Below are 57,671 nucleotides of genomic sequence, written 5' to 3' on the forward strand. Positions count from 1 at the left end.
TCGCCACCATGGCGTTGGCCCTGCGCGGCCTTGGCCACCCACGGCAACAGGCGTTCGAATTGGCCCAGCAATACTGGGACGCACGGGATAAATCGATTTAATCGATCATTCACGCCGGTTCTTTGCGCTTTTAGTTCGAACTCATCCCTTTAGACTGGGCTCCAACGCTTATCAGCCAAGGAGCCAGTCATGGGTTTATTGATCGAAGGACAATGGAAGGACCAGTGGTACGAAAGTAGCGCAGACGGCGCTTTCCAACGGGAACAGGCACAACGCCGCAACTGGGTGACCGCCGACGGCGCGCCAGGCCCGAGTGGCGAAGGCGGCTTCAAGGCCGAGGCCGGTCGCTATCACCTCTATGTGTCCCTCGCCTGCCCGTGGGCGCATCGCACCTTGATCCTGCGCAAGCTCAAGGGCCTGGAAGGCCTGATCGACGTCTCGGTGGTCAGCTGGCTGATGCTGGAAAACGGCTGGACCTTCGACAAGGCCCACGGCTCCAGCGGCGACAAACTGGACGGTTTCAACTTCATGCACCAGCGCTACACCGCCGATACCGCCGACTACACCGGGCGCGTCACCGTGCCGGTGCTGTGGGACAAACAGCTCAAGCGCATCGTCAGCAATGAATCGGCGGAGATCATCCGCATGTTCAACAGCGCGTTCAATGAACTGACCGGCAACACCCTGGATTTCTACCCCCAAGCCCTGCGCCCGACCATCGACGCCCTCAACGAACGCATCTACCCCGCCGTGAACAACGGTGTGTACCGCGCAGGCTTCGCCACCTCACAACAGGCGTATGAAAGTGCGTTTGATGATGTGTTTGCCGAGCTGGATCATCTTGAACAGCACCTGGGCAGCCATCGCTATCTGGCCGGCGAGTACCTGACCGAAGCCGATGTGCGCCTGTTCACCACGCTGATTCGTTTTGATGCGGTGTATTACAGCCACTTCAAATGCAACCTGCGGCGGATTGCCGACTATGCGAATTTGTCGAACTGGCTAAGGGAGATGTACCAGTGGCCGGGGGTGGCCGAGACGGTGGATTTCGAGCATATCAAGGGGCATTACTATGCCAGCCATCGCACGATCAACCCGACGGGAATTGTGCCGAAGGGGCCGTTGCAGGGGTTTGATACAAAGCATGATCGCCCTACATTGCCCGGCAACGGTGTGTGGAGCTGACGTAAACCGCCGCCTGTAGGAGCGAGCTTGCTCGCGAAGAACGCCAACGATAACGCAGCGCTATCAGGTAGCCCTTGGCGTCTTTGAGTTTTTCGCGAGCAAGCTCGCTCCTACAGTGGGTCAGGCGTTCAGACTTGGGACTGGGCGCCCTCGAACCACTTGAGCTTCTCACGCAGTACCACCACCTCACCCACGATCACCAGTGTCGGCGCATGCACTTCATGCTCCGCCACCATGCGCGGCAAGTCGGCCAGGGTGCCGGTGAACACGCGCTGGTTGGACGTGGTGCCCTGCTGGATCAGCGCCGCTGGGGTATCCGACGCGCGCCCGTGCTTGATCAACTGCTCGCAAATGATCGGCAAGCCAATCAGGCCCATGTAGAACACCAGGGTCTGCGAGGGGCCGACCAGGTCCTGCCAAGGCAAGTCCGAGGTACCGTTCTTCAAGTGCCCGGTAATGAAGCGCACCGATTGGGCATAGTCGCGATGAGTCAGCGGAATCCCGGCATAGGCCGCGCAACCGCTGGCTGCGGTGATGCCCGGCACCACCTGGAACGGGATGCCGTGGGCCGCCAGTTCCTCGATCTCTTCGCCACCACGGCCAAAGATGAACGGGTCGCCACCTTTAAGGCGCAGCACGCGCTTGCCTTGCTTGGCCAGGTCGACCAGTTGCTGGTTGATCTGGTCCTGGGGCACCGCGTGATCAGCACGACGCTTGCCGACGTACACGCGCTCGGCATCCCGACGGCACAGTTCCAAAATTGCCGGCGCCACCAAACGGTCGTACAGCACCACGTCGGCTTGCTGCATCAGGCGCAATGCGCGGAAGGTCAGCAAATCCGGGTCGCCTGGGCCCGCGCCCACCAAGTACACCTCGCCGGGCGCGTAAGGCGGCGCGCCATTGACCTTTTCGATCAACAGGCGCTCGGCCTCATCGCCCTGCCCGGCCAACTGGCGGTCGGCAATCGGGCCCTGGAACACTTCTTCCCAGAACGCCCGGCGCTGCTGCACATCCGGGTACAAACCTTTGACCTGAGCCCGAAAACGCGCGGCCAGCCCAGCCAATTGACCGTAGGTGGAGGGAATCCAGGTTTCCAGCTTGGCGCGGATCAGCCGTGCCAGTACCGGCGCGTCACCGCCACTGGAGACGGCAATCACCAAGGGTGAACGGTCGACAATCGCCGGGAAGATCACGCTGCACAACGCTGGCGCGTCCACCACATTGACCGGCACGCAGCGACGCTTGGCATCACTGGACACTTGCGCATTCAGTGGCTCATCGTCGGTAGCCGCGATAATCAGGGTGCAACCGTCCAGGTCGGCCTCCTGATAACCGCGCAACATCAGTTCCCCGCCACTGCCCAGCACCAGCTCACGCAGCTGGCTTTCGATCTGGGGAGCAACCACCCGCAACACCGCGCCGGCGTCGGCCAGCAGCCGGGATTTGCGCAAGGCAATCTCCCCGCCACCGACGACCAACACACGACTGCCGCGCAGGTTATGAAACAGCGGCAGAAATTCCATTTAGCGGATGACCTCAACGCCCGCCATGTACGGCTTGAGCACCTCAGGTACACGGATCGAACCGTCCGCCTGCTGGTAGTTTTCCAGCACGGCCACCAGGGTACGGCCTACGGCCAGGCCCGAACCGTTGAGGGTGTGCACCAGCTCCGGCTTGCCGGTTTCCGGGTTGCGGAAACGCGCCTGCATGCGACGGGCCTGGAAGTCACCGCAGTTGGAGCACGACGAAATCTCGCGGTACTTGTCCTGGCTCGGCACCCACACTTCCAGGTCGTAGGTTTTCACGGCGCTGAAGCCCATGTCGCCCGTGCACAGGGCCAGTACGCGGTAAGGCAGCTCCAGCAACTGCAGCACGCGCTCGGCGTTGGCAGTCAGGCCTTCCAGGGCCTCCATGGAGGTCGACGGCTCTACTACCTGGACCATTTCAACCTTGTCGAACTGATGCTGGCGGATCATGCCACGGGTGTCTCGACCCGACGCGCCGGCTTCGCTACGGAAGCACGGGCTGTGGGCAACCAGCTTCAACGGCAGTTGCTTGGCGTCGAGGATTTCGCCGGCGACGATATTGGTCAGCGACACTTCGGCCGTCGGGATCAGGTACAGGTCGGCTTCGCCGTCGCGGCTGATCTTGAACAGGTCTTCCTCGAATTTCGGCAGCTGGCTGGTGCCCATCAACGCCGGCGCCTGAACCAGGTACGGGGTGTAGGCTTCTTCGTAACCGTGTTCGCCGGTGTGCAGGTTGATCATGAACTGCGCCAAGGCACGGTGCATGCGCGCAATCGGGCCGCGCAGCAAGGCAAAGCGTGCGCCGGACATTTTTGCCGCGGTTTCAAAATCCAGGCCACCGGTCAATTCGCCCAGGGCGACGTGGTCCTTGATCTCGAAATCGAAGGCTTTGGGCGTGCCCCAGCGGCGCACTTCAACGTTGCCGTCTTCGTCTTCGCCGACCGGCACGGATTCGTGGGGCAGGTTCGGAATGCCCAGCAGGATCGAATCCAACTGGGTCTGAATGCCTTCCAGCTCGACTTTGCCGTCGGACAGCTCAGTGCCCATGCGCTCGACATCCGCCATCAACGGCGCGATGTCTTCGCCGCGCTGCTTGGCCTGGCCGATGGACTTGGAGCGCGCATTACGTTCAGCCTGCAGTGCTTCGGTGCGGGTCTGGACGGTCTTGCGCTGTTCTTCCAGCGCTTCGATGCGCGCAACATCCAAGGCAAAGCCACGGGATGCCAGGCGGTCCGCTACGTCCTGAAGGTTGCTACGTAACAGTTTGGAATCGAGCATGTCGGTCTCTCGTTATCAAAGTTTGGTCAAGGACAGGCCAGCCCAGGTGGCGAGCAGCCCGCCGAATACGCTGATGGCCGCATAGCCAATCGCCAGCGGCACTTGCCCGCTTTCCAGCAGGCGCACGGTATCCAGTGAAAAGGATGAAAAAGTCGTCAGGCCGCCAAGAAAGCCAACCATCAAGCCGGCACGTACCTCGACAGGCACTTCCGGGCGTAGCAAAAACAGGCCGTATAACACGCCGATCAACAGGCAGCCCACGATATTAACGGCGAGCGTCGCCGTATAGAAGTGTTTCGGCCAATTGGCGTTGATCCAATTGCCCGTAGCAAAGCGCAGCAGTGTACCGGCGATACCTCCCGCCGAAACCGCGACCACCAAAGGAATCATGATTTTCTCCGCTGCCGAGGGCTCAGGCGGTCGAGGGTGGCCAGATGATTGAGCTTCTCACCGATCTTCAGCTCCAGGCCACGGGGCACCGGCTGGTAGAACGGCTGCGGCGCCAGCTCATCCGGGAAGTAGTCTTCGCCGGCCGCGTAGGCGTCCGGCTCATCGTGGGCATAACGGTATTCGTCGCCATACCCCAGCTGTTTCATCAGCTTGGTCGGCGCGTTGCGCAGGTGCAGCGGCACTTCGAGGGAGCCGTGCTCGGCGGCCGCACGCAGGGCCGACTTGAAGCCCATGTACACCGCGTTGCTTTTCGGCGCGCAGGCCAGGTAAGTGATGGCCTGAGCCACCGCCAACTCACCTTCCGGGCTGCCGAGGCGCTCCTGCACTTCCCAGGCGGCCAGGCACAGGCTCAGGGCGCGCGGGTCGGCATTGCCGATGTCTTCGCTGGCCATGCGCACCACACGGCGCGCCAGGTACAGCGGGTCGCAACCGCCGTCGATCATGCGCGCAAACCAGTACAGCGCGCCGTCAGGGTTGGAACCGCGTACGGATTTGTGCAGCGCGGAAATCTGGTCGTAGAAGGCTTCTCCGCCCTTGTCGAAACGCCGGCGTGTGTCACCCAGCAGGCTTTGCAACAGATCGACGCCAATCTCGCCGCCGTCTTCGGCCAGGTCGGAGGCGTTCTCCAGCAGGTTGAGAAAGCGCCGCCCGTCGCCATCAGCGGCGGTCAGTAAAATCTTGAAGCCTTCATCGCTGAGGCTCAATTGACGCTTGCCCAGGCCCTTGTCTTCACTCAAGGCACGGTGCAGCAGCTTGCGCATCGCCGCTTCATCCAGGCTCTTGAGCACATAGACCCGCGCCCGTGACAACAAGGCGTTGTTCAATTCAAAGGACGGGTTTTCGGTGGTGGCGCCGATAAATATCAGCGTACCGTCCTCGACATAGGGCAGGAACGCATCCTGCTGTGACTTGTTGAAGCGATGCACTTCGTCGACGAACAGGATAGTGCGCTTGCCGTATTGCCCGGCCTGCTGCTTGGCGACTTCCACCGCCTGGCGAATCTCCTTGACCCCGGCGAGCACCGCCGAGACCGTTTCAAAGTGCGCATCCGAGACTTTCGCCAGCAACCGCGCCAGGGTGGTCTTGCCCACGCCCGGCGGGCCCCAGAAAATCATCGAATGCAGCGCACCCTGCTCCAGGGCTTCGCGCAAGGGCTTGCCGCGAGCGAGCAGGTGTTCCTGACCGACGTACTCATCCAGGTTGGTCGAACGCAAGCGCGCGGCCAACGGCTGGGCAATCGGGTCACTTCGAAACAGATCCATGGGCAGCGTTTGAAACCTCTGGGCAGTTTATTCCTGGATCACGTCGGCACCCTTGGGGATGTCGAACTTGAACTTGGACGCGGGCACCGGCTGGTTGGCCTTGACACCGGAGAACAGGATATCGGTGCGTTGGCCGACGCTGTCGACCAGGCGCATGTTGTTGATCACGCCGTTGCCGAACGACAGGGACAGCGTGTCAAACAACGTGTCCTTGGATTTTGGCTTGAGGGTGAATTCGATGACGTTGCTGGTCTGCTTGGAGGTGATGTCGAAGCTGTCATTGATTTTCGACACATCGCCCGACAGCAGCAGTGCCGGGGTCTGGTTCAGACGTGGGTCGAGCTTCTTGATGGTGGCCTGTTCCAGGTCCGGGTCCCACAGCGTGACTTTCTGACCGTCGGAAACGATGGTCTGCTCCGCCTTGCCTTCGGTATGCCAGTAGAACAGCCCTGGGCGCTGCACGGCCATTTCACCGGCGGTTTCCTGCAACTGGGTGCCGCCGGCATCCAGGGTCAGCTGGGAGAAGCGCGCGGTGAGGGTCTGGGATTTGTCCAACAGGTTCTTCAGGCTGGCGACGGAAGCCGGGTCAGCGTGAGCCGAAACAGCGGTCAGGGCCAGGGCTGGCAACAACAGCATGCGGATAAAGCGCATGGGAGTCCTCATTGAGTAGTCAGGGCACGCCGCGTGTTGCCACGCGGCGCGGAATCAGTCGCGCATCTGCCCGGGGGCGATGACTTCACGCGAGCCATTGGTGTTCATTGCGGTCACGACGCCGGCCATTTCCATGGCTTCGATCATGCGGGCGGCACGGTTGTAGCCGATTTTCAGCTTGCGCTGCACTGCCGAAATCGAGGCCCGGCGGCTTTCCAGTACGAAGGCCACGGCTTCGTCGTAGAGCGCGTCGGTTTCAGCATCATCGTCGCCACCGCTGCTGCCACCGTCAAAGCCGCTGCCAGCCTCTTCCACGCCAGCGAGAATGTCGTCGTTATATTCTGGCGCGCCGCGCAGTTTCCAGGCTTCGACCACGCGGTGGACTTCGTCATCGGAAACAAAGGCACCGTGAACGCGAATCGGCAGGCTGGTGCCCGGCGGCATGTAGAGCATGTCACCGTGGCCCAACAGTTGCTCGGCGCCACCCTGGTCGATGATGGTGCGCGAGTCGATCTTGCTGGAGACCTGGAACGCCATGCGCGTCGGGATGTTGGCCTTGATCAGACCGGTGATCACGTCCACCGACGGCCGCTGGGTCGCGAGAATCAAGTGGATACCCGCCGCCCGCGCCTTCTGGGCGATACGGGCGATCAGTTCTTCAACCTTCTTGCCGACGATCATCATCATGTCGGCAAATTCATCGACCACCACCACGATGGTCGGCAGCTTGGTCAGCAACGGCGCTTCATCGTGAATGCTTTCGCGCTTGTACAGCGGGTCGGTCAGCGGCGTGCCGGCGTCCTGGGCTTCCTTGACCTTGGCGTTGAAGCCCGACAGGTTACGCACGCCCATCTTCGCCATCAGCTTGTAGCGGCGCTCCATCTCGGCAACGCTCCAGCGCAGGGCGTTGGCGGCGTCCTTCATGTCGGTGACCACCGGGCACAGCAGATGCGGGATGCCTTCGTAGATCGACAGTTCCAACATCTTCGGGTCGATCATGATCAGCTTGGCGTCATCCGGCCCGGACTTGAACAGGATCGACAGGATCATGGCGTTCACACCCACCGACTTACCGGAACCGGTGGTACCGGCCACGAGCAAGTGAGGCATTTTCGCCAGATCGGTGATCACCGGCTTGCCGCCGATGTCATGGCCGAGCGCCAGGGTGACCGGCGATTTGAAGTTGTCGTATTCCGGGGTCGACAGCACTTCGGAGAAGCGCACGATCTGCCGGTCTTCGTTGGGGATCTCGATACCCACGGTGGTCTTGCCCGGGATCACTTCCACCACGCGCACGCTGGTCACGGCCAGGGAACGCGCCAAGTCTTTGGCCAGGTTGGAAATGCGGCTGACTTTTACCCCGGCGGCCGGTTGGATTTCGTAACGGGTAATCACCGGGCCCGGATGGATCGAGTCCACCGACACTTCGACGCCGAACTCCTTGAGCTTGATTTCCAGCAGGTGGCCGACGGCCGCCAGGGATTCCGGGGAATAGTTGAGTTGTTTCTTTTCGGCCGGGTCCAGAATCGAGATCGGCGGCAAGGTGCCTTCGACGGCGCTGTCGATAAACAGCGGTGCCTGTTTCTCTTTTTGCACGCGATGGCTGGGCTCCGGCGCCTTGGGCGGAGCCGGGGCGATCACCGGCGGCACCTGCTTTTCACGGTCCGACATGTGCTTGCTCAGGGCCTGCTCGCGCTCGATCAAACGCTCCTTGACCTTGGCTTGCTCGCGTCGATCCGGCGTGCTTGGGGCCACCACCTCGTTGACACGGGTGTCGACCTCACGCAGCTGCGCCACCATTTGCTTGCGCTCGACACGGGCGGCCCACCAGCGGTTGGCGGCACCCTGGAACAATTCGAACAGGTCGAGGGTGATCTTGCCGGTCACATCCATCACCTTGAACCATGACAGGTCGGTGAATACCGTGAGGCCGAACAGGAACAGCGCGATGAACATCAGGGTGCTGCCCTGGATATTCAGGGTCCTGCGCGCCAAGTCGCCAAGGCTTTCACCCAGGGCCCCGCCCGCGCCCGCCGGCAGACCGGTCGGCGCATGGAAGTGGATATGCGCCAGCGCAGCGCCCGACAGCACCAGAAACACCAGGCCGATCAGGCGCCAGGAGAACAGCCAGCCGCTCCACTGCCACGGCTCGTGACGCTGGCGGAAGATCTGCCAGGTCTTGATCGCCAGCAACAGCGGGAAAATGTAGGCAAAGTAACCCAGGATCATGAAGAGGATATCGGCGCTGTAGGAACCTACAGGGCCGCCGAAATTCTGCACGTCATTGATCTTGCTGTTATGGCTCCAGCCCGGATCGTCCTTGCCATAGGTCAGCAAGGCCATCATCAGGAACAGGCACAGCGCACCGATGGCAATCAGTGCGCCTTCCTTGAGTCGGTAATGCAGGTGCTGGCGCCAGGCCGGTACGACTGCTGCTTTAGGTGCTGCGGCGGATTTCTTCAAAACGGGTCTATTCCTGCGCCTTTAGCGCGTCCATCTGTTGAATGACTACACACGACTGCTCTATCCGGAGCAGCTGAAAAATGAACGAATGTTGCTGAATCTACTTTTAACACCCGGTGACGGATAGGTGAAATGGCGATAACGCCACAATGGCCGCATTGTACGGGTTTGCGTGCGCGATGCCACACACTTGCCGCTCACCTGACTGCACGCACAATTTGAGCATGCATTGCCTTTGCTGACAAAGGCTTATGAGCTGTATTTAGCAATCCAGGCAAGCTTGGCAAAAGGCCGGCCTGCGCCAGACCCGATTACGACCACACCCTGTGTGCAGAGTTGCAGAAACACCCGCTTATGCTAATCCTGTCCAATAGCCTATTCGGGCTGGCCCCGTGGCGCCGGGTCGTCAATAATCAACACTTGCGGCGCAGGCGAATGACCTGCCACTCCCCTCCCCTACCGTAAGCCTGGATGCCATGCTGACCTGGTTGCAACGCGACACCCTGACATTCCCACCCTTGGCCAAGGCCATGCGCGAACCCAACGGCCTGCTCGCCGCCGGTGGCGACCTGTCGGCCGAACGACTGATCCAGGCCTACCGCCATGGCTGCTTCCCCTGGTTCTCCGAAGGCCAGCCTATCCTCTGGTGGTCACCCGACCCGCGCACGGTGATTTTCCCCGACGAGCTGCATGTTTCCCGCAGCCTGGGCAAATTATTGCGCCAGCAGCGCTATACCGTGACCTTCGACCAGGACTTCGCCGCCGTCATCCAGGCCTGCGCCGCGCCCCGCGCCTACGCCGATGGCACCTGGATCACCGAAGGCATCCAGCAGGCCTACCTGGAGCTGCACCAACGCGGCTACGCGCATTCCGTCGAGGTCTGGGACCAGGGCGAACTGGTGGGCGGCCTTTACGGCCTGGCGATGGGCCAGCTGTTTTTTGGCGAGTCCATGTTCAGCCGCGCCGACAACGCCTCCAAGTTCGGTTTCGCCACGTTGACCCGGCAACTGCAAGCCTGGGGGTTTGCGCTGATCGACTGCCAGATGCCCAACGATCACCTGCACAGCCTGGGTGCCCGCGGCATACCGCGCAGCGTCTTCGCCGACTTCCTGCACAAACATCTGGACCAGCCCAACGCTGGGCCGTGGGTTTCCTAGGCGACTTTCGCGCACGTGGCTTACACTTATTTCAAAGCTTATCCCGAGGGTTGATCATGACCGAGCTGGCGCGCTTGAAGTTCTATGCCACTCAAGCCCACTCATGCAGCTATCTGCCCGACGAGCAGGCCACCACGCTGTTCCTCGATCCCAGCCAGCCCATGGACGTGCACGTGTATGCCGACCTGTCCGAGATGGGCTTTCGGCGCAGCGGCGACCACCTGTACCGCCCCCATTGCCAGAACTGCAATGCGTGCGTGCCTGCGCGTATCCCGGTGACGCAGTTTTCGCCCGACCGTAACCAGAAACGCATTCTCAAGCGCAACGCCGACCTGACCGTACACGCCACCAAACCCCAATACAGCGAAGAGTATTTCGATCTTTACCAACGCTATATCGAACAGCGTCACGCCGACGGCGATATGTTTCCGCCCAGCCGCGACCAGTTTTCCACGTTCCTGGTGCGTGACCTGCCCTTTTCGCGCTTCTACGAGTTCCGCCTCGACGGCCGCCTGTTGGCCGTGGCGGTGACCGACCTGCTGCCCAACGGCCTCTCGGCGGTGTACACCTTCTATGAGCCGACCGAAGAGCGCCGCAGCCTCGGGCGCTTTGCCATCCTGTGGCAAATAGGCGAAGCGCTGCGCCAGGAACTGGAAGCGGTGTACCTCGGATACTGGATCAAGAACTGCAAAAAGATGAACTACAAGACCCAATATCGGCCCATTGAGCTGCTGATTAATCAAAGATGGGTCACGCTTAACTAGAACCCCTTGGCTTGAACACCCTTTTTCGGGCACAATGCACGCCGCTTTTGCCTGGCGCAGTTGCACCGGGCCATTCACTGGATACCGAGGGCTTTACTGCATGTCGAAAGAAGACAGCTTCGAAATGGAAGGCACTGTCGTCGACACCCTGCCCAACACCATGTTTCGTGTGGAGTTGGAAAATGGGCACGTCGTAACCGCGCATATCTCCGGCAAGATGCGCAAGAACTACATTCGTATTCTTACCGGTGACAAAGTGCGCGTCGAGCTGACGCCCTATGACTTGAGCAAAGGGCGCATCACTTACCGCGCTCGCTAAGCAAGTCAATACAAAACGCCCGGTTATGCCGGGCGTTTTTGTGTGCGCAGGATTTATAGGGACTGCAAAAACAACTGTAGGAGCGAGCTTGCTCGCGAAGAACCCAAGGACAACGCGGCGAATCAGACAGCATGCGTTATCGTTGACGATCTTCGCGAGCAAGCTCGCTCCTACAGATTTACCCTTCCTGCAGGTCGATGTGCACCATGCCGCCATGCTCGAAGAATACAAAACGCCCGGTTATTTCGGGCGTTTTTGTGTGCGCAGGATTTATAGGGACTGCAAAAACAACTGTAGGAGCGAGCTTGCTCGCGAAGAACCCAAGGACAACGCGGCGAATCAGACAGCATGCGTTATCGTTGACGATCTTCGCGAGCAAGCTCGCTCCTACAGATTTACCCTTCCTGCAGGTCGATGTGCACCATGCCGCCATGCTCGGAGAATACAAAACGCCCGGTTATGCCGGGCGTTTTTGTGTGCGCACGATTTATAGGGACTGCAAAAACAACTGTAGGAGCGAGCTTGCTCGCGAAGAACCCAAGGACAACGCGGCGAATCAGACAGCATGCGTTATCGTTGACGATCTTCGCGAGCAAGCTCGCTCCTACAGATTTACCCTTCCTGCAGGTCGATGTGCACCATGCCGCCATGCTCGGAGAATACAAAACGCCCGGTTATGCCGGGCGTTTTTGTGTGTGCAGGATTTATAGGGACTGCAAAAACAACTGTAGGAGCGAGCTTGCTCGCGAAGAACCCAAGGACAACGCGGCGAATCAGACAGCATGCGTTATCGTTGACGATCTTCGCGAGCAAGCTCGCTCCTACAGGTTTACCGCTATCAGGCCATTTCCGCCGTGGTCTCGAACTCGAAGGTCAGCTCGCCATCCTTCAGGTCGATGTGCACCACGCCGCCATGGTCGGAGAGTTCGCCGAACAGGATCTCTTCGGCCAATGGCCGCTTGATCTTGTCCTGGATCAGACGCGCCATTGGGCGAGCGCCCATTGCCGCATCGTAGCCGCCCTCTGCGATCCAACTGCGGGCCGCTTCCGTCACATCCAGCTGCACGCGCTTGTCTTCCAGCTGCGCTTGAAGCTCGGTGAGGAACTTGTCCACCACGCTTTTGATGACCTCATGGCTGAGGCGACCAAACTGGATAATGGTGTCCAGGCGGTTGCGGAACTCCGGCGTGAAGCTCTTCTTGATCACTTCCATGGCATCGGAAGAGTGATCCTGATGCGTAAAGCCGATCGAAGCCCGCGCCGCGGTTTCAGCACCGGCGTTGGTGGTCATGATCACGATCACGTTGCGAAAGTCTGCCTTGCGCCCGTTGTTGTCGGTCAGGGTGCCGTGGTCCATGACCTGCAACAGCAGGTTAAAGACTTCCGGGTGCGCCTTTTCGATTTCGTCGAGCAGCAATACGCAATGCGGCTGCTTGGTGATCGCCTCGGTCAACAGGCCGCCCTGGTCGAAGCCGACATAGCCCGGAGGCGCACCGATCAAGCGCGACACCGTGTGGCGCTCCATGTACTCGGACATGTCGAAACGGACCAGCTCGATGCCCATGGCCTTGGCCAACTGGCGAGCCGCCTCGGTCTTGCCGACGCCGGTCGGGCCTGCGAACAGGAACGAACCGACTGGCTTGTCCGGCGACTTGAGGCCCGCACGGGACAACTTGATCGCCGTGGACAGCGAGTCGATGGCCGCATCCTGGCCAAACACAGTGAGCTTGAGGTCGCGCTCCAAGTTACGCAGCAGCTCCTTGTCGGAACTGGTGACGTGTTTTGGCGGAATCCGCGCGATCTTGGCCACGATATCCTCGACCTGAGGCACGTCGATGCGCTTCACGCGCTTCTCGACCGGCTGCAGGCGCTGGTAGGCACCCGCCTCGTCGATCACATCGATGGCTTTGTCTGGCATGTGGCGGTCGTTGATGTAGCGCGACGCCAGCTCAGCCGCCGCACGCAGGGCCTCATCGGTGTACTCGATGCCATGGTGCGCTTCAAAACGCCCCTTGAGCCCGCGCAGGATGCCGATGGTGTCTTCAACCGACGGCTCGGACACGTCGACTTTCTGGAAGCGACGCGCCAGGGCGCGGTCTTTTTCGAAGATGCCGCGAAATTCCTGGAACGTGGTCGAACCAATGCAGCGGATATCACCCGAAGACAGCAATGGCTTGAGCAGGTTGGAGGCGTCCATCACCCCACCGGAAGCCGCACCGGCGCCAATGATGGTGTGGATCTCGTCGATGAACAGGATGGCCTGCGGGCGTTTTTTCAGCTCGCCGAGCAACGCCTTGAAGCGCTTCTCGAAGTCGCCACGGTACTTGGTCCCGGCGAGCAACGCGCCCAGGTCAAGAGAGTAGACGACACTGCTGGCCAGCAGGTCTGGTACCTGGTTGTCGACAATGCGCTTGGCCAGGCCCTCGGCAATCGCGGTTTTACCAACGCCCGCCTCGCCCACCAGCAACGGGTTGTTCTTGCGACGACGCGCCAGGATCTGCGCTACACGTTCAACCTCATGCTCACGTCCCACCAGCGGGTCGATCCGCCCCTGGCGCGCCATTTCATTGAGGTTGCTGGCATAGGCATCCAGCGGGTTGCTGGAAGAAGAAGACTCACCGCCCTCCTCGTCCTGCATATCCTGCTCGCCCTCGGAATGATCCCCGTGCCCAGGCACTTTAGAGATACCGTGGGCGATGTAATTGACCACATCAATACGGGCAACGCTCTGCTGCTTGAGCAGGAACACGGCCTGGCTTTCCTGTTCGCTGAAAATCGCCACCAGCACGTTCGCGCCCGTGACTTCACGCTTACCGGAGCTCTGTACGTGGAACACAGCACGCTGCAATACCCGCTGGAACCCCAGGGTTGGCTGGGTTTCGCGGTCCTCGTCATGCACGGGGATCAGTGGCGTGGTGGAGTCGATAAACTCCTGCAGATCATGCTTGAGCTTATCGAGGTTGGCGCCGCACGCACGCAGAACGGTGGCGGCAGCTTCGTTATCCAAAAGTGCCAGCAAAAGGTGTTCGACGGTCATGAATTCATGACGCTTCGAACGAGCCTCCTTGAAGGCAAGATTGAGGGTGACTTCGAGCTCGCGGTTTAACATAGCTTCACCTCATACCCAAGTGGTCGGCGTTAACCGTCCTTCTCGATTTCACAGAGTAGCGGATGCTGGCTTTCCCTGGCGTACTGGTTGACCTGCATGGCCTTTGTCTCGGCGATGTCGCGGGTAAACACTCCACATACTGCCCGTCCTTCTGTGTGAACGGCCAGCATTACCTTGGTCGCCAACTCGCGGTTCAGGTTGAAAAACACCTCGAGCACTTCGACGACGAAATCCATCGGTGTGTAGTCATCATTAAACAAAACCACCTTGTACATCGGCGGCGCCTGTAAAGCAGGCTTCGCCTCCTGAACAGCAATGCCTGCAGAACCGTCGTCGTCATGTTCCTGATCCGGGCGATCCTGATTGAATGTTAGTCGAATCTGGCTGTTTGCATGCATGGGAAAGAAAGGTTCGTCAGTGGTTCAATTACAGTGGTGGGGGCGACCTGTCAGAATTTCAACTCTGACCGCTTGGTCGCCTTGACTATCGGCGAAACGGTGTTACAACAAATAGAGCCCACAGTGGGTAAAAAAGGTCCGCGCAGTCAACCTTATTTATTCGGGTTAGGACGGATAGACAGGATGATACTCCAGTGATGGAGTCTGGTGCAGAGGGATATGGGAATGGCTAGTGGTAAGGTCAAATGGTTCAATAATGCCAAGGGTTTCGGCTTCGTCATTGAAGACGGCAAGACTGAGGACCTTTTTGCGCATTTCTCAGTGATCAAGATGGAAGGCTACAAAACGCTGAAAGCGGGTCAGCGTGTCAACTTTGAAATCATTCAAGGGCCAAAAGGCATGCATGCCGTAAATATTGTTGATGCGCCTGCCACTGCGGAGGGTGCGAAAGAGACAAAGGTTGAAGAATCAGAAAAGCAACAAGCCTGACCAGCCATAAAGCAAACCGGCCGCCCCGAATCATCAGGGCGGCCGGTTTTCTCTGCCTGTTTACATATGTTTGATCAACGCATCACCAAAGCCCGACGACGACACCAACGTAGCGCCTTCCATCAGACGCTCGAAATCATAGGTCACGGTCTTGGCCGAAATCGCGCCATTGGTGCCCTTGATGATCAAGTCAGCCGCCTCGACCCAGCCCATATGCCGCAGCATCATTTCCGCCGACAGGATCAATGACCCAGGGTTGACCTGATCCTTGCCCGCATATTTAGGCGCAGTACCGTGGGTGGCTTCGAACATAGCCACGGTGTCCGACAGGTTGGCCCCCGGTGCAATACCAATACCGCCCACTTCCGCCGCCAAGGCATCGGACAGGTAATCACCATTGAGGTTGAGGGTCGCAATCACGTCATATTCAGCCGGGCGCAGCAGGATCTGCTGGAGCATGGCGTCGGCAATGGCATCCTTGACCACCACATTCTTGCCGGTCTTGGGGTTCTTGAACTGCATCCACGGCCCGCCGTCGAGCAGGGTCGCGCCGAACTCTTCAGCCGCTACCTCGTAGGCCCACTCCTTGAAGGCCCCTTCGGTGAACTTCATGATGTTGCCTTTATGCACGATGGTCAGCGAATCGCGGTCGTTATCCACCACATACTGCAGAGCCTTGCGCGCCAGGCGTTTGGTGCCCTCTTTGGAGACCGGCTTGACGCCAATCCCGCAATCCTGGTCGAAACGGATCTTGGTAACGCCCATTTCTTCCTTGAGGAATTTGATCACCTTGATCGCTTCCGGCGAACCGGCCTTCCACTCGATGCCCGCGTAAATATCCTCGGAGTTCTCACGGAAGATGGTCATGTCCACGTCACCAGGCTTTTTCACCGGGCTGGGCACACCTTCGAACCAGCGCACCGGGCGCAGGCACACGTACAGGTCGAGTTGCTGGCGCAGCGCCACGTTCAGCGAGCGGATGCCGCCACCCACCGGTGTGGTCAGCGGACCTTTGATGGACACCACGTAATCCTTGACCGCATCCAGGGTTTCCTGGGGCAGCCACGTATCCTGGTCGTAGACTTGCGTGGCCTTTTCGCCAGCGTACACCTCCATCCAGGAGATTTTGCGCTTGCCGCCGTAAGCCTTTTCAACAGCGGCGTCGACCACCTTGATCATCACCGGGCTGATGTCGACGCCAATACCGTCACCTTCGATGTAAGGGATGATCGGTTGGTCAGGAACATTGAGAGAATGGTCTGCATTGACGGTGATTTTGTCGCCGACTGCCGGAACCTGAATCTTCTTGTATCCCATGCTGAACTCCATCTATGGATTGAACATCTGGCTGCGTTCGAGCCTACTCCAGATAAATGGCGACTGAAACCTCACGCCATGCTCATTTGCATCGAAAACAGCATATTGGGTGGCCTACAAGCCTGAAAGCAAAGGGAAAAGCGCCAATCTTGAGCACATCCCACCACCCCGTGCACCTGCGACCTTTAGACCAATGGACGAGCCTCCTTTTTCATGAAGGCTCAGCGTAAGCATAGCGACCTATGTATAATGCCGCCGCTGACCAAAGAGTCACGACGGCGGACCGCTCTAGAACGTAGCCTTTCGCCAGAAAGCCGGACTATTACCATAGCCCACCCGCTTGACGCTCGACTGATGCAAACCAACATCACCGCGAAGAAACCTCGACATTTCGCTCATGGATGACTTTGAACGAACGCGCTCTACCCGGCGCATCTCGAGTTTCTGCGCACGCTTTCAGCAAAGAAGAGAGTTAATCCGAATATGCCCACCCGCTCGAAGATCATCTACACCTTCACCGACGAAGCCCCAGCCCTCGCCACCTATTCACTGCTGCCTATCGTAGAGGCCTTCACCGCTTCCGCTGATATTGCCGTGGAAACCCGCGACATTTCCCTCGCCGGGCGCATCCTCGCAAGCTTCCCCGAGCAACTGGGCACCAAGGCCATCCCGGACCACCTCGCCGAACTGGGCGACCTGGCCGTTACGCCTGAAGCCAACATCATCAAGCTTCCCAACATCAGCGCCTCGACCCCGCAGCTGCAAGCCGCGATCAAGGAACTGCAGGCCCAGGGCTACGCCCTGCCGGACTACCCTGAAACCGTAACCACCGACGCGGAAAAAGAAACCCGTGCACGTTACGACAAGGTCAAGGGCAGCGCCGTGAACCCGGTACTGCGCGAAGGCAACTCCGACCGTCGCGCACCGCTGTCGGTCAAGAACTACGCACGCAAGCACCCGCACAAGATGGGCGCCTGGGCCGCCGACTCCAAGTCGCACATTGCCCACATGAACAACGGCGACTTCTACGGCAGCGAAAAAGCCGCGCAGATCGAAGCCGCTGACGCTGTCAAAATTGCGCTGGTTGCAAAGGACGGCACCACCACCGTCCTGAAGGAAAAGACCAACGTACAAGCCGGCGAAATCATCGACACCGCCGTGCTGAGCAAGAAAGCCCTGCGCAGCTTCATCGCCGCTGAAATCGAAGACGCCAAGAAGCAAGGCGTGCTGCTGTCGGTTCACTTGAAAGCCACCATGATGAAGGTCTCCGACCCGATCATGTTCGGCCAGATCGTTGCCGAGTTCTATAAAGACGCCCTGGCCAAGCACGCCCCGTTGCTTGAGCGGATCGGCTTCAACCTGAACAACGGCATCGGCGACCTGTACGCCCGCATCAAGGCCCTGCCGGCCGACCAGCAAGCGCAGATCGAAGCCGACATCCAGGCGGTCTACGCCGCGCGCCCTGCCCTGGCGATGGTCAACTCCGACAAAGGCATCACCAACCTGCACGTGCCGAGCGACGTGATCGTCGACGCCTCGATGCCAGCGATGATCCGCGACTCCGGCAAGATGTGGGGCACCGACGGCCAACTGCACGACACCAAGGCTGTGATCCCGGATCGCTGCTACGCCACCATCTACCAGGCGGTCATCGAAGACTGCAAGGCCCATGGCGCCTTCGACCCAACCACCATGGGCAGCGTGCCAAACGTTGGCCTGATGGCCAAGAAAGCCGAAGAGTACGGCTCCCACGACAAGACCTTCCAGATCAAGGCTGACGGCGTTGTCCGCGTCACCGACAGCCAGGGCAACCTGCTGATGGAACAGAACGTCGAAGCCGGCGACATCTTCCGTATGTGCCAGACCAAAGACGCGCCGATCCAGGACTGGGTCAAGCTCGCCGTCAACCGTGCCCGCGCCAGCAACACCCCGGCCATCTTCTGGCTGGACCCTAAGCGCGCCCACGATGGTGTAGTCGTCGAGAAAGTTCAGGCTTACCTCAAAGACCACAACACCGAAGGCCTGGACATCCGCATCATGGCCCCGGTCGATGCGATGAAGTTCACCCTGGAGCGCACCCGCAAGGGCCTGGACACCATCTCGGTGACCGGCAACGTACTGCGCGACTACCTGACCGACCTGTTCCCGATCATGGAACTGGGCACCAGCGCCAAGATGCTGTCGATCGTGCCGCTGATGAACGGTGGCGGCCTGTTCGAAACCGGCGCTGGCGGCTCGGCTCCAAAACACGTGCAGCAACTGCTGGAAGAAAACTTCCTGCGCTGGGATTCTTTGGGCGAGTTCCTGGCCCTGGCCGCCTCCCTTGAGCATTTGGGTGTGACATACAACAACCCGAAAGCCCTGGTGCTGTCCAAGACCCTGGACCAAGCCACTGGGCAGTTCCTGGACAACAACAAGTCGCCATCGCGCAAAGTCGGCAACATCGACAACCGCGGCAGCCACTTCTACCTGGCGCTGTACTGGGCACAAGCCCTGGCCGCCCAGACCGAAGACACTGCACTGCAAGCGCAGTTTGGCGAACTGGCCAAAACCCTGGCCGAGAACGAAGCAACCATCGTTGCCGAACTCAACGCCGTACAGGGCAAGCCAGTGGACATCGGCGGCTACTACGCACCGAACCCAGAGCTGACCAGCAAAGCCATGCGCCCAAGCAACACCCTCAATGCGGCAATTGCCAAGTTGAAGTAAGGTTGTAAGGATGCAAAGAAGCCCCGGCCAAGTGCCGGGGTTTCTGTTTCGGGGCTTCATTGAAGAAACCTAATCAAATGTGGGAGCTGGCTTGCCTGCGATTGCAGTCTGTAGGAGCGAGCTTGCTCGCGAAAAACGTCAACGATAACGCGTGCTTACTGAATGAACGCGGCGCCTTTGAATTTTTCGCGAGCAAGCTCGCTCCTACAAAAAAGCCTTAATTGACTGGCATCAAGGCAAGCCAGCTCCCACATTGACCGTGCCACCTTCCAGATACCGAGGCTTGCAATGACCTGGCTCCCCCACATCACCGTCGCCACCATCGTCGAAGACAACGGCAAGTTCCTGATGGTCGAAGAACTCAAGGGCGGCCGCGCCGTGCTCAACCAGCCCGCCGGCCATCTGGACCCGAACGAAACCCTGACCGAAGCCGCCGTGCGCGAGACGCTGGAAGAAACCGGCTGGGACGTGGAAGCTACCGGCATCGTCGGCATCTACCTGTACACCGCACCCAGCAACGGCGTGACCTATCAACGGGTCTGCTTTATCGCCAAGGCCCTGAAACACCACCCGGGCTACCAACTGGACGAAGGCATCCTGCGCGCCCGCTGGCTAACCCGTGACGAGCTGATGGCCGTGCGCGACGACTGGCGCAGTGAGCTGATCATCCGCTGCATCGATGATTATCTGGCCGGCCAGCGCCACAGCCTCGAATTGATCCGCCCTTCTCTTTAGCCTTGCGGGCCCAGGCCTGCTAGAATCGCGTCCTTTTTCAAGACACCCGTTGAAACCCTATGCGTGATACAGCCCCTTCTGACACACAAAAGAAGCGCGTCATCGTCGGCATGTCCGGCGGCGTGGACTCTTCCGTTTCCGCCGTTCTGCTCATGGAGCAGGGTTATGAGGTGGAAGGCCTGTTCATGAAGAACTGGGAAGAAGACGATGGAACGGAATACTGCACCGCCATGGACGACCTGGCGGACGCCCAGGCCGTGTGCGACAAGATCGGCATCAAGCTGCACACCGCCAACTTCGCCGCCGAGTACTGGGACAACGTGTTCGAGCACTTCCTGGCTGAATACAAGGCCGGCCGCACGCCGAACCCGGATATCCTGTGCAACCGCGAAATCAAGTTCAAGGCGTTCCTTGACTACGCCATGATGCTCGGCGCCGACCTGATAGCTACCGGCCACTACGTGCGCCGCCGCGATATCGATGGCCGCACCGAATTGCTCAAGGGCCTGGACCCGAACAAGGACCAGAGCTACTTCCTGCACGCCGTGGGCGGCGAACAGATCGCCAAGACCCTGTTCCCGGTCGGCGAGCTGGAAAAGCCCGAAGTGCGCAAGATCGCCGAGAAACATGGCCTGGCCACCGCCAAGAAGAAAGATTCCACCGGCATCTGCTTTATCGGCGAGCGTCGCTTCAGCGATTTCCTCAAGCAATACCTGCCCGCGCAACCGGGCGAGATCAAGACCACCGACGGTGAAGTGATCGGCCGCCACCATGGCCTGATGTACCACACCATCGGCCAGCGCCAGGGCCTGGGCATTGGCGGCCTGAAGGACGCAGGTGAAGAGCCGTGGTACGTGCTGGTCAAAGACCTGGAAAACAACGTGCTGGTGGTCGGCCAAGGCAATGAGCACCCGCTGCTGTTCTCCGGCGCCCTGCTCGCTTCCGAGATCTACTGGGTCAACCCTATCGACTTGAGCACCCCGCGCCGCTTGACCGCCAAAGTGCGTTATCGCCAGAGCGACCAGCCCTGCACCCTGGAAAAGACCGCCACCGGTTACCGCGCCACCTTCGATGACCCGCAACGCGCGGTCACCCCTGGCCAGTCCGTGGTGTTCTATGACGGTGAAATCTGCCTGGGCGGCGGCGTGATTGAAGTCGCGCAAGCCTGGAGCAACCCGGCATGAGCCCGACCCAGGAGCAATTGACGGCCCTTGGCGGTGTGTTTCTCGCTGCGGTACTGGTGGACAAGATCGCCAAGACCGGCCAGGTCACCGAAGCCGGCCTGACCTGCATGCTCGGCAGCCTGCTGATCCGCGACCCCAAGGACACCCTTGAGGTTTACGGCGGCGACGACCTGGCCCTGCGTGAAGGCTATCGCGCCCTGATCGGCGCCCTGGAGCGCGACCCCAGCACCTTGCAGCGCGAGCCGTTGCGCTACGCCCTGTCGATGCTTGGCCTTGAGCGCCAGTTGGCCAAGCGCGACGACCTGCTGGACACCATCGGCAAGCGCCTGCCGCAGATCCAGTCCCAGGTAGAACACTTCGGCCCTGCCCACGAAAACGTGATCGCAGCCTGTGGTGCGCTGTACCAGGACACCTTGAGCACCCTGCGCCAGCGCATCCAGGTGCACGGCGATATGCGCAACCTGCAACAACCCAACAACGCGTCGAAAATCCGCGCATTGCTGCTGGCCGGTATTCGTTCGGCACGCTTGTGGCGCCAGCTGGGCGGTCATCGCTGGCAGTTGGTGATCAGCCGGCGCAAATTGCTCAAAGAGCTTTACCCGTTGATGCGCAACGAATAAGTCGCACCAGCAGGCTGTTTTCAAGCCATTACGCGTAATACGCCGGTCAGTTGGCGACGGACCGGCGGATTTTTTCATGTATGATACGCGCCCCATTTCGTTGCCCGACTGTCCGAGAACACCCCATGCAGCTCTCTTCGCTCACTGCGGTTTCCCCTGTTGACGGCCGCTACGCCGGCAAAACCCAGGCCCTGCGCCCTATTTTCAGCGAGTACGGCCTGATCCGTGCCCGTGTCCTGGTTGAAGTGCGCTGGCTCCAGCGCCTGGCCGCTCACGCTGCCATCAGCGAAGTGCCGGCGTTTTCCGCCGAGGCCAACGCTGTATTGAACACCTTGGCGGAAAACTTCTCCCTGGAGCACGCCGAGCGTGTGAAAGAGATCGAGCGCACCACCAACCACGACGTCAAAGCCATCGAATACCTGCTCAAAGAGCAAGCGGCTCAGTTGCCGGAGCTGGCCCAGGTCAGCGAGTTCATCCACTTTGCCTGCACCAGCGAGGACATCAACAACCTGTCCCACGCCCTGATGCTGCGCGAAGGCCGTGATGACGTGATGCTGCCACTGATGCGCCAGACTGCCGAAGCCATCCGCGAGCTGGCGATCCGTTTCGCTGGCGTGCCGATGCTGTCGCGCACCCATGGCCAGCCGGCCTCGCCAACCACCCTGGGCAAAGAACTGGCCAACGTGGTGTACCGCCTGGAGCGCCAGATCGCCCAAGTCGCCGCCGTGCCATTGCTGGGCAAGATCAACGGCGCCGTAGGCAACTACAACGCCCACCTGTCGGCCTATCCTGAGATCGACTGGGAAGCCAACGCCCGCGCCTTCATCGAAGACGAGCTGGGCCTGGGCTTCAACCCCTACACCACGCAGATCGAACCGCACGACTACATCGCCGAGCTGTTCGACGCGATTGCACGCTTCAACACCATCCTGATCGATTTCGATCGCGATATCTGGGGTTACATCTCCCTGGGCTACTTCAAGCAGCGCACCATTGCCGGCGAAATCGGTTCGTCGACCATGCCGCACAAGGTCAACCCGATCGACTTCGAAAACTCCGAAGGCAACCTGGGTATCGCCAACGCCCTGTTCCAGCACCTGGCCAGCAAGTTGCCGATCTCTCGCTGGCAGCGCGACCTGACCGACTCCACTGTACTGCGCAACCTCGGCGTGGGCTTTGCCCACAGCGTGATCGCGTACGAAGCCAGCCTCAAAGGCATCAGCAAGCTGGAGCTCAACGAGCAGAAGATTGCCGCTGACCTGGACGCGTGCTGGGAAGTACTGGCCGAGCCGATCCAGACCGTGATGCGCCGCTACAACATCGAAAACCCCTACGAGAAGCTGAAAGAATTGACGCGCGGCAAGGGCATCAGCCCCGAAGCGCTGCAAACTTTCATCGACGGCCTGGACATGCCAGCTGCGGCCAAGGCCGAGCTGAAACTGCTCACCCCGGCCAACTACATCGGCAACGCTGTAGAGCAAGCCAAGCGCATCTGATCCAAGCAAGCTCCTTTGAGACGCCCGGCCGCGCCGGGCGTTTTTATTCCTGTCTTAAAAGTGCTTTTTTTCAATAGGTTACACATGAATCCTGATATCCCTCTTCAACTTCTGGGCGGCATCACGGCACGGGAATTCCTGCGCGACTACTGGCAGAAAAAACCGCTGCTGATCCGCCAGGCCATCCCTGACTTCGAAAGCCCGATCGACGCCGACGAACTGGCAGGCCTGGCCCTGGAAGAAGAAGTCGAGTCGCGCCTGGTGATCGAACACGGCGAGCGCCCGTGGGAACTGCGCCGCGGCCCGTTCGCCGAAGACGCTTTCAGCACCCTGCCCGAGCGTGAGTGGACCCTGCTGGTGCAGGCGGTCGACCAGTTCGTGCCGGAAGTGGCCGAGCTGCTGGAGCACTTCCGCTTCCTGCCGAGCTGGCGTATCGATGATGTGATGATCAGCTTCGCCGCGCCGGGTGGCAGCGTCGGCCCGCATTTCGATAACTACGATGTGTTCCTGCTGCAAGCCCAAGGCAAGCGCAACTGGAAGATCGGCCAGATGTGCAACTCCGAAAGCCCGTTGCTGCAACACGCCGACCTGCGCATCCTCGCCGAATTCGAAGAAAGCGCCGAATGGGTACTGGAACCGGGCGACATGCTCTACCTGCCGCCACGCCTGGCCCATTTCGGCATTGCCGAAGATGACTGCATGACCTATTCCGTGGGCTTCCGCGCGCCGAGCGCCGCTGAAGTGCTGACCCACTTCACCGACTTCCTCAGCCAGTACCTGACCGACGAAGAGCGCTACACCGACGCCGACGCCCAGCCGGTCAGCGACCCGCACCAGATCCAGGGCGACGCACTGGACCGCCTCAAGGGCCTGCTCGCCGAGCACATGAGCGATGAGCGCATGCTGTTGACCTGGTTCGGCCAGTTCATGACCGAGCCACGCTACCCGGAACTGGTGGCCGGCGAAGAGTTGGGCGAAGAAGACTTCATCAACAGCCTGCAAGACGGCGCGATCCTGGTGCGCAACCCAAGCGCACGCCTGGCCTGGTCCGAAGTGGACGACGACGTACTGCTGTTCGCCAGCGGCCAGAGCCGTTACCTGCCAGGCAAACTGCGTGAACTGCTGAAGCTGGTGTGCTCGGCCGATGCACTGCACAGCGAAAACCTGGGCGAGTGGCTGGCCGACGAAGACGGTCGCGACCTGCTGTGCGAACTGGTCAAGCAAGGCAGCCTGGGGTTTGCGGATGAATAAAATTCACGTAAGTGTCGCGGACTGGCGAAAGGATATCGACGAGATTCGGCGCATTCGTGAAGCGGTATTTATCGCTGAACAATCGGTCCCGCCTGAACTGGAGTGGGACGCGGACGATGCCGATGCGGTGCATTTTCTGGCATTCGAAGGCGATTTCCCGATTGGCACTGCTCGACTGCTGCCCAGCGGCGAGATTGGTCGCGTATCGGTGCTCAAGGACTGGCGCGGGCTGAAAGTCGGCGACAAGCTGATGGAAACAGTGATTGGCGTGGCCGAGCAACGTGGCCAGACCCGGCAGTTCCTGAGTGCGCAGGTGTATGCGGCGCCGTTCTATGAGCGACTGGGTTTCAAGATTGTCAGCGATGAGTTTCTTGAAGTCGGGATTCCGCATGTGGATATGGTGCGCGATAGCTGATTTGAGACCGCGTCGCCTTTATCGCAGGCAAGCCAGCTCCCACATGTGAATGCATTCCAAGTGTGGGAGCTGGGTTGCCTGCGATAGCTATTTCAGCAACACCCTAATGCCCTGCCATGCCAGGGCATTTTGCCGTCTACGATTCAACTTGCACCCTGCCAGGCCGACAAACTGGCACTATCAAGCAAATGACTCGCAGAGATAACGGACATGTCCCTACGCACCCTGCTCACCGCCCTCCTGATGACCGTCAGCGCTTGCGCCATGGCCGCCACCGAAGTCGTCAACCTGAACAACCGCACCAGCACCGACCTGTTGCCGGTCGCGCAAAACTTCATCGGCAAGGACGGCACCGTCAGCGCCTACGGCAACCAGCTTATCGTTAACGCCGAGCCCGCCAAAATCGAGGGCTTGCGCGCACTGCTCGGCCAATTGGACACACCGGCCAAACGCTTGCTGATCACCGTCGACACCAACGAGAACAACCAGCAGAACAGCGGTGACAGCCAGACCCGCATCATCAGCTACGGCACTGCCAGCCGCGACGGCGGCGTGCAGCAGATCCAGGCCAGCGAAGGCGTACCCGCGCTGATCCAGGTCGGCCAGAGCGTGCCGCTGACCACCACGCAGCAGGACAGCTATGGCCGCCTGCAGAACCAGACCCAGTATCGCAACGTCACCCAGGGCTTTTACGTGACCGCCAGCGTCACTGGCGAGACCGTGCACCTGGCTATCAGTACCAACCGTGACCGGATGAGCCAGGAACGTCCCGATGTAGTGAACGTGCAAAGCACCGACACAACCGTCAGCGGCCGCCTGGGTGAGTGGATCCCCCTGGCCGGCATCAATCGTGAAACCCAGGCGGACAAATCCTCTACAACCCGCAGCTACTCTACTCAGGGCCGCGATGACCTGACTTTACGGGTCAAGGTCGACACCCTGAACTGAAGCACCGAAAACTGACTGGCAAGTCGCATTAGACTAAAGATGTAGTGCTTGAAAAAAAGCACTACAAAACATTTGACGAGCCAAAAAAGCATGGGCATGATGGCCTCGCTCCCGCTAATCAGAGGCCCTGGCTAGGGCCTTCGGATCGCCGCTCTAAGCTACCCACCTGAGCCGATTCGTGTCTGTACCACCCACAAGGTGTGTTTGACGTTGGTTGCGACTGGAACGAAGTTGTCCCGAGGGACGGAAGCTAACCAGGTAACCCGGCTACACACTGATGGATCGTACAAAGGCCCACGACGCCCGAAGACCGTTCGCAGTTTGCCCTTACCTGCTCAACTCCCCCTTTGAGCCCCATCGTTCATCCCGTCGCCTACCTCCGTCAGATTTGACTTGAACACCAAAGCTTCTGGTCAGCGAGCAACCCTACCCAGGCAACGAATGCCGGGCTGGCAAACGGATACTTCAAACAAGACGCGACGAGGTTTTTCCCCATGGCACTGACACGCGAACAGCAAATTGCAGCCCTTGAAAAAGATTGGGCTGAAAACCCACGCTGGAAAGGCGTAACCCGCGCTTATTCCGCTGCTGACGTCGTCCGCCTGCGTGGCTCGGTCCAACCTGAGCACACCTTTGCAAAACTCGGCGCCGAGAAGCTGTGGAACCTGGTCACCCAAGGTGCCAAGCCTTCTTTCCGTCCCGACAAAGATTTCGTCAACTGCATGGGCGCCCTCACTGGCGGCCAGGCAGTCCAGCAGGTAAAAGCCGGTATCCAGGCGATCTACCTGTCCGGCTGGCAAGTGGCAGCGGACAACAACTCCGCTGAATCCATGTACCCCGACCAATCGCTGTACCCGGTGGACTCGGTACCAACCGTGGTCAAGCGCATCAACAACTCGTTCCGTCGCGCCGACCAGATCCAGTGGAAAGCCGGCAAGAACCCGGGCGATGAAGGCTACATCGACTACTTCGCGCCAATCGTGGCCGACGCCGAAGCCGGTTTCGGTGGCGTACTCAACGCCTACGAACTGATGAAGAGCATGATCGAGGCAGGCGCTGCCGGCGTGCACTTCGAAGACCAACTGGCCTCGGTGAAAAAATGCGGCCACATGGGCGGCAAGGTACTGGTACCGACCCAGGAAGCCGTACAGAAGCTGACCGCCGCTCGCCTGGCTGCTGACGTGGCCGGTACGCCGACCATCATCCTGGCCCGTACCGACGCCAACGCAGCAGACCTGCTGACGTCGGACTGCGACCCGTACGACCAGCCGTTCGTCACTGGCGAACGTACCCAGGAGGGCTTCTATAAAGTGCGCGCCGGCCTCGATCAGGCCATCGCCCGTGGCCTGGCCTACGCGCCGTACGCCGACCTGATCTGGTGCGAAACCGCCAAGCCAGACCTGGACGAAGCACGCCGCTTTGCCGAAGCGATCAAGAAGGAATACCCGGACCAACTGCTGTCCTACAACTGCTCGCCTTCCTTCAACTGGAAGAAGAACCTGGACGACGCGACCATCGCCAAGTTCCAGCGCGAACTGTCGGCCATGGGCTACAAGCACCAGTTCATCACCCTGGCGGGTATCCACAACATGTGGCACAGCATGTTCAACCTGGCGCACGACTACGCCCGCAACGACATGACTGCCTACGTGAAGCTGCAGGAGCAGGAATTCGCTGACGCCGCCAAAGGCTACACCTTCGTGGCGCACCAGCAGGAAGTGGGCACCGGCTACTTCGACGACATGACCACCGTGATCCAGGGCGGCACCTCGTCCGTGACCGCGCTGACCGGTTCGACCGAAGAAGAGCAGTTCCACTAAGTACCGCGTACACGGCCACTGCGGCCCCACGGAAGACCTAACCGCAGTGCCGCGCAACAATCACGCCCCGACTGGTTCGGGGCGTTTTTTTTGCCTCAAAAAAAGGCTCATAGCCCCCCTGTAGGAGCGAGCTTGCTCGCGAAAAACCTGAGAGCACCGCTGGCTGGCTGATTACCCGCGTTATCGTTGACGATTTTCGCGAGCAAGCTCGCTCCTACAGAGAGCGCGCGTATGAGCTGGGTTTTTGCGCAAAACATTGATCCAGAGCGGTATCCGCACAGGCCCAATCGGTTAAAAGGACCGTTGCGACAACTAAGCGACACTCAAGCAAGTAACGGTAACTTCCCGCGCCACATGAGAAACACTCGCTTACACCCCCCGCAAACAATATTCATTATCATTTGGCGCCTGAAAACTTCGTTACAGCTTAAACAAAACATAATTGATGAAAAGCCCGCTAATGCCCACACCACAAGGGCTACAGCCCCAAGAAGGTGCACTATGTGCTTATTCCACCGAATAATTTCGCCCTGGGAATTTTACTTGCCCGGTGTTTAGCCATAAAATCACCGCGATTGATTGCAGTGCGACATATCGTCACTGCATCGTTACTTTTTCGAGCTCAGAGACCTTTGCTCTCTGTTAAGGATTTCCAGCATGACCGACGCGACAGGACTCATGGCCCACAACTGGGGCTTTGCCATTTTCCTCCTCGGTGTTGTAGGCCTTTGCGCCTTCATGCTCGGTGTGTCCAGCCTCCTCGGGTCAAAAGCCTGGGGCCGCAGCAAAAACGAACCGTTCGAATCCGGCATGCTACCTACAGGTGGCGCCCGCTTGCGGCTCTCAGCCAAATTCTATCTGGTCGCGATGCTCTTCGTGATCTTCGATATCGAAGCCCTCTTTCTCTTTGCATGGTCTGTGTCCGTCCGCGAAAGCGGCTGGACCGGATTCGTCGAAGCTCTCGTTTTCATAGCAATTCTGTTGGCAGGTCTTGTCTACCTGTTCCGAGTGGGCGCCCTTGACTGGGCTCCGGAAGCTCGTCGCAAGCGGCAAGCGAAGCTGAAACAATGAGGCTTTGGCAATGCAATACAATCTCACCAGGATCGACCCGGATGCTCCTAACGAGCAGTACCCCATCGGCGAGCGGGAAACCGTTTCCGACCCGTTAGAAGACCAAGTCCACAAAAACATCTACATGGGCAAGCTGGAAGACGTGCTGAGTGGCGCGGTCAACTGGGGGCGTAAAAACTCCCTGTGGCCGTACAACTTCGGCCTTTCGTGCTGCTACGTGGAAATGACCACCGCCTTCACGGCGCCCCACGACATCGCGCGCTTTGGCGCCGAAGTTATCCGGGCCTCGCCGCGCCAGGCGGATTTCATGGTTATCGCCGGTACCTGCTTCATCAAGATGGCGCCGATCATCCAGCGTCTCTATGAGCAAATGCTCGAACCAAAATGGGTTATCTCCATGGGTTCGTGCGCCAACTCCGGTGGCATGTACGACATCTACTCGGTCGTTCAAGGGGTGGACAAGTTCCTGCCCGTGGACGTCTACGTGCCTGGCTGCCCGCCCCGTCCCGAAGCATTCCTTCAAGGCCTGATGCTGTTGCAGGAATCTATTGGCAAGGAGCGTCGCCCACTGTCCTGGGTGGTCGGTGATCAAGGCGTTTATCGCGCCGAGATGCCGTCTCAAAAGGAACAGCGCCGCGAACAGCGAATCGCAGTCACCAACCTGCGCAGCCCCGACGAAGTCTGATCCAGCCCGCTTCTTTTATAGAACGAAAACCTGGCTTCATTCTTTACGTTGACCGAAAGCGATAAAAAACCATGACTACAGGCAGTGCTCTGTACATCCCGCCTTATAAGGCAGACGACCAGGATGTGGTTGTCGAACTCAATAACCGTTTTGGCCCTGACGCCTTCACCGCCCAGGCCACACGCACCGGTATGCCGGTGCTGTGGGTGGCGCGTGCCAGGCTCGTCGAAGTCCTGACCTTCCTGCGCAACCTGCCCAAGCCGTACGTCATGCTCTATGACCTGCATGGCGTGGACGAGCGTCTGCGCACCAAGCGCCAGGGGCTGCCGAGCGGCGCCGATTTCACCGTGTTCTACCACCTGATGTCGCTGGAACGTAACAGCGACGTGATGATCAAGGTTGCCCTGAGCGAGAGCGACCTGAGCATCCCGACCGTGACCGGTATCTGGCCGAACGCCAGTTGGTACGAGCGTGAAGTCTGGGACATGTTCGGTATCGACTTCCCCGGCCACCCGCACCTGACGCGCATCATGATGCCGCCAACCTGGGAAGGTCACCCGCTGCGCAAGGACTTCCCTGCCCGCGCCACCGAATTCGACCCGTTCAGCCTCAACCTGGCCAAGCAGCAACTGGAAGAAGAAGCCGCGCGCTTCCGCCCCGAAGACTGGGGCATGAAGCGCTCCGGCACCAACGAGGACTACATGTTCCTCAACCTGGGCCCGAACCACCCTTCGGCCCACGGTGCCTTCCGTATCATCCTGCAACTGGACGGCGAAGAAATCGTCGACTGCGTCCCGGACATCGGCTACCACCACCGTGGTGCCGAGAAGATGGCCGAGCGTCAGTCCTGGCACAGCTTCATCCCGTACACCGACCGTATCGACTACCTCGGCGGCGTGATGAACAACCTGCCGTACGTGCTCTCGGTCGAGAAGCTGGCCGGTATCAAGGTGCCAGACCGCGTCGACACCATCCGCATCATGATGGCCGAGTTCTTCCGCATCACCAGCCACCTGCTGTTCCTGGGCACCTATATCCAGGACGTCGGCGCCATGACCCCGGTGTTCTTCACCTTCACCGACCGTCAGCGCGCCTACAAAGTCATCGAAGCCATCACCGGTTTCCGCCTGCACCCGGCCTGGTACCGCATCGGCGGCGTGGCCCACGACCTGCCGAACGGTTGGGAGCGCCTGGTCAAGGAATTCATCGACTGGATGCCCAAGCGTCTGGACGAGTACCAGAAAGCCGCCCTGGACAACAGCATCCTCAAAGGCCGCACCATCGGCGTCGCGCAGTACAACACCAAAGAGGCCCTGGAATGGGGCGTCACCGGTGCCGGCCTGCGTTCCACCGGTTGCGACTTCGACCTGCGTAAAGCGCGCCCGTACTCCGGCTACGAGAACTTCGAGTTCGAAGTACCGCTGGCGGCCAATGGCGATGCCTACGACCGTTGCATCGTGCGCGTCGAAGAAATGCGCCAGAGCCTGAAGATCATCGAGCAGTGCATGCGCAACATGCCGGCCGGCCCGTACAAGGCGGATCACCCGCTGACCACGCCGCCGCCAAAAGAGCGCACGCTGCAGCACATCGAAACCCTGATCACGCACTTCCTGCAGGTTTCGTGGGGCCCGGTCATGCCGGCCAACGAATCCTTCCAGATGATCGAAGCGACCAAGGGTATCAACAGTTATTACCTGACGAGCGATGGCGGCACCATGAGCTACCGCACCCGGATTCGTACCCCAAGCTTTGCCCACTTGCAGCAGATCCCTTCGGTGATCAAAGGCGAGATGGTCGCGGACTTGATTGCGTACCTGGGTAGTATCGATTTCGTTATGGCCGACGTGGACCGCTAAGCATGAACAGCACGCTTATCCAGACAGACCGTTTCACCTTGAGTGAAACCGAGCGCTCGGCCATCGAGCACGAGCTGCATCACTACGAAGACCCGCGCGCGGCGTCTATCGAAGCCTTGAAGATCGTTCAGAAGGAACGTGGCTGGGTGCCCGACGGCGCCCTCTACGCCATCGGCGAGATCCTCGGTATCCCCGCCAGCGACGTTGAAGGCGTGGCCACGTTCTACAGCCAGATCTTCCGCCAGCCGGTAGGCCGCCACATCATTCGCGTGTGCGACAGCATGGTCTGCTATATCGGCGGCCATGAGTCCGTGGTCAGCGAGATCCAGAACAAGCTGGGCATCGGCCTCGGCCAGACCACCCCGGACGGCCGCTTCACGCTGCTGCCGGTGTGCTGCCTGGGCAACTGCGACAAGGCGCCGGCGTTGATGATCGACGACGACACATTCGGTGACGTACAGCCCGCTGGCGTTACCCAATTGCTCGAGGGCTACCCATGACCCTGACTTCCTTCGGCCCGGCCAACCTGATCAAGCGTTCGGCCGAGACTCACCCCCTCACCTGGCGCCTGCGTGACGACGGCGAGCCGGTATGGCTCGACGAGTACCAGGCCAAGAACGGTTACGCGGCTGCGCGCAAAGCCTTCGCCGACATGGCCCAGGACGATATCGTCCAGACCGTGAAGGACGCCGGCCTCAAGGGCCGCGGCGGTGCGGGCTTCCCCACCGGCGTGAAGTGGGGCCTGATGCCCAAAGACGAATCCATCAACATCCGCTACCTGCTGTGCAACGCGGATGAAATGGAGCCCAACACCTGGAAAGACCGCATGCTGATGGAGCAACTGCCCCATCTGCTGATCGAAGGCATGCTGATCAGTGCCCGTGCGCTCAAGACCTACCGCGGCTACATCTTCCTGCGTGGCGAGTACACCACCGCCGCCAAGCACCTGAACCGCGCCGTGGAAGAAGCCAAGGCCGCAGGCCTACTGGGCAAGAACATCCTCGGTTCCGGTTTCGACTTCGAACTGTTCGTGCACACCGGCGCCGGGCGTTATATCTGCGGTGAAGAAACCGCACTGATCAACTCCCTCGAAGGCCGCCGCGCCAACCCGCGCTCCAAGCCGCCCTTCCCTGCCGCCGTGGGCGTGTGGGGCAAGCCGACCTGCGTGAACAACGTCGAGACCCTGTGCAACGTGCCGGCGATCATCGCCGACGGCGTGGACTGGTACAAATCCTTGGCGCGCGAAGGCAGCGAAGACATGGGCACCAAGCTCATGGGCTTCTCCGGCAAGGTCAAGAACCCTGGCCTGTGGGAGCTGCCGTTCGGCGTGACCGCTCGCGAGCTGTTCGAGGACTACGCCGGCGGCATGCGCGACGGCTACACCTTGAAAGCCTGGCAGCCAGGCGGCGCCGGCACCGGTTTCCTGCTTCCTGAGCACCTGGACGCACAAATGTATGCCGGCGGCATCGGCAAGGTGGGCACCCGGATGGGTACCGGCCTGGCAATGGCGGTCGACAACACCGTGAACATGGTCTCGCTGCTGCGCAACATGGAGCAGTTCTTTGCCCGTGAATCCTGCGGCTTCTGCACCCCCTGCCGTGACGGTTTGCCGTGGAGCGTCAAGCTGCTGATGGCCCTGGAAAACGGCGAAGGCCGCGAGGGTGATATCGAAACCCTGCTGGGCCTGGTCGGTTTCCTCGGCCCAGGCAAGACCTTCTGTGCTCACGCACCGGGCGCCGTGGAGCCATTGGGCAGCGCAATCAAATACTTCCGCTCGGAGTTCGAAGCCGGCATCGCGCCCACCAGCGCCGCCGTCCCGCCTCTGGCGAAGCCGATCGTAGTCGGCGCATAACGCTTAAACAGGCGAAGGGTCCGTGCCCTTCGCCTGCTCATGTGCTGACGCCTTCAAGGCTGTGTAGATGCACATGAATAACAAGATTCCATTAGCCACGCCCGCTGACAACGGGCCAACGAAGAACTTTGAACCATGGCCACTATCCACGTAGACGGCAAAGCGCTCGAAGTCGATGGGGCAGACAACCTGTTACAGGCGTGTCTGTCACTCGGCCTCGACATCCCGTATTTCTGCTGGCACCCCGCGCTTGGTAGCGTCGGTGCCTGTCGCCAGTGTGCGGTCAAGCAATACACCGACGAGAACGACACCCGTGGTCGTATCGTCATGTCCTGCATGACCCCAGCCACCGACAACACCTGGATCTCCATCGACGATGAAGAATCCAAGGCGTTCCGCGCCAGCGTTGTCGAATGGCTGATGACCAACCACCCCCACGACTGCCCGGTCTGTGAGGAAGGCGGTCACTGCCACCTGCAAGACATGACGGTGATGACCGGCCACAACGAGCGCCGTTATCGCTTCACCAAGCGTACCCACCAGAACCAGGACCTCGGCCCGTTCATTTCCCACGAAATGAACCGCTGCATCGCCTGCTACCGCTGCGTGCGCTTTTATAAAGACTACGCCGGCGGCACCGACCTGGGTGTATTCGGCGCCCACGACAACGTGTACTTCGGTCGCGTTGAAGACGGCGTACTGGAGAGCGAGTTCTCCGGCAACCTCACCGAGGTCTGCCCCACCGGTGTGTTCACCGACAAGACCCACTCCGAGCGCTACAACCGTAAGTGGGACATGCAATTTGCGCCGAGCATCTGCCATGGCTGCTCCAGCGGTTGCAACATCTCCCCGGGCGAGCGCTACGGTGAACTGCGTCGTATCGAAAACCGCTTCAACGGTTCGGTCAACCAGTACTTCCTGTGCGACCGTGGCCGTTTCGGCTATGGCTACGTCAACCGCGAAGACCGCCCACGCCAGCCCCTGCTGGCCGATGGCGCCAAGCTGAGCCTGGACGCCGCGCTGGATAAAGCCGCCGACCTGCTGCGCGGGCGCACTATCGTGGGTATCGGTTCGCCACGCGCCAGCCTCGAAAGCAACTATGCGTTGCGCGAGCTGGTGGGTGCCGAGCACTTCTACAGCGGCATCGAAGCCGGCGAGCTGGAGCGTATTCGCCTGGTCCTGCAAGTGCTGAACGACAGCCCGCTGCCCGTGCCGAACATGCGCGACATCGAAGACCACGATGCGATCTTCGTGCTCGGTGAAGACCTGACCCAGACCGCCGCGCGTATCGCGCTGTCGCTGCGTCAATCGGTCAAAGGCAAAGCCGAAGAAATGGCCGACGCCATGCGCGTGCAGCCTTGGCTCGACGCCGCCGTGAAGAACATCGGCCAGCACGCGCTGAACCCGCTGTTTATCGCTTCCCTGGCTGAAACCAAGCTCGACGACATCGCCGAAGAATGCGTGCACGCCGCGCCGGACGACCTGGCCCGCCTCGGTTTCGCCGTGGCCCACGCCCTCGACGCCAGCGCACCTGCGGTTGAAGGCCTGGACACTGAAGCCGTGGAACTGGCCCAGCGCATTGCCGACGCCCTGCTGGCCGCCAAACGCCCATTGATCATCGCAGGCACCTCGTTGGGTTCCAAGGCGCTGATCGAAGCCGCCGCCAACATCGCCAAGGCCCTGAAGCTGCGCGACAAAAACGGCTCCATCAGCCTGGTAGTGCCGGAAGCCAACAGCCTGGGCCTGGCCATGCTCGGTGGCGAGTCCGTGGACGCTGCGCTGCAAGCCGTGATCGACGGCAACGCCGATGCCATCGTGGTACTGGAAAACGACCTGTACACCCGCACCGCTGCGGCCAAGGTTGACGCTGCGCTCAACGCCGCCAAGGTGCTGATCGTCGCCGACCACCAGAAGACCGCCACCAGCGACCGCGCCGACCTGGTGCTGCCAGCCGCCACCTTCGCCGAAGGCGACGGTACCCTGGTCAGCCAGGAAGGCCGCGCCCAGCGCTTCTTCCAGGTGTTCGATCCCAAGTACATGGACGCCAGCATCCTGGTGCACGAAGGCTGGCGCTGGCTGCATGCCCTACGCGCCACCCTGCTGAACCAGCCGATCGACTGGACCCAGCTCGACCACGTCACCGCTGCCACCGCTGCCAGCGCGCCGCAACTGGCTCGTATCGTCGATGCCGCGCCGTCCGCTGCGTTCCGTATCAAAGGCCTGAAACTGGCCCGCGAACCGTTGCGTTACTCCGGTCGTACCGCCATGCGTGCTGACATCAGCGTGCACGAACCGCGTACCCCGCAGGACAACGACACCGCGTTCGCCTTCTCCATGGAAGGTTACTCGGGTTCGGCCGAACCGCGTCAGCAGGTGCCATTTGCCTGGTCGCCGGGCTGGAACTCGCCGCAGGCCTGGAACAAGTTCCAGGACGAAGTCGGTGGTCACATCCGCGCTGGCGACCCGGGCACCCGCCTGATCGAAACCAGCGGTGACTCGCTGAACTGGTTCGCTGCGGTACCGCGTCCGTTCAACCCGGCGCCGGGCACCTGGCAGGTCGTGCCGTTCTTCCACCTGTTCGGCAGCGAAGAAACCTCTTCCAAGGCCGCGCCGGTGCAAGAGCGCATTCCTGCCGCCTACGTGTCCGTGGCCAAGTCCGAAGCCGACCGCCTGGGCGTCAACGACGGTGCCCTGCTCAGCCTCAACGTGGCCGGCCAGACCCTGCGTCTGCCGCTGCGTATCAATGACGAGCTGGGTGCCGGCCTGGTTGCACTGCCTAAAGGCATCGCCGGTATTCCGCCTGCCATTTTCGGCAAAACCGTTGACGGTCTGCAGGAGGCAGCGCAATGACTTGGTTCACGCCGGAAGTAATTGACGTGATCATCTCGGTGGTCAAGGCCATCGTGATCCTGTTGGCCGTGGTCGTCGCGGGCGCCCTGCTCAGCTTCGTCGAACGTCGCCTGCTGGGCTGGTGGCAGGACCGTTACGGTCCGAACCGCGTTGGCCCGTTCGGCATGTTCCAGATCGCTGCCGACATGCTGAAAATGTTCTTCAAGGAAGACTGGACCCCACCGTTTGCCGACAAGGTGATCTTCACCCTGGCACCGGTGGTCGCCATGAGCGCCTTGCTGATTGCGTTTGCGATCATCCCGATCACCCCGACCTGGGGCGTGGCGGACCTGAACATCGGCTTGCTGTTCTTCTTCGCCATGGCCGGTTTGTCGGTATACGCGGTGCTGTTCGCCGGTTGGTCGAGCAACAACAAGTTCGCCCTGCTGGGCAGCTTGCGTGCCTCGGCGCAAACCGTATCCTATGAAGTGTTCATGGGGTTGGCACTGATGGGCATCGTGGTGCAGGTTGGCTCGTTCAACATGCGCGACATCGTCGAGTACCAGGCACAGAACCTGTGGTTCATCATTCCGCAGTTCTTCGGCTTCTGCACCTTCTTCATCGCTGGCGTGGCCGTGACTCACCGTCACCCCTTCGACCAGCCGGAAGCGGAACAGGAACTGGCCGACGGTTACCACATTGAATATGCCGGCATGAAGTGGGGCATGTTCTTCGTCGGTGAGTACATCGGCATCATCTTGATCTCGGCCCTGCTGGTCACGCTGTTCTTCGGCGGCTGGCACGGTCCGTTTGGCATCCTGCCGCAGTTGGCCTTCTTCTGGTTCTTCCTGAAGACCGCGTTCTTCATCATGCTGTTCATCCTGCTGCGCGCCTCGATTCCGCGCCCACGCTATGACCAGGTGATGGATTTCAGCTGGAGATTCTGCCTGCCGCTGACCCTGATCAATTTGCTGGTGACGGCTGCCGTCGTGTTGTTGAACACGCCCGCTGCCGCGGTTCAGTGAGGATTTGACCCATGTTCAAATATATTGGCGACATCGTTAAGGGTACCGGTACCCAGTTGCGAAGCCTGGTGATGGTGTTCGGTCACGGCTTTCGCAAACGCGACACCCTGCAATACCCCGAAGAAGCGGTGTACCTGCCGCCGCGCTATCGCGGCCGCATCGTACTGACCCGCGACCCCGACGGCGAAGAGCGTTGCGTAGCCTGCAACCTGTGCGCCGTGGCGTGCCCGGTGGGTTGCATTTCCCTGCAGAAAGCTGAAACCGAAGATGGTCGCTGGTACCCGGACTTCTTCCGCATCAACTTCTCGCGCTGCATTTTCTGCGGCCTCTGCGAGGAAGCTTGCCCGACCACCGCGATCCAGCTGACGCCGGATTTCGAGATGGCCGAGTTCAAACGTCAGGACCTGGTGTACGAGAAAGAAGATCTTTTGATCTCTGGTCCCGGTAAAAACCCTGATTACAACTTCTATCGTGTTGCAGGTATGGCCGTTGCCGGTAAGCCAAAAGGCGCCGCACAAAACGAAGCCGAGCCGATCAACGTGAAGAGCTTGCTGCCTTAAGGAAGAAAGATGGAATTCGCTTTCTATTTCGCATCGGGTATTGCAGTGGTGTCCACGCTTCGCGTGATCACCAACACTAACCCCGTGCACGCCCTGCTCTACCTGATCATTTCGCTGATCGCCGTGGCCATGACCTTTTTCAGCCTCGGCGCACCGTTCGCCGGTGTGCTGGAAGTGATCGCCTACGCCGGCGCCATCATGGTGCTGTTCGTGTTTGTGGTGATGATGCTCAACCTGGGGCCGGCTTCGGTCGCCCAGGAGCGCGTCTGGCTCAAGCCCGGCATCTGGCTCGGCCCGGTTGTCCTCGCAGCCCTGCTGCTGGGTGAACTGCTGTATGTGCTGTTCGCTCACCAGAGCGGCCAGGCCATCGGCCACACCACCGTAGACGCGAAAGCCGTGGGCATCAGCCTGTTCGGCCCGTACCTGCTGGTGGTCGAACTGGCTTCGATGCTGCTGCTCGCCGCAGCCATCACTGCCTTCCACTTGGGCCGCAACGAAGCCAAGGAGCAATGACGATGCCTGCTATCCCTTTGGAGCATGGTCTGGCGGTCGCCGGCATCCTGTTCTGCTTTGGCCTGGTCGGCCTGATGGTTCGCCGTAACATTCTGTTCGTGTTGATGAGCCTGGAAATCATGATGAACGCCGCGGCATTGGCGTTCATCGTGGCAGGCGCACGTTGGGGCCAGCCGGATGGGCAAGTGATGTTCATCCTGGTGATCAGCCTGGCAGCCGCCGAAGCCAGTATTGGCCTGGCGATCCTGCTGCAGCTGTATCGTCGCTTCCACACGCTTGATATCGACGCTGCCAGTGAGATGCGCGGATGAACATGATCTTTCTGACTTTCGTATTCCCCCTGATCGGTTTCCTGCTGCTGTCGTTCTCTCGCGGGCGCTGGTCGGAAAACCTCTCGGCCCTGATCGGCGTGGGCTCCATCGGCCTGTCGGCTATCGTGGCCGCCTACGTCATCTGGCAATTCAACGTGGCACCGCCCGAAGGCGGCCACTACACCCTGGTGCTGTGGCAGTGGATGGCGGTTGAGGGCTTCAAGCCCAACTTCGCCCTCTACGTCGACGGCCTGTCGATCACCATGCTCGGCGTGGTGGTGGGTGTGGGCTTCCTGATCCACCTGTTCGCGTCCTGGTACATGCGCGGTGAAGCGGGCTACTCGCGCTTCTTCTCGTACACCAACCTGTTTATCGCCAGCATGCTGTTCCTAGTGCTGGGCGATAACCTGTTGTTCCTGTACTTCGGCTGGGAAGGCGTGGGCCTGTGCTCGTACCTGTTGATCGGTTTCTACTACAGCAACCGCAACAATGGTAACGCGGCACTCAAGGCGTTTATCGTCACCCGCATCGGCGACGTGTTCATGGCCATCGGCCTGTTCATCCTGTTCCAACAGGTGGGCACGCTGAACATCCAGGAACTGCTGGTACTGGCACCGCAGAAATTCCAGGTCGGTGACTTCTGGATCACCCTGGCGACCCTGATGCTGCTGGGCGGCGCCGTGGGTAAATCTGCGCAACTGCCGCTGCAAACCTGGCTGGCGGATGCGATGGCCGGCCCTACCCCGGTATCGGCACTGATCCACGCCGCCACCATGGTAACCGCCGGTGTCTACCTGATCGCCCGTACCCACGGCCTGTTCACCCTGGCGCCGGACATCCTGCACCTGGTGGGCATCGTCGGCGGCGTGACCCTGGTACTGGCCGGCTTCGCCGCGCTGGTGCAGACCGACATCAAGCGTATCCTCGCCTACTCGACCATGAGCCAGATCGGCTACATGTTCCTGGCCCTGGGCGTCGGCGCCTGGGACGCGGCGATCTTCCACCTGATGACCCACGCGTTCTTCAAGGCCCTGCTGTTCCTCGCCTCCGGTGCGGTGATCGTGGCCTGCCACCACGAGCAGAACATCTTCAAGATGGGCGGCCTGTGGAAGAAACTGCCACTGGCCTACGCCAGCTTCATCGTCGGTGGTGCCGCCCTGGCCGCCCTGCCGTTGGTGACCGCCGGTTTCTACTCCAAGGACGAGATCCTCTGGGAAGCTTTCGCCAGCGGTAACCAGAACCTGCTGTACGCAGGCCTGGTGGGTGCGTTCATGACCTCGCTGTACACCTTCCGCCTGATCTTCATCACCTTCCACGGTGAAGCCAAGACCGAAGCGCACGCAGGCCATGGCATCTCCCACTGGTTGCCACTGTCGGTGCTGATCGTACTGTCGACGTTCGTCGGCGCGATGATCACCCCGCCGCTGCACGGTGTACTGCCACAAAGCGTCGGCCATGCCGGCGGCGAAGCCCAGCACAGCCTGGAAATCGCCTCGGGCGCCATCGCCATCGCCGGTATACTGCTGGCGGCCCTGCTGTTCCTCGGCAAGCGTCGCTTCGTAACCGCCGTGGCCAACAGTGGCATTGGTCGCTTCCTGTCGGCCTGGTGGTTCGCGGCCTGGGGCTTCGATTGGATCTACGACAAACTGTTCGTCAAACCATACCTTGCGATCAGCCACGTGCTGCGCAAAGACCCGCTCGACCAGACCATCGGTTTGATCCCGCGTGCCGCCAAGGCCGGTCACACCGCCCTGAGCCGCAGCGAGACCGGCCAATTGCGTTGGTATGCAGCGTCCATGGCGGCGGGTGCCGTTCTGGTGATCGGCGCCATCGTCGTGGTAGCGGTCTGACTATGTTTAAGTGCACTGCGTACTTTGCGAACTTGCGAAAGGAAACGAGCCCGTCATGATTCTGCCCTGGCTAATCCTGATCCCCTTTATCGGCGGCCTGCTCTGCTGGATGGGTGAACGCTTCGGCGCCACCCTCCCCCGCTGGATTGCGTTGCTGACCATGTCCCTGGAACTCGCGCTCGGCCTCTGGCTGTGGGCCCATGGTGACTATTCATTCGCTCCGGCACCGGGTGTCGATCCCACCTTCGCGCTTGAATTCAAGCACGTGTGGATCCAGCGCTTCGGCATCAACGTACACCTGGCCCTCGACGGCCTGTCGCTGTTGATGATCCTGCTGACCGGCCTGCTGGGTATCCTCTCGGTACTCTGCTCCTGGAAAGAGATCCAGCGTCACGTGGGCTTCTTCCACCTGAACCTGATGTGGATCCTGGGCGGTGTTGTCGGCGTGTTCCTGGCGCTGGACCTGTTCATGTTCTTCTTCTTCTGGGAAATGATGCTGGTGCCGATGTACTTCCTCATCGCGCTCTGGGGTCACAGTTCTTCGGACGGCAAGAAAACCCGGATCTACGCGGCGACCAAGTTCTTCATCTTCACCCAGGCTTCCGGCCTGATCATGTTGGTGGCGATCCTGGGCCTGGTACTTGTCAACTTTAACAACACCGGCGTGATTACCTTCAACTACGCCGACCTGTTGAAAACCAAGATGTCGCTGACCACCGAGTACGTGCTGATGCTGGGCTTCTTCATCGCCTTCGCGGTGAAGCTGCCGGTGGTGCCGTTCCACTCCTGGTTGCCTGACGCCCACGCCCAGGCGCCGACTGCCGGCTCCGTGGACCTGGCCGGTATCCTGTTGAAGACCGCTGCCTACGGCCTGCTGCGTTTCGCCCTGCCGCTGTTCCCGAATGCTTCGGCCGAATTCGCGCCGATCGCCATGACCCTGGGTCTGATCGGGATCTTCTATGGTGCGTTCCTGGCCTTCGCGCAAACCGACATCAAGCGTCTGATTGCCTTCTCGTCCGTTTCCCACATGGGTTTCGTACTGATCGGCATCTACTCCGGCAGCCAACTGGCGCTGCAAGGCGCGGTGATCCAGATGTTGGCCCACGGTGTTTCGGCCGCTGCCCTCTTTATCCTGAGTGGCCAGCTGTACGAGCGCCTGCACACCCGTGACATGCGTGAAATGGGTGGCGTGTGGTCGCGCATCGCGTACCTGCCGGCGATCAGCCTGTTCTTCGCCGCCGCGTCGCTGGGCTTGCCGGGTACCGGTAACTTCATCGGCGAGTTCCTGATCCTGATGGGTGCCTTTGTGCAGACGCCGTGGATCAGCGCCATCGCCACGTCCGGCCTGGTGTTCGGTTCGGTTTACTCGCTGATCATGATCCACCGTGCCTATTTCGGCCCGGCCAAGTCCGACACCGTCCTGCAAGGGATGGATGCGCGCGAACTGATCATGGTGCTCGGCCTTGCGGTATTGCTGATCTTCATCGGCGTGTACCCGCAACCGTTCCTGGACACTTCTGCCGCAACGATGCATGGCGTGCAGCAGTGGTTCGGCACCGCCTTCTCCCAACTCGCTTCGGCCCGGTAAGAGCGCTATGGAATTCACGATCCAACACTTTATCGCGCTTGCGCCGCTGCTGATTACCAGCCTCACCATCGTGGTGGTGATGCTGGCAATCGCCTGGCGCCGCAATCACTCGCAAACGTTCCTGCTGTCCTGCGCCGGGTTGAACCTGGCCCTGCTGTCGATCATCCCGGCCCTCAAGGTCGCGCCACTGGCGGTCACGCCATTGATGATGGTCGATGACTTCGCGTTGCTGTACATCGCCCTGATCCTGGTGGCGACCCTGGCCTGCGTCACCCTCGCCCACGCCTACCTCGGCGAAGGCGGCACCGGCTACCCGGGCAACAAGGAAGAGCTGTACCTGCTGATCCTGCTGGCTGCGGCCGGCGGTATCGTGCTGGTCAGCGCGCAGCACCTGGCGGGCCTGTTCATCGGCCTGGAACTGCTGTCGATCCCGACCTACGGCCTGGTGGCCTACGCCTTCTTCAACAAGCGCTCCCTGGAAGCCGGCATCAAGTACATGGTGCTGTCGGCTGCAGGTTCCGCGTTCCTGTTGTTCGGTATGGCCCTGCTCTACGCCGAAGCCGGCAGCCTGAGCTTCACCGGTATCGGCCACGCCCTGGCCGCCACCAACAGCCCGGCGCCGATTGCCCAACTGGGCCTGGCGATGATGCTGATCGGCCTGGCGTTCAAGCTGTCGCTGGTGCCGTTCCATCTGTGGACCCCAGACGTGTACGAAGGCGCCCCAGCGCCGGTGGCCGCGTTCCTGGCCACGGCGTCCAAGGTGGCCGTGTTTGCGGTGATGGTGCGTCTGTTCCAAATCTCCCCCGCCGCCAACACCGGCGTGCTGAGCAACGTGCTGACGGTGATCGCCATTGCGTCGATCCTGTTCGGTAACCTGCTGGCCCTGACCCAGAACAACCTCAAGCGTCTGCTGGGTTACTCGTCTATCGCCCACTTCGGCTACCTGCTGATCGCCTTGGTGGCGAGCAAAGGCCTGGCTGTAGAAGCCATCGGCGTGTACCTGGTCACCTACGTGATCACCAGCCTGGGTGCGTTCGGCGTCATCACCTTGATGTCGTCGCCGTACAAAGGCCGTGACGCCGACGCCCTGTACGAATACCGCGGCCTGTTCTGGCGCCGTCCGTACCTGACCGCCGTACTCACCGTGATGATGCTGTCCCTGGCCGGTATTCCGTTGACGGCGGGCTTTATCGGCAAGTTCTACATCGTCGCGACCGGTGTCGAAGCCCACGAATGGTGGCTGGTCGCCTCGTTGGTACTGGGCAGCGCCATCGGCGTGTTCTACTACCTGCGTGTGATGGTGACCCTGTACCTGATCGAGCCAAACCTGCGCCGTGTGGATGCCGAGCTGCACTGGGAACAGAAAGCCGGTGGCGTGATGCTGCTGGCGATCGCCCTGCTCGCGTTCTTCCTGGGCGTGTACCCGCAACCGTTGCTCACCCTGGTGCAGCACGCGGTGCTGGGCGTTTGATCGCTTAGGTTGATGCAGTGAAAAGAACGGCGCCTTTGGGCGCCGTTTTGCGTTTCAGGGGTAAGGTATTAGAGAGGCGGAGCATCCACCATCGCCTTCGCGGGCAAGCCCGCTCCCACAATTGGAATGCGTCCCCCTGTAGGAGCGAGCTTGCTCGCGAGAAACGTCAACGATAACGCGTGCTTCCTGAATAAGCGCGGCGCCTGTGAGTTTTTCGCGAGCAAGCTCGCTCCTACATGCCATCAATACACAGGCCCTCATTGCCCCTATCGTGGCGCAAAAGCTACGGATATAAAAACGCCTCGATTCACATCGAGGCGTTTGTGTTCAGCTTGAGGTTTGCCCGAGCGACAGCGTCAGAACGCGATACCCACCTTGAAACCATACTCATCGCGCTTGAGCTTGGTGTTGTCGGCCACATAGGAATCGTTATCGAGCTTGTACTCAGTGCGGGTGTAGTACAGGCCCGCCATCACTGGCAGGTCGCCCTTCTGGTTCATCAGCAGGCTGACTTCGGCGTAAGGGTTGGTGCGGTCCTTGAGGTCTACGGTGTCGCTGCCAACGCCGTCGACCTTGAGCTTGGCGCGGCCATCGATGGTGTGACGGGCGCCGGCTTCAACGCGCAGGGTCATGTCATCGAACTGGTGGTTGTAGCCCAAAGCGGCCTTGGCAAACGGCGACTTGTTGGTGAGCTTCATGTCGTAGCCATTGGTGTCCGGCTCGTAGCGGGTCCAGCTGTAGCCACCACCCACGATCACGTCGACAAAATTGCGCGCATCCAGCGCGGCACGCCAGCCGAGGTCGAGGTCGGCCTGGCCTTCCTTAAGTTTGTTATCGCTTTTTTCGCCGTACTTGGCTTCGATACCGGCCTGGTAGATAAAGCCCGACTCGGCAGTGAGCTTGTTGCCGAAGTTGTAGAACAGGCCGGCTTCGGGCATGTGGTCTTTGTCGCTTTCGCTACCGCCTTCAAGTTTGAAGTCGTTGTAGCTGCCCATGATCCCGAACGTGGAAATCGGGTCAGTGGAAGGTGCTGCGAACACCACGCCAGGCGCAGCCACCAGGGCCAGCAACGAGGTGTTCTTGAGGAATTTTCCGAATAGTTTGGACATCGTTTTACATCTCCATTTTAAGGTGGGCAAAGTATTCAGGAATCGGTTCGAACCTTGGCGTTTGCAAAAAGTTCGAACGGATTTGCACCAAAATGGAGGAAAAACGATTCAGCGAAGGCTCTATCTCAAGACTCTTCAGGATTCATGCGAATCAGGTGTTCAACGGCTTCGCGAAGTTGAGGCTGCTCCGGCAGCCGAATGCCGAAGGTGTCGCGCAACAGTCCCAGTAACTCATCGACACTCTCCAGCGTGCGCTTTTCGCTGGGTCGATCCAGATAATGAAGGGCATAGCGGGCGTTGGCCAAGGTATGACGTTTACCGGGCGCAAGCAGCGCGGCTTTCAACTGCCCTACGAACGGTGAGCCAGGGTGCGTGGAGACGTACCAGTTGCCGATTTCATAGTCGATGTCGGCCTGGGTTTGCAGGTCGAACACGTACAGGCCGCGCCACTCCTCGCCCACCTGGGCCCATAGCGTGTAGCTGCCTTGATTGAGCGTCAGTCGATAAGGCTCATGAGCGGTGGCCTGGGGCGCTTCGGTGTCCAGTTGCAACGGACTGCTGGGCACCATGCCGCCAAAACCGACATCGGTGATATAGCGCACGCCGTCGAGGGTCACCAGGCTCAAGCGATGGGTTCGCCCGGTGTGGGCGTCCGGTGGGCCGCCGATCACAACGCGCCCGGTGATGCCACGGGCATCAAAGCCCAGTTCCAGCAACAGCGCCAGAAACAGCTGGTTCAACTCGTAGCAATAGCCGCCACGCCCCTCATGCAGCACCTTACGCTCGACGCTGGGCAGGTCGATCGGCACCGGTGCATGCATCAGGGTCGACAGGCTTTCAAAGGCGAAGGTGCACACATGGCGCAGTTGCAGGTCCCGCAGGGTTTGCAGGGTGGGCGGCGGTGGCGAGGCATAGCCCAGGCGTTGCAGGTACAGGCGGCTATTGGCGAGTGTGTGCATGGCGCGATCCTTGGGCGCAGGGCAAGAGCGTCACTATGCCGCGCCTCTGTGTGCGTTGTCATTTTGAATGAACCTTTTGGAGCGCCAGCCTATCCATCTATAACAAGATTGGGAGGCAACATGAGTACCGCAAAAATCTACACCGTCCACTATCAGCTACACGGTAAACCCAAGTCTTTCGTGGTGCGCGCCGAGGTGATGAACAACGCCGAGGCCTGGCATTGGGCGGCCGTCGATGCCGACATTGCCCATGTCAGCCGCATCGGTCGCGTGGGTCACGAGCAGGTGAAAAAAACCACCCGGCCCTGGGCGGAAAAATACGGCATCAGCGACGTCAGCTGGTCCCCGCCCAGATAAACAAAGCCCCGCACACAGGCGGGGCTCGGTTCACTGCTTCAAGTCGCCCAACGGATCGTAGGGCGGCTTTTTTTTCGCGGTCTCGTCGTCCTTTTTGTCCAAGGGCGCAATAGCCGGGCCGATTGGATCGACCTGCGGGTCGGCCAGGTCCGGCGAGTCCGGGTCGAAGCCCAGTTCATCCTTGCCACTGGCATGTTCGTTGGAATGGGGGCCATCGGTACGCTTGTTCATCAGGTTCTCCTGTTAAAGCGGGCGGGCTTTGTCGTGGAGGTTTTCCAGGTCTTCTTCGACGCGCTGCACATCGTCTTCCGGGCCGCGTTCTTTCGGGTCATTGGGGCGCAATGCATCGTTGTCGCGCTCCTCTTCACCGGGGGTGCGGTGCGGGTCGGGTGTACCAGGCGGTGGTTGTTTATAGTCGGGCATGACGGCTGACCTCATGAAGGGTTCACCGTTTTAGAGAAATCGCCCGCAGCCATCGTTCAACTTCATTGCGCCAGGCATGAGAAGATGAGCGCCCTTTCTGGAGACCTGCCCCGGATGTTCGAGCTCAAACCCTGTGACCCCGCCACCTATCGCCAACAGACCCGCCGCAGCACGCTGATCGTCGCTGTGCTGTTCCTGGCCTTGGCCATGCTGCTGTCGAGCCTGGCGGTGATGCTGTTCGGTGAGCCTGGCGGTGATAATTTTCGCTTCAATGTCGGCGGCGTCTTTGCTGGCGTGTTGATCACCGTCGCGCTGGTACGTGGCCCGTTCTGGACCCAACCCTGGATGGCGTCGGCGGTGTATGGCTGGCAACTCAAACGCAGCCTGATGAGCGTGACCAATGTGATGCACAAGGTCAGCGAGCGGGTGCAGGCCAATGACCCGTCAGCCATCAAGCTGTTGCGCTTCTATCACCTGGGGCTGACGCAGATGCACGAACTGGACGCCAACTCCAGCGCCCAGGCGCAACTGGTGGGCGAGATCCAAGCCCACCAGGCAAAGATGCAGGCGCTGGGCATTGATCTCGCGCAAACCCGGTTGGACCCGGCCTGGCTGGACAGTCTGAAAAACGCATAAGGCCGATCAGCGCCTGGGCTAAAAAATTAACATACTGAAAAACAAGAAAATTCTTACATCATTTCACGGCGGTCATTCCCACTCTACGCACCTCCCTCTTTAAACTCGCCTGAGAACCGTGCCTATGTGCGATCGCCACCCCTCTATGAAAGGCCGACGAAGCTTCCTGCAGCTGGCTGCCGTCAGCGCAGGTGCAACCCTGCTTGCCGGCGCAATGCCCTCCCTGGTGCACGCAGCCCCGACACCCGCGAGTATGCCCAAGCCCACCAACGACCTCAGCCCACCGCTTGCCCTGCAGCGGCTGATGGAAGGCAACCGGCGTTACGCCGATGGCGTGACCAAGCGTCATGATTTTATGAGCGAACGCGAAGCGTTGGTGGGCGGGCAAAATCCGTTTGTCGCGGTGTTGAGCTGCGCCGATTCGCGCATCGCTCCCGAATACGCTTTCGACACCGCCCGCGGTGACCTCTTCGCGGTGCGGGTCGCGGGCAACTTCGTCACCGATAACGGGCTTGCCAGCCTCGAATATGCCGTGGCAGTATTGGGTACGCCGTTGATCATGGTATTGGGGCACGACCAGTGCGGCGCCGTCGCAGCAGGGGTCAAGGCGGTCAAGGATAACGCCCGCTTCCCCGGCAAGATCCAGGGCTTGGCCGACACCTTCAAACCCTCGGTGAACAAGGTATTGAAAGCGCCCGGCGACCTGCTGGAAAACGCTATTGCACAAAATGTCACCGACACCATGGCGCGGCTCACGGCTGAATCAAGCCTGTTGGCCGACGCGGTCGCGGCGGGAAAACTGCTGATAGTCGGCGGCGTGTACAAGCTGCACAGCGGCAGGGTAAAAATGCTCGGCTAAGCGTTTTGTAGGAGCGAGCTTGCTCGCGAAACACGCGAAGGCGCCGCGTTGATTCAGGCGGCGCGCGTTATCGTTGAGGTTTTTCGCGAGCAAGCTCGCTCCTACAGGGGGCAATAATCGCTCAAGGAAGCGGCGTCTCAAAAACCACGCCCAGGTCCAGGCGCCCGTCCTTCAGCGGCGGGCACCAGTAATAGCCCCCCGTCAACGGCTTGCTGATGCGATACAGGCCATCGACAATCCCATCTTCCAACCCACTCATGCGTCGCAACTGCGCTTCGAACGCATCGAAAGAATGACCAAATGCGAGGAACATCAAACCCGCCTGGCCATTTTCGGCCCAGGGCATGGAGCGGCGCACCACGAAGGCTTCCGGGGTGAAGCTCTCCTGGGCGGTGCGCTTGGTATGGGCCGACTCGGGGGCGTCGTCGAGCTCTTCGTTATCGCCATGGCGGCGGCCAATGATGTGGTCACGCTCCTGGGCAGGCAGCGCGGCGAAACCGTCAAGGTCGTGCTGCCATTGCTGGATAGCGGCGAAGCTGGCGCCGCTGTCGGTCAGCGCGGCCTCCACGGCGGCATCGTCGTGGGGGTTTTCGGTGCCGTCTTCGTAGTCGGTCAGGTCAAAACCGGTCTTGTAGCGGAAGCCTTCTGTCGACTGCACCAGGCGAAACGCCGGGGCCAGGGCTTTTTCCACGGCCCGGCTGCGCAGCAGCAACTCACCGCGATCCACCCCATGCAGCCATACCCACAGCGCCTGTTGAGTCGACGGGTTGTGGGCGCCAGGGCCGCTGACGGCCGGGAATGAGCGCAGCCCTGGGATCTGGGCACCCAGCGCCGTTACCAGCGGCTCACCGAAACCCACCACGGCCGCCGCATCCGTCAACTGCACCAGTGCGTCCAGCGCAGCGGGCACGGCTTGCAACGAATCGAGGGCGAAAAACAGATGGCGGGCCTGCAAAGGCACCGGTGCGGCAAGAATGCCCGGCTGGTACTGACTCATGTGAACTCCTTCTGAAAAGCCGCGCAGTTTACCCGGCGCACACCGCGCTGCGAACAAGAATGCGCGCAAGCCTTGCGTTAGAGCCGCTTGTTGGGTGACTCTCTAGTCATGTTTTGCAACTATTCCAGGGGTAGCGACATGACCACCAGCAACCTGCTCGCCCAGCTGTTTCCCACCTCCACCGCGCAGATTCCCGAGCAATTTCGCCTGGCCGCGCCCATTGAGCAACGTGAATACCTGGTCGATGGCCAGTTGCAGGTGTGGAACGGCCCGCTAGCCCGCGTGCAAAGCCCGGTGCAACTGGGTGACGAGCGCGTGCACATCGGCAGCACGCCGCTGCTGGATGCCGACACCGCCCTCACCGCCCTGGATGCTGCCGTGCGCGCCTACGACCGAGGCCAGGGTGCATGGCCGACGATGCGCGTGGTTGAGCGTATCCAGCACGTCGAGACGTTCTTGCGGCGCATGCGCGAACAGCGCGATGCGGTGGTCAAGCTGCTGATGTGGGAGATCGGCAAGAACCTCAAGGACTCGCAGAAAGAATTCGACCGCACCTGCGACTACATCACCGACACCATCAATGCCCTCAAGGAACTCGACCGCCGCAGCAGTCGCTTTGAACTGGAGCAGGACACTCTCGGCCAGATCCGCCGCGTGCCCCTGGGCGTGGCGCTGTGCATGGGGCCTTACAACTACCCGTTGAACGAGACCTTCACCACGCTGATCCCGGCCTTGATCATGGGCAATACCGTGGTGTTCAAGCCGGCCAAGCTGGGTGTGCTGTTGATCCGCCCCTTGCTGGAAGCCTTCCGCGACAGCTTCCCGGCCGGGGTGATCAACGTGATCTACGGCAGCGGCCGCGAGACCGTAAGCGCGCTGATGGCCAGCGGCAAGATCGACATCTTTGCGTTTATCGGCACCAACAAGGCCGCCAGTGATTTGAAAAAGCTGCACCCCAAGCCGCACCGTTTGCGTGCTGCGCTGGGGCTGGATGCCAAAAACCCGGGGATCGTGCTGCCCGAAGTGGACCTGGACAATGCAGTGAACGAAGCCGTCACCGGTTCGCTGTCGTTCAACGGCCAGCGTTGCACCGCGTTGAAAATCCTGTTCGTACATGAAGACGTGGTGGAACGCTTTATCGAGAAATTCAACGCCAAGCTGGCGACGCTCAAGCCCGGCATGCCCTGGGACGACGGCGTAGCGCTGACCCCATTGCCGGAAGTGGGTAAGGTCGATTACCTCAACGAGCTGGTGGCCGACGCGGCGCGCCATGGCGCCAAAGTGATGAACCCCGAGGGCGGCAGCAGCCGTGGTTCGTTCTTCTACCCGGCGGTGCTGTACCCGGTGAACCCGCAGATGCGTGTCTACCACGAAGAGCAATTCGGCCCGGTGGTGCCGATCGTGCCCTACCGTGACCTGGACACCGTGATCGACTACGTGCTGGACTCGGATTTCGGCCAGCAGCTGAGCCTCTTCGGCACCGACCCCGTGGAAGTCGGGCGCCTGGTGGACACCTTCGCCAACCAGGTGGGCCGCATCAATATCAATGCCCAATGCCAGCGCGGGCCGGACACCTTTCCGTTCAACGGGCGCAAGAACTCGGCCGAGGGCACGTTGTCGGTACATGACGCCTTGCGCGTGTTCTCGATCCGCACCTTGGTGGCGACCAAGTTCCAGGAGAGTAACAAGGCGTTGGTCAGCGACATTTTGCGCAACCGCGATTCGAGTTTCCTGACTACCGACTACATCTTTTAAGAGCGCCGCCGAACAAAATGTGGGAGCGGGCTTGCTCGCGAAAGCGGAGTGTCATTCAACAAACTTTTAACTGATACACCGCTTTCGCGAGCAAGCCCGCTCCCACCATTCAGACCGAGCCTGCCCTACTTACTGAGGCCACTTCAATACTGATGAACCTGCCCTTCTTTGCCCGGCGCCTGCTGCGCCCCTTGCTCGACCCCTACCGCCGCTTTCGCCATGCCAAGCTGATCCATGCCGCGCGCGTGTCGGTGGGTTTGCTGGCAACCATCCTGCTGACCACCGGCCTCAACCTGCCCCACGGTGAATGGGCGTCGGTGACCATGCTGATCGTGATCGGCGGGTTGCAGCACCACGGCAATATCGGCAAGAAAGCCGTCGAGCGCGCCTACGGCACCTTAATCGGCGCCAGCGTCGGCTTGCTGCTGGTGGTGCAACAGGCTTACTTCGGCGTGCCGTTGCTCACCTACCTGTTGATGTCGGTGGTGTGCGGGTTCTTTTCCTATCACGCCATCGGCAAGGGCGGTTACATCGCGCTGCTGTCGGCGATCACGGTGTTTATTGTCGCCGGCCATGGCGACAACCCGATCTCCGATGGCCTGTGGCGCACCGTCGATATCCTGATCGGCATCGTACTGGCCCTGGCGTTTTCCTTCGCACTGCCGTTGTACGCCGTGTATTCGTGGCGCTACAACCTGGCCAGCGCCCTACGTGACTGCGCGCAGATTTATAGCCGGATCATCAATGGACAATCGATAACCGACGATGAACACCTCAAGCTGCTCAACCGCTTGAATGGGGCAATGGTGCAACTGCGCTCGTTGATGCCGTCGGTATCCAAGGAAGTGCGGATTTCCATGACTGAACTGGATGCGATCCAGCGGCATCTGCGCATGTGCATCAGCACTCTGGAGATTCTGGGCAATACCCGACCGGACCCGCGCGATGAACAGGCCACGGCAAGGATGCGGGTGATGTTGAAGGCCGAGCATCGGCAGATTCGGGTGCAACTGGTGGGGATGGCGCGGGCGTTGAAGTCGGGAGTGACGGAGCGGTTGGAGCGTAGCAGTGACGCGACAGGCAGTACGCCTGCGCTGGATGCGCCGGTTTACAGTGCGCTGGATGGGTATCGATTGTTGACGGTGCAATTGGCGGCGAATGTGAACGCGATGCGTCAACGGTTGGCCAAGCATTCATCGCACTGGAAGATTTAAATTTATAAGAATCAGGGACGGATCCATAACTAAACTAGAGCCGTCCCTTTTCATTCCTTTATCTGGCGTACTTGTAAATACAATCGACACCAATTACTCCCTGCAGAGCTACATATCGGCGTTGCCCAGTGCGCTTGCTATAGGCCAACGAGGTGCCATTATTGATAGCAGCTGTTGTCCATGCTTCATCGTAGGGGACTTGCCAATAAATCGGCACGTTGCCATATGCGGCGTATATAGCGCTCCATTCTGCTGGGCTGATTTCATAATTCGGGGGAATTACTACTTGGGCGAAAGCATCATGACCTGTACCGAAACGGTGACCAATTTCGATCTGCCAGCAGTTTGATACAGCGACAGAATAGCTAGCGGTCCTTCCATCTTGGTCCGTAACCGTTACGACCCCTGAACCATTGGTATGACCCGTGACCTTACCTGTGGAGGCATTGATATCGAATGCCCCCCCAGTTCGTGAATAGCGATAAGGTGGACGTCCGCCACGGGCTGTTCGGGTGGCGGTCTTTCCTGGGTAGTCTTGTTGCTGCGTGCCATAGCCGTTATGTATGCTGACAGCCGACAGCGTCAAAAGCGAAGTATCAATTTCAAGTTTTGGTGCGGCAACCGTATAAGTTGTCGAGGGGAACTCGACTGCATTTTCCTTGTTCGTATTACCACTGTACTCCACCTCGGCGGTTACCGTGATTTGCGCGTTATCTGCAAGCCCCGTTAGCCAGCTACGAAGTACCGCTTTGTTCACAAGGCCATTGGCAGCCTCTGTTGAGGTGATCAACGCCCCGTTAGCCGTGAGTACATGAAAGGGTGACACTCCCAAACTGCTGCAGGTGAGCCACGCACGATTCCACTTTGAACTCAAAGACCATTTGATCACTGATGCCAGGGCATTGCCTGCGAAGCTGTTCAGGTTCAACGTGCCGCCGGGTGCAATATTATTGATCCGTGGCTGCGGCAAACTGGCAGCAGGAATGGCATTGACCCTCACCGTTTGCACATTTGACGGAATCGGGTCCGCCACACCCTCACGCTTCACTGAATACTTCAAGCACACCGTGCTGTTCACACTGCGATGCAACACTTCATCCGTGGCCAGGTTGAATGCCACCATGCCTCCATCCAATCCATTCTTGCCCGCCGTATGGTGAGTGCCATCGGCAAAAATCCATTCAAGCGTTATGTAGTCTTGGCCACTCATACCGGTGTAGCGAACGGTCACGGTCGTATCGTGCTCAATCGGCAGCGGGTCTACCGTCACACTTGGCCCGGTATCTGCGGTTCCGTTGATAAACGGATGAGGCAATATTCCCGGCAAGGCCTGGATGGTGTAATGGCGCACACCGAACAGCACGGCAGTGTTCTTGTCAGAGCGTTCCGCCAGGCTGGCCCAGAACTTGATTGTCAAATCCACACCGTCCCCCAGCAGCTTGATCTTGTCCACGGGGGTGGGCGGATTGATCCCATTCAGCACGCCGTCGTCCGTGACCTCGTTGGCGGTGTAGGTGTCTTCAAACACAACGCCTTCACTTTCGTACGTCATCCACATTAGTTGATCAGCATGGATGAAGCTCCACACCGGGATGTAAGTCCGCGCGGTCGGGCTGAGCTGCGACAAGTCCAGAACTGGCCCGCTGATGCCTTCGATAGTCGGCGTCGGCAATCCGGTCAGCGGCAGCAGCCGCAGGGGCACGATCACGGACTCGTAGAGGAACGTGCCGCGATGGAAGTGATATTGCACATTGATGGTGTTGCCACCCTCACGAATCCCGCGGGCGATGGTGCGAGCGTCGATCCACACGCTGGCTTCATGGGTAGTTGGGTTACCAGCGACATTATCTGCGAAGCTGCCGTGATGATCAGCGGTGATCCAATCCACCGTAATAAGGTCACTGTCCAGCATCGGCCGAAATTTCACGATTACCCGTGTGCCGCTTATTGCCGCCAACGGATTGAGTTCATCGGGAGAGGTGGAGGCCCCCTCGATAATCGGCCGTTCCAATTCCACACCTTTGCCCACGGTGAGCATCAGTACTTCTGAACGCAGCACTACTTTCGGCGGGCCAGCGCGCTCCAGGCTGTAGGAAATGCGCAGGCTACCGTTAAGGTTTTTATCAAGAATGTCGCGGGTGACTGGATAGTTTAGCTCCTTGCCAGCGGTTGCCGAGTTGATCGTGAGGGTGCCACTGGCGGATCCGCCAAGACCCGAGCCAACGCACGACCAGTGAAGCGTGTCGCCGGCCTTTGTGTCCAAGTAGGTAAAGGTCACCAGCGCATCACTGCCGGGCACATCAGCCGGGTCCACGTTGTTACCAATAGCGCCTTGCAAGCGTGGCGCCGGCATGTCGGCGGTGCGCTCACCGACTTGCGCCCCGAGCATCGCCGATGGACGAATCGCCAACGCGCCGCCTCCCAGGATATGGGCGGCGCCGTCATTGGTGGTGTAATAGATCTGGATTGGACCCCGCCCGTTGAATTGCTCCAACTCAGCGGCCGTGACCGAGTAGGTGCCACCCTGCGAACCTGCATATTGTGCTCGACTAAAAATAGTCGCATTACCCCCTCCCGGCGGTACATGGGTGATGTACAACGTTTCCAGCCAGCCGGGGTCATGCGGCTCGTAAGCCGGGATGGTGACCGTGATGTCCTCACCTGCCGGAATCAACCCCAGTTCGATAGGGCTGACGCTGGGCACGGGCATTGAAACCTTGGTGCCAACCACGGTGATCGTGATGCTACCGGACTCGCGCGGTAGCGGCGCATCGGCTTGCCAGGAAAATGACACCCGAAGTGAGCCACCGACGACTTTCGCAATGATGTCGTTCTCGATGGGAATAGAGGTAAACCCCCTGTTCAAATCAGGCACAGGTCCCAACCGGATAGTTTCGCTGGTGCCATCGTCTCGCGTGCAAAGCAAGGAAACGGTGATCTTATACTTGGGGTCAGGCTCTGGAAACTGCCGGTCTGTCAGGGCGATGAGTGTGAAGGTCGAGCCGCTCTGGGTATCGAAGTCGATCTGCCGGGACTCTCGGTCATCCACCAGAAAAATCGGCGCGCCCAACAGGTTGGGATCCAGTTCGGCGTTGAGGAAATAGGGTTTGGAGTACTGATATTTTTCGCCGGAGAAGTTCTCTACCACATCCCGCACCCGAAAACGCAGGGTTAATGTGCCCCGTTGTCCGCCCTGCGCAATGATCGACTTATCCACAAACACACGGATCGGCTCCGCTGCGCCCGCTTCATCGGACGTGACGGTATGCAGTACAAAAATGCCATCCCAGGACAGTTCGATCACATCGTTCTTGCGAATGTGTTCGTACGACTCAATCAGGCAATACACGCCAAGGCCGATATTTTCCAAGCGCAGGGTCTCGCCTTCGGGGAACCCTTCGACTTCCATGACCAACCCGGTATGCCATGAGCTGCCCGGGTCGATATCGGTGCCTCCCGGCCGGGTGGTCTTGATCAGAATAATCTGTTGAGGGGATGTGCTTTCGGAGCCACTGCCTGCCCGCCGTACTCGACCATAGGTCACCACCTCACCCTCGGGCATACGCTCCTCGGGAATGGCCAGGTTCTGGCGAACCAGGGTGGTATCCTCAACGAGATCGTCAGCGGCCGCGTAAACCAAATCGTCAAAGTAAATGGCGAAGTAGTCGTTGGAACTCTGAGAAGTCCAATTCTCAAAGGAATAGAGCGCATAAGGACGCACATGCCGGATGCCCAGGCCATAGACCGCAACCTCACCAGGCACATAACTTAGCGGTATAGCCGGGTAGGCCGAGTAAGGATGGTCCAGGTCTTCCACGCGCTGTGGGCCGGCGGCAATGGATTCTCTCTGGCGGGGCAGGCAGGCGATGGGCAAAGAAGTGTCGTCAGAGGCGGAGGGCGCGCGATCACTATCCGAATCAGGGTAACCAGACATGAAGTGTTCTCCTGGCTGAAGGGCACGCACAGAAAGTTATGCGTGGGGCCAGGAAGATCAAACAGCGGTGAGGGAAGCCGCGTCTAGCTGTGAGAATTGACAGTGGCGACAAACGGTATATTGGGTCGAGTGAAAGTGCCGTTAATACAATGCCCGCATATTCACACCTTTTCTTACATATTTTTCACGATTTATTCACAAGCCAAGCCGTAGTGTGAAGCCTCATCCGTTACAAACGTTGCATATCAAGCCCGCCGCCCCAGCGGGCTTTTTTTTGCCTGCTTTTTGGTCAGCAAACGGCCTCACCCTGTAGGAGCGAGCTTGCTCGCGAAGAACCTCAACGATAACGCGAGCATTCTGGTTAATCGCGGCGTCATTGCGTTTTTCGCGAGCAAGCTCGCTCATACAGGAGGCAATGATCGTTCAAGGAAGTGCGGATTTCCATGACTGAACTGGATGCGATCCAGCGGCATCTGCGCATGTGCATCAGCACTTTGGAGATTCTGGGCAATACCCGGCCAGACCCGCGCGATGAGCAGACTACGGCGCGGATGCAAGTCATGTTGAAGGTCGAGCATCGGCAGATACGGGTGCAACTGGTGAGGATGGCGCGGGCGTTGAAGTCGGGAGTGACGGAGCGGTTGGAGCGCCCAGGCAGTGTCGCACCGAATGCCGTACTGCTGGAGGGCCAAGTGCTCAATGGGTTGGACGGCTATCGACTCTTGACGCTGCAACTGACCGCCAATGTCGATGGATGCGCGAGCGGCTTTTGAAAAGCTCGTTACATTGGAAAATTTAGTAACAGCCAGAGAAGCAGGTCCTACAACGCCATGAACCTGCTTTGCCTTTTTTCTACAGTGCACTGATATTCAGGGTTGCAAGCACCAGGCCCACCCAAGCGACTGCTTTTGATTACACCAGACTACTTCTGGGTCGATGGAATCCCAGAGTACTCCGGTCCAGGCGTCGCATTGAGGCTCTGTACATACCCAATACCAAGAATCATAAGGTACCGGCAGTGGCCAACCATAAGCGTTGCCCATGAAGCGAATAGCATCGCCGTAATGGCCAATAGCGCCTGGCAGGGACTTTCTCCAATTGACTGCCGCGCCCCAATCCATTCCGCGACGGTCTTCACGTACCTGCCATACATTACTGACGCTGACGGTGTAGGACACTTGGCCACCCGCCCTGTCAGTGACAACAATGTTCGTACTGCCATTACGCATCCCTGACACAAACCCTGTAGATGTGACCGTCGCCACGGACGGGTTTTGGGAGGTGTAGGTATAAGGAGGCCGACCACCTGTTGCCGCTCGGGTTTGCGTATTACCGGGGTATTCTGCTCTCTTTGGCCAGCCGGCCACGATATAGGCGGTTCCATTTAACGTCATCGTGGCTGTACTGATATACAAGGCTGGATAGGCAACGGTGTATGACGTAGTAGGAAATACGACGGCACGTGCTTTATCCGTATTACCGCCATACTCCACTTCACAGGTTATCGTTATCTGCCTGTTGTTGGGTAATGCCTCCAGCCAACTCCGTAGTACCGCTTTGTTCACAAGGCCATTGGCAGCCTCTATTGAGGTGATCAACGCCCCGTTAGCCGTGAGTACATGAAAGGGCGACACTCCCAAACTGCTGCAGGTGAGCCACGCACGATTCCACTTTGAACTCAAAGACCATTTGATCACTGATGCCAGGGCATTGCCTGCGAAGCTGTTCAGGTTCAACGTGCCGCCGGGTGCAATATTATTGATCCGTGGCTGCGGCAAACTGGCAGCAGGAATGGCATTGACCCTCACCGTTTGCACATTTGACGGAATCGGGTCCGCCACACCCTCACGCTTCACTGAATACTTCAAGCACACCGTGCTGTTCACACTGCGATGCAACACTTCATCCGTGGCTAGGTTGAATGCCACCATGCCTCCATCCAATCCATTCTTGCCCGCCGTATGGTGAGTGCCATCGGCAAAAATCCATTCAAGCGTTATGTAGTCTTGGCCACTCATACCGGTGTAGCGAACGGTCACGGTCGTATCGTGCTCAATCGGCAGCGGGTCTACCGTCACACTTGGCCCGGTATCTGCGGTTCCGTTGATAAACGGATGAGGCAATATTCCCGGCAAGGCCTGGATGGTGTAATGGCGCACACCGAACAGCACGGCAGTGTTCTTGTCAGAGCGTTCCGCCAGGCTGGCCCAGAACTTGATTGTCAAATCCACACCGTCCCCCAGCAGCTTGATCTTGTCCACGGGGGTGGGC

Annotated in this window: 52 protein-coding genes and 1 pseudogene (2 of these 53 running past the window's edge); 34 read left to right on the top strand and 19 right to left on the bottom strand. The window is 59.9% G+C overall.

The window, feature by feature from the left end:
• Positions 1-101, top strand: the final stretch of a protein-coding gene (locus HU731_RS04295) for a glycosyl transferase family protein (protein WP_186607987.1). Its footprint begins 901 nt before the window's first position; the window shows 101 of its 1,002 coding nt (coding positions 902-1,002); the start codon falls outside the window, past its left edge; the stop codon is at positions 99-101.
• Positions 102-189: 88 nt separating this feature from the next.
• Positions 190-1,185, top strand: a complete 996-nt coding sequence (locus HU731_RS04300) for a glutathione S-transferase family protein (protein WP_186607986.1) — start codon at positions 190-192, stop codon at positions 1,183-1,185.
• Between the two features lie 128 nt (positions 1,186-1,313).
• Here HU731_RS04300 and cysG read toward each other — a convergent pair whose 3' ends face one another.
• From cysG to ftsK, 6 genes are read right to left on the bottom strand one after another with little or no spacing between them, the layout of a single operon-like run.
• Complete coding sequence (gene cysG / locus HU731_RS04305) at positions 1,314-2,708, bottom strand: siroheme synthase CysG (protein WP_138761652.1); 1,395 nt, start codon at positions 2,706-2,708, stop codon at positions 1,314-1,316.
• Complete coding sequence (serS, locus tag HU731_RS04310) at positions 2,709-3,989, bottom strand: serine--tRNA ligase (protein ID WP_186607985.1); 1,281 nt, start codon at positions 3,987-3,989, stop codon at positions 2,709-2,711. It lies immediately after the preceding gene.
• 15 nt (positions 3,990-4,004) lie between these two features.
• Positions 4,005-4,379 carry a fluoride efflux transporter CrcB gene (crcB, locus tag HU731_RS04315; RefSeq protein WP_003192080.1) on the bottom strand — a complete coding sequence of 125 codons (375 nt, stop codon included), beginning with the start codon at positions 4,377-4,379 and terminating at the stop codon, positions 4,005-4,007.
• Positions 4,376-5,701 (bottom strand): replication-associated recombination protein A, encoded by a 1,326-nt coding sequence (locus HU731_RS04320; RefSeq protein ID WP_056783688.1) that lies wholly within the window; start codon positions 5,699-5,701, stop codon positions 4,376-4,378. The genes crcB and HU731_RS04320 overlap by 4 nt, the downstream gene beginning before the upstream one ends.
• A gap of 27 nt (positions 5,702-5,728) precedes the next feature.
• Positions 5,729-6,352: an outer membrane lipoprotein periplasmic chaperone LolA gene (lolA, locus tag HU731_RS04325; RefSeq protein WP_003174700.1), complete on the bottom strand. Its 624-nt coding sequence runs from the start codon at positions 6,350-6,352 to the stop codon at positions 5,729-5,731.
• A 54-nt stretch (positions 6,353-6,406) separates the two neighbouring features.
• Positions 6,407-8,815, bottom strand: coding sequence for a DNA translocase FtsK (ftsK, locus tag HU731_RS04330; protein WP_186607984.1), 2,409 nt, complete (start codon positions 8,813-8,815; stop codon positions 6,407-6,409).
• A 476-nt stretch (positions 8,816-9,291) separates the two neighbouring features.
• Here ftsK and aat point away from each other — a divergent pair, with 476 nt between their 5' ends.
• From aat to infA, 3 genes are all read left to right on the top strand, one after another.
• Positions 9,292-9,972: a leucyl/phenylalanyl-tRNA--protein transferase gene (gene aat, locus HU731_RS04335; protein ID WP_094774532.1), complete on the top strand. Its 681-nt coding sequence runs from the start codon at positions 9,292-9,294 to the stop codon at positions 9,970-9,972.
• 56 nt (positions 9,973-10,028) lie between these two features.
• The gene (locus tag HU731_RS04340) at positions 10,029-10,736 is read left to right on the top strand and encodes an arginyltransferase (RefSeq protein WP_186607983.1); all 708 of its coding nucleotides are present in this window, start codon (positions 10,029-10,031) and stop codon (positions 10,734-10,736) included.
• 100 nt (positions 10,737-10,836) lie between these two features.
• Positions 10,837-11,055, top strand: coding sequence for a translation initiation factor IF-1 (gene infA / locus HU731_RS04345; protein ID WP_002553999.1), 219 nt, complete (start codon positions 10,837-10,839; stop codon positions 11,053-11,055).
• A gap of 178 nt (positions 11,056-11,233) precedes the next feature.
• Here the strand turns inward: infA and HU731_RS04350 are convergent, their stop codons facing one another.
• The 5 genes from HU731_RS04350 to clpS are packed head-to-tail and all read right to left on the bottom strand — an operon-like array spanning position 11,234 to position 14,562.
• Positions 11,234-11,434: a hypothetical protein gene (locus tag HU731_RS04350; RefSeq protein WP_217894841.1), complete on the bottom strand. Its 201-nt coding sequence runs from the start codon at positions 11,432-11,434 to the stop codon at positions 11,234-11,236.
• Positions 11,435-11,450: 16 nt separating this feature from the next.
• A complete protein-coding gene (locus HU731_RS04355; protein WP_217894842.1) occupies positions 11,451-11,651 on the bottom strand; it encodes a hypothetical protein in 201 nt (66 codons plus the stop codon).
• Between the two features lie 16 nt (positions 11,652-11,667).
• Positions 11,668-11,868 (bottom strand): hypothetical protein, encoded by a 201-nt coding sequence (locus tag HU731_RS04360; protein WP_186609214.1) that lies wholly within the window; start codon positions 11,866-11,868, stop codon positions 11,668-11,670.
• A 25-nt stretch (positions 11,869-11,893) separates the two neighbouring features.
• Positions 11,894-14,164 carry an ATP-dependent Clp protease ATP-binding subunit ClpA gene (gene clpA / locus HU731_RS04365; RefSeq protein ID WP_003192090.1) on the bottom strand — a complete coding sequence of 757 codons (2,271 nt, stop codon included), beginning with the start codon at positions 14,162-14,164 and terminating at the stop codon, positions 11,894-11,896.
• 29 nt (positions 14,165-14,193) lie between these two features.
• Positions 14,194-14,562, bottom strand: a complete 369-nt coding sequence (clpS, locus tag HU731_RS04370; RefSeq protein ID WP_005789091.1) for an ATP-dependent Clp protease adapter ClpS — start codon at positions 14,560-14,562, stop codon at positions 14,194-14,196.
• Positions 14,563-14,781: 219 nt separating this feature from the next.
• Between clpS and cspD the strand changes: the two genes are divergently transcribed.
• Positions 14,782-15,051: a cold shock domain-containing protein CspD gene (gene cspD / locus HU731_RS04375; protein ID WP_275970810.1), complete on the top strand. Its 270-nt coding sequence runs from the start codon at positions 14,782-14,784 to the stop codon at positions 15,049-15,051.
• A gap of 60 nt (positions 15,052-15,111) precedes the next feature.
• Here cspD and icd read toward each other — a convergent pair whose 3' ends face one another.
• Complete coding sequence (icd, locus tag HU731_RS04380; protein WP_186609208.1) at positions 15,112-16,368, bottom strand: NADP-dependent isocitrate dehydrogenase; 1,257 nt, start codon at positions 16,366-16,368, stop codon at positions 15,112-15,114.
• A gap of 483 nt (positions 16,369-16,851) precedes the next feature.
• Here icd and HU731_RS04385 point away from each other — a divergent pair, with 483 nt between their 5' ends.
• From HU731_RS04385 to nuoN, 22 genes are all read left to right on the top strand, one after another.
• Positions 16,852-19,077: an NADP-dependent isocitrate dehydrogenase gene (locus HU731_RS04385; RefSeq protein ID WP_186609206.1), complete on the top strand. Its 2,226-nt coding sequence runs from the start codon at positions 16,852-16,854 to the stop codon at positions 19,075-19,077.
• Positions 19,078-19,365: 288 nt separating this feature from the next.
• Positions 19,366-19,812 carry an NUDIX hydrolase gene (locus tag HU731_RS04390; RefSeq protein ID WP_186609204.1) on the top strand — a complete coding sequence of 149 codons (447 nt, stop codon included), beginning with the start codon at positions 19,366-19,368 and terminating at the stop codon, positions 19,810-19,812.
• Between the two features lie 59 nt (positions 19,813-19,871).
• Positions 19,872-20,996: a tRNA 2-thiouridine(34) synthase MnmA gene (gene mnmA / locus HU731_RS04395; protein WP_186609202.1), complete on the top strand. Its 1,125-nt coding sequence runs from the start codon at positions 19,872-19,874 to the stop codon at positions 20,994-20,996.
• Positions 20,993-21,616, top strand: coding sequence for a high frequency lysogenization protein HflD (hflD, locus tag HU731_RS04400; protein WP_003192101.1), 624 nt, complete (start codon positions 20,993-20,995; stop codon positions 21,614-21,616). The genes mnmA and hflD overlap by 4 nt, the downstream gene beginning before the upstream one ends.
• A 125-nt stretch (positions 21,617-21,741) precedes the next feature.
• A complete protein-coding gene (gene purB / locus HU731_RS04405; RefSeq protein ID WP_186609201.1) occupies positions 21,742-23,112 on the top strand; it encodes an adenylosuccinate lyase in 1,371 nt (456 codons plus the stop codon).
• A gap of 84 nt (positions 23,113-23,196) precedes the next feature.
• Positions 23,197-24,363 (top strand): ribosomal protein uL16 3-hydroxylase, encoded by a 1,167-nt coding sequence (locus HU731_RS04410; RefSeq protein WP_014718907.1) that lies wholly within the window; start codon positions 23,197-23,199, stop codon positions 24,361-24,363.
• Positions 24,356-24,778 carry a GNAT family N-acetyltransferase gene (locus HU731_RS04415; RefSeq protein ID WP_056783669.1) on the top strand — a complete coding sequence of 141 codons (423 nt, stop codon included), beginning with the start codon at positions 24,356-24,358 and terminating at the stop codon, positions 24,776-24,778. Before HU731_RS04410 ends, HU731_RS04415 begins: the two co-directional genes overlap by 8 nt.
• A gap of 210 nt (positions 24,779-24,988) precedes the next feature.
• Positions 24,989-25,726, top strand: coding sequence for a secretin N-terminal domain-containing protein (locus tag HU731_RS04420; RefSeq protein ID WP_186609199.1), 738 nt, complete (start codon positions 24,989-24,991; stop codon positions 25,724-25,726).
• A 494-nt stretch (positions 25,727-26,220) separates the two neighbouring features.
• Positions 26,221-27,546, top strand: coding sequence for an isocitrate lyase (aceA, locus tag HU731_RS04425; RefSeq protein WP_003174717.1), 1,326 nt, complete (start codon positions 26,221-26,223; stop codon positions 27,544-27,546).
• A 657-nt stretch (positions 27,547-28,203) separates the two neighbouring features.
• Complete coding sequence (locus tag HU731_RS04430; RefSeq protein WP_003192109.1) at positions 28,204-28,617, top strand: NADH-quinone oxidoreductase subunit A; 414 nt, start codon at positions 28,204-28,206, stop codon at positions 28,615-28,617.
• Between the two features lie 10 nt (positions 28,618-28,627).
• Complete coding sequence (locus HU731_RS04435) at positions 28,628-29,302, top strand: NuoB/complex I 20 kDa subunit family protein (RefSeq protein WP_003174719.1); 675 nt, start codon at positions 28,628-28,630, stop codon at positions 29,300-29,302.
• A 71-nt stretch (positions 29,303-29,373) separates the two neighbouring features.
• Positions 29,374-31,158: an NADH-quinone oxidoreductase subunit C/D gene (gene nuoC / locus HU731_RS04440; RefSeq protein ID WP_003192111.1), complete on the top strand. Its 1,785-nt coding sequence runs from the start codon at positions 29,374-29,376 to the stop codon at positions 31,156-31,158.
• A gap of 2 nt (positions 31,159-31,160) precedes the next feature.
• On the top strand, positions 31,161-31,658 hold the full coding sequence (nuoE, locus tag HU731_RS04445; RefSeq protein WP_003174721.1) for an NADH-quinone oxidoreductase subunit NuoE: 498 nt from the start codon (positions 31,161-31,163) through the stop codon (positions 31,656-31,658).
• A complete protein-coding gene (nuoF, locus tag HU731_RS04450) occupies positions 31,655-33,010 on the top strand; it encodes an NADH-quinone oxidoreductase subunit NuoF (protein ID WP_032896666.1) in 1,356 nt (451 codons plus the stop codon). Before nuoE ends, nuoF begins: the two co-directional genes overlap by 4 nt.
• Positions 33,011-33,145: 135 nt before the next feature.
• Positions 33,146-35,860, top strand: a complete 2,715-nt coding sequence (gene nuoG, locus HU731_RS04455) for an NADH-quinone oxidoreductase subunit NuoG (RefSeq protein WP_186609198.1) — start codon at positions 33,146-33,148, stop codon at positions 35,858-35,860.
• Positions 35,857-36,864, top strand: a complete 1,008-nt coding sequence (gene nuoH, locus HU731_RS04460) for an NADH-quinone oxidoreductase subunit NuoH (RefSeq protein ID WP_003174724.1) — start codon at positions 35,857-35,859, stop codon at positions 36,862-36,864. The genes nuoG and nuoH overlap by 4 nt, the downstream gene beginning before the upstream one ends.
• A gap of 11 nt (positions 36,865-36,875) precedes the next feature.
• Positions 36,876-37,424, top strand: a complete 549-nt coding sequence (nuoI, locus tag HU731_RS04465) for an NADH-quinone oxidoreductase subunit NuoI (RefSeq protein ID WP_003174725.1) — start codon at positions 36,876-36,878, stop codon at positions 37,422-37,424.
• Between the two features lie 9 nt (positions 37,425-37,433).
• Positions 37,434-37,937: an NADH-quinone oxidoreductase subunit J gene (gene nuoJ, locus HU731_RS04470; protein WP_003174726.1), complete on the top strand. Its 504-nt coding sequence runs from the start codon at positions 37,434-37,436 to the stop codon at positions 37,935-37,937.
• Between the two features lie 2 nt (positions 37,938-37,939).
• Entirely contained in the window at positions 37,940-38,248 is a 309-nt protein-coding gene (gene nuoK, locus HU731_RS04475; RefSeq protein ID WP_186609197.1) for an NADH-quinone oxidoreductase subunit NuoK, read from the top strand.
• Complete coding sequence (nuoL, locus tag HU731_RS04480; RefSeq protein WP_186609196.1) at positions 38,245-40,098, top strand: NADH-quinone oxidoreductase subunit L; 1,854 nt, start codon at positions 38,245-38,247, stop codon at positions 40,096-40,098. Before nuoK ends, nuoL begins: the two co-directional genes overlap by 4 nt.
• A 55-nt stretch (positions 40,099-40,153) precedes the next feature.
• Positions 40,154-41,686, top strand: a complete 1,533-nt coding sequence (gene nuoM / locus HU731_RS04485) for an NADH-quinone oxidoreductase subunit M (protein WP_014718913.1) — start codon at positions 40,154-40,156, stop codon at positions 41,684-41,686.
• Positions 41,687-41,693: 7 nt separating this feature from the next.
• A complete protein-coding gene (gene nuoN, locus HU731_RS04490; protein ID WP_003192122.1) occupies positions 41,694-43,157 on the top strand; it encodes an NADH-quinone oxidoreductase subunit NuoN in 1,464 nt (487 codons plus the stop codon).
• A gap of 356 nt (positions 43,158-43,513) precedes the next feature.
• Here nuoN and HU731_RS04495 read toward each other — a convergent pair whose 3' ends face one another.
• Positions 43,514-44,266: an outer membrane beta-barrel protein gene (locus tag HU731_RS04495; protein ID WP_003192126.1), complete on the bottom strand. Its 753-nt coding sequence runs from the start codon at positions 44,264-44,266 to the stop codon at positions 43,514-43,516.
• Between the two features lie 125 nt (positions 44,267-44,391).
• The gene (locus HU731_RS04500) at positions 44,392-45,225 is read right to left on the bottom strand and encodes an arylamine N-acetyltransferase family protein (protein ID WP_186609195.1); all 834 of its coding nucleotides are present in this window, start codon (positions 45,223-45,225) and stop codon (positions 44,392-44,394) included.
• Between the two features lie 120 nt (positions 45,226-45,345).
• Here HU731_RS04500 and HU731_RS04505 point away from each other — a divergent pair, with 120 nt between their 5' ends.
• Positions 45,346-45,582 (top strand): DUF6555 family protein, encoded by a 237-nt coding sequence (locus HU731_RS04505; RefSeq protein WP_003192128.1) that lies wholly within the window; start codon positions 45,346-45,348, stop codon positions 45,580-45,582.
• Positions 45,583-45,612: 30 nt separating this feature from the next.
• Here HU731_RS04505 and HU731_RS04510 read toward each other — a convergent pair whose 3' ends face one another.
• Positions 45,613-45,813: a DUF6021 family protein gene (locus tag HU731_RS04510; protein ID WP_186609194.1), complete on the bottom strand. Its 201-nt coding sequence runs from the start codon at positions 45,811-45,813 to the stop codon at positions 45,613-45,615.
• 12 nt (positions 45,814-45,825) lie between these two features.
• Complete coding sequence (locus HU731_RS04515) at positions 45,826-46,005, bottom strand: hypothetical protein (protein ID WP_044274608.1); 180 nt, start codon at positions 46,003-46,005, stop codon at positions 45,826-45,828.
• A gap of 114 nt (positions 46,006-46,119) precedes the next feature.
• On the opposite strand from HU731_RS04515, the gene HU731_RS04520 reads away from it, so the two are divergent.
• Together HU731_RS04520 and HU731_RS04525 are read left to right on the top strand one after the other, a co-directional pair.
• Positions 46,120-46,641, top strand: coding sequence for a DUF3087 family protein (locus HU731_RS04520; protein ID WP_186609212.1), 522 nt, complete (start codon positions 46,120-46,122; stop codon positions 46,639-46,641).
• 145 nt (positions 46,642-46,786) lie between these two features.
• Complete coding sequence (locus HU731_RS04525) at positions 46,787-47,500, top strand: carbonic anhydrase (protein WP_225931596.1); 714 nt, start codon at positions 46,787-46,789, stop codon at positions 47,498-47,500.
• A gap of 121 nt (positions 47,501-47,621) precedes the next feature.
• Here HU731_RS04525 and HU731_RS04530 read toward each other — a convergent pair whose 3' ends face one another.
• Positions 47,622-48,497, bottom strand: coding sequence for a Dyp-type peroxidase (locus HU731_RS04530; protein ID WP_186609192.1), 876 nt, complete (start codon positions 48,495-48,497; stop codon positions 47,622-47,624).
• A gap of 138 nt (positions 48,498-48,635) precedes the next feature.
• Here HU731_RS04530 and HU731_RS04535 point away from each other — a divergent pair, with 138 nt between their 5' ends.
• Positions 48,636-50,252, top strand: coding sequence for an NADP-dependent glyceraldehyde-3-phosphate dehydrogenase (locus tag HU731_RS04535; protein ID WP_186609190.1), 1,617 nt, complete (start codon positions 48,636-48,638; stop codon positions 50,250-50,252).
• Positions 50,253-50,404: 152 nt separating this feature from the next.
• The gene (locus HU731_RS04540) at positions 50,405-51,466 is read left to right on the top strand and encodes an FUSC family protein (protein ID WP_186609188.1); all 1,062 of its coding nucleotides are present in this window, start codon (positions 50,405-50,407) and stop codon (positions 51,464-51,466) included.
• Between the two features lie 58 nt (positions 51,467-51,524).
• On the opposite strand, the gene HU731_RS04545 is transcribed toward HU731_RS04540, so the two are convergent.
• Positions 51,525-55,400 (bottom strand): YncE family protein, encoded by a 3,876-nt coding sequence (locus HU731_RS04545; RefSeq protein ID WP_217894832.1) that lies wholly within the window; start codon positions 55,398-55,400, stop codon positions 51,525-51,527.
• A 425-nt stretch (positions 55,401-55,825) separates the two neighbouring features.
• On the opposite strand from HU731_RS04545, the pseudogene HU731_RS04550 reads away from it, so the two are divergent.
• Positions 55,826-56,199 (top strand): annotated as a pseudogene (locus HU731_RS04550) (FUSC family protein); the annotation flags it as partial.
• Between the two features lie 70 nt (positions 56,200-56,269).
• On the opposite strand, the gene HU731_RS04555 reads toward HU731_RS04550, so the two are convergent.
• On the bottom strand, positions 56,270-57,671 hold the final stretch of the coding sequence (locus tag HU731_RS04555) for an immunoglobulin-like domain-containing protein (protein ID WP_217894833.1). It continues 2,471 nt past the right edge of the window; 1,402 of the gene's 3,873 nt are visible here — the last part of the coding sequence; its start codon lies off the right edge, out of view; the stop codon is at positions 56,270-56,272.

Origin of the sequence: Pseudomonas salmasensis (assembly GCF_014268375.2) — a bacterium.
GTDB lineage: Bacteria > Pseudomonadota > Gammaproteobacteria > Pseudomonadales > Pseudomonadaceae > Aquipseudomonas > Aquipseudomonas salmasensis.

Excerpts from the sequence above, each read along its gene's own strand:
- HU731_RS04300 (WP_186607986.1), top strand. The coding sequence starts at position 190 with ATGGGTTTATTGATCGAAGGACAATGGAAGGACCAGTGGTACGAAAGT.
- cysG (WP_138761652.1), bottom strand. The coding sequence starts at position 2,708 with ATGGAATTTCTGCCGCTGTTTCATAACCTGCGCGGCAGTCGTGTGTTG.
- serS (WP_186607985.1), bottom strand. The coding sequence starts at position 3,989 with ATGCTCGATTCCAAACTGTTACGTAGCAACCTTCAGGACGTAGCGGAC.
- crcB (WP_003192080.1), bottom strand. The coding sequence starts at position 4,379 with ATGATTCCTTTGGTGGTCGCGGTTTCGGCGGGAGGTATCGCCGGTACA.
- HU731_RS04320 (WP_056783688.1), bottom strand. The coding sequence starts at position 5,701 with ATGGATCTGTTTCGAAGTGACCCGATTGCCCAGCCGTTGGCCGCGCGC.
- lolA (WP_003174700.1), bottom strand. The coding sequence starts at position 6,352 with ATGCGCTTTATCCGCATGCTGTTGTTGCCAGCCCTGGCCCTGACCGCT.
- aat (WP_094774532.1), top strand. The coding sequence starts at position 9,292 with ATGCTGACCTGGTTGCAACGCGACACCCTGACATTCCCACCCTTGGCC.
- HU731_RS04340 (WP_186607983.1), top strand. The coding sequence starts at position 10,029 with ATGACCGAGCTGGCGCGCTTGAAGTTCTATGCCACTCAAGCCCACTCA.
- infA (WP_002553999.1), top strand. The coding sequence starts at position 10,837 with ATGTCGAAAGAAGACAGCTTCGAAATGGAAGGCACTGTCGTCGACACC.
- clpA (WP_003192090.1), bottom strand. The coding sequence starts at position 14,164 with ATGTTAAACCGCGAGCTCGAAGTCACCCTCAATCTTGCCTTCAAGGAG.
- clpS (WP_005789091.1), bottom strand. The coding sequence starts at position 14,562 with ATGCATGCAAACAGCCAGATTCGACTAACATTCAATCAGGATCGCCCG.
- cspD (WP_275970810.1), top strand. The coding sequence starts at position 14,782 with ATGGGAATGGCTAGTGGTAAGGTCAAATGGTTCAATAATGCCAAGGGT.
- icd (WP_186609208.1), bottom strand. The coding sequence starts at position 16,368 with ATGGGATACAAGAAGATTCAGGTTCCGGCAGTCGGCGACAAAATCACC.
- HU731_RS04385 (WP_186609206.1), top strand. The coding sequence starts at position 16,852 with ATGCCCACCCGCTCGAAGATCATCTACACCTTCACCGACGAAGCCCCA.
- HU731_RS04390 (WP_186609204.1), top strand. The coding sequence starts at position 19,366 with ATGACCTGGCTCCCCCACATCACCGTCGCCACCATCGTCGAAGACAAC.
- mnmA (WP_186609202.1), top strand. The coding sequence starts at position 19,872 with ATGCGTGATACAGCCCCTTCTGACACACAAAAGAAGCGCGTCATCGTC.
- hflD (WP_003192101.1), top strand. The coding sequence starts at position 20,993 with ATGAGCCCGACCCAGGAGCAATTGACGGCCCTTGGCGGTGTGTTTCTC.
- purB (WP_186609201.1), top strand. The coding sequence starts at position 21,742 with ATGCAGCTCTCTTCGCTCACTGCGGTTTCCCCTGTTGACGGCCGCTAC.
- HU731_RS04410 (WP_014718907.1), top strand. The coding sequence starts at position 23,197 with ATGAATCCTGATATCCCTCTTCAACTTCTGGGCGGCATCACGGCACGG.
- HU731_RS04415 (WP_056783669.1), top strand. The coding sequence starts at position 24,356 with ATGAATAAAATTCACGTAAGTGTCGCGGACTGGCGAAAGGATATCGAC.
- HU731_RS04420 (WP_186609199.1), top strand. The coding sequence starts at position 24,989 with ATGTCCCTACGCACCCTGCTCACCGCCCTCCTGATGACCGTCAGCGCT.
- aceA (WP_003174717.1), top strand. The coding sequence starts at position 26,221 with ATGGCACTGACACGCGAACAGCAAATTGCAGCCCTTGAAAAAGATTGG.
- HU731_RS04430 (WP_003192109.1), top strand. The coding sequence starts at position 28,204 with ATGACCGACGCGACAGGACTCATGGCCCACAACTGGGGCTTTGCCATT.
- HU731_RS04435 (WP_003174719.1), top strand. The coding sequence starts at position 28,628 with ATGCAATACAATCTCACCAGGATCGACCCGGATGCTCCTAACGAGCAG.
- nuoC (WP_003192111.1), top strand. The coding sequence starts at position 29,374 with ATGACTACAGGCAGTGCTCTGTACATCCCGCCTTATAAGGCAGACGAC.
- nuoE (WP_003174721.1), top strand. The coding sequence starts at position 31,161 with ATGAACAGCACGCTTATCCAGACAGACCGTTTCACCTTGAGTGAAACC.
- nuoF (WP_032896666.1), top strand. The coding sequence starts at position 31,655 with ATGACCCTGACTTCCTTCGGCCCGGCCAACCTGATCAAGCGTTCGGCC.
- nuoG (WP_186609198.1), top strand. The coding sequence starts at position 33,146 with ATGGCCACTATCCACGTAGACGGCAAAGCGCTCGAAGTCGATGGGGCA.
- nuoH (WP_003174724.1), top strand. The coding sequence starts at position 35,857 with ATGACTTGGTTCACGCCGGAAGTAATTGACGTGATCATCTCGGTGGTC.
- nuoI (WP_003174725.1), top strand. The coding sequence starts at position 36,876 with ATGTTCAAATATATTGGCGACATCGTTAAGGGTACCGGTACCCAGTTG.
- nuoJ (WP_003174726.1), top strand. The coding sequence starts at position 37,434 with ATGGAATTCGCTTTCTATTTCGCATCGGGTATTGCAGTGGTGTCCACG.
- nuoK (WP_186609197.1), top strand. The coding sequence starts at position 37,940 with ATGCCTGCTATCCCTTTGGAGCATGGTCTGGCGGTCGCCGGCATCCTG.
- nuoL (WP_186609196.1), top strand. The coding sequence starts at position 38,245 with ATGAACATGATCTTTCTGACTTTCGTATTCCCCCTGATCGGTTTCCTG.
- nuoM (WP_014718913.1), top strand. The coding sequence starts at position 40,154 with ATGATTCTGCCCTGGCTAATCCTGATCCCCTTTATCGGCGGCCTGCTC.
- nuoN (WP_003192122.1), top strand. The coding sequence starts at position 41,694 with ATGGAATTCACGATCCAACACTTTATCGCGCTTGCGCCGCTGCTGATT.
- HU731_RS04495 (WP_003192126.1), bottom strand. The coding sequence starts at position 44,266 with ATGTCCAAACTATTCGGAAAATTCCTCAAGAACACCTCGTTGCTGGCC.
- HU731_RS04500 (WP_186609195.1), bottom strand. The coding sequence starts at position 45,225 with ATGCACACACTCGCCAATAGCCGCCTGTACCTGCAACGCCTGGGCTAT.
- HU731_RS04505 (WP_003192128.1), top strand. The coding sequence starts at position 45,346 with ATGAGTACCGCAAAAATCTACACCGTCCACTATCAGCTACACGGTAAA.
- HU731_RS04510 (WP_186609194.1), bottom strand. The coding sequence starts at position 45,813 with ATGAACAAGCGTACCGATGGCCCCCATTCCAACGAACATGCCAGTGGC.
- HU731_RS04515 (WP_044274608.1), bottom strand. The coding sequence starts at position 46,005 with ATGCCCGACTATAAACAACCACCGCCTGGTACACCCGACCCGCACCGC.
- HU731_RS04520 (WP_186609212.1), top strand. The coding sequence starts at position 46,120 with ATGTTCGAGCTCAAACCCTGTGACCCCGCCACCTATCGCCAACAGACC.
- HU731_RS04525 (WP_225931596.1), top strand. The coding sequence starts at position 46,787 with ATGAAAGGCCGACGAAGCTTCCTGCAGCTGGCTGCCGTCAGCGCAGGT.
- HU731_RS04530 (WP_186609192.1), bottom strand. The coding sequence starts at position 48,497 with ATGAGTCAGTACCAGCCGGGCATTCTTGCCGCACCGGTGCCTTTGCAG.
- HU731_RS04535 (WP_186609190.1), top strand. The coding sequence starts at position 48,636 with ATGACCACCAGCAACCTGCTCGCCCAGCTGTTTCCCACCTCCACCGCG.
- HU731_RS04540 (WP_186609188.1), top strand. The coding sequence starts at position 50,405 with ATGAACCTGCCCTTCTTTGCCCGGCGCCTGCTGCGCCCCTTGCTCGAC.
- HU731_RS04545 (WP_217894832.1), bottom strand. The coding sequence starts at position 55,400 with ATGTCTGGTTACCCTGATTCGGATAGTGATCGCGCGCCCTCCGCCTCT.